The organism is Chryseobacterium sp. SN22, from assembly GCF_008329705.1.
GTDB lineage: Bacteria > Bacteroidota > Bacteroidia > Flavobacteriales > Weeksellaceae > Chryseobacterium.
The window spans coordinates 1-57671 of sequence record NZ_VTSX01000018.1 but is presented as its reverse complement, the minus strand read 5'-3'; the positions used below and the strand labels follow the sequence as shown (position 1 = coordinate 57671).

The 57671-nt window shown below is 37.7% G+C and carries 55 protein-coding genes, 5 tRNA genes and 1 other RNA gene (1 of these 61 running past the window's edge); 8 read left to right on the top strand and 53 right to left on the bottom strand.

Annotated features, from left to right (window positions below):
• The 12 genes from rpoB to tuf form a co-directional block, all read right to left on the bottom strand.
• Positions 1 to 3136, bottom strand: partial view of a DNA-directed RNA polymerase subunit beta gene (gene rpoB, locus FY557_RS13360; protein WP_149247736.1) — the 5' portion only. Its footprint begins 686 nt before the window's first position; only the first 3136 of its 3822 coding nucleotides appear in the window; it begins with the start codon at positions 3134 to 3136; its stop codon lies off the left edge, out of view.
• A gap of 568 nt (positions 3137 to 3704) precedes the next feature.
• Positions 3705 to 4205: a hypothetical protein gene (locus FY557_RS13355; RefSeq protein ID WP_149247735.1), complete on the bottom strand. Its 501-nt coding sequence runs from the start codon at positions 4203 to 4205 to the stop codon at positions 3705 to 3707.
• 187 nt (positions 4206 to 4392) lie between these two features.
• Positions 4393 to 4761, bottom strand: coding sequence for a 50S ribosomal protein L7/L12 (gene rplL / locus FY557_RS13350; protein WP_027380919.1), 369 nt, complete (start codon positions 4759 to 4761; stop codon positions 4393 to 4395).
• 45 nt (positions 4762 to 4806) lie between these two features.
• Complete coding sequence (gene rplJ / locus FY557_RS13345) at positions 4807 to 5394, bottom strand: 50S ribosomal protein L10 (protein WP_149247734.1); 588 nt, start codon at positions 5392 to 5394, stop codon at positions 4807 to 4809.
• Between the two features lie 17 nt (positions 5395 to 5411).
• Complete coding sequence (gene rplA / locus FY557_RS13340; protein ID WP_100075647.1) at positions 5412 to 6104, bottom strand: 50S ribosomal protein L1; 693 nt, start codon at positions 6102 to 6104, stop codon at positions 5412 to 5414.
• 11 nt (positions 6105 to 6115) lie between these two features.
• Positions 6116 to 6559 (bottom strand): 50S ribosomal protein L11, encoded by a 444-nt coding sequence (rplK, locus tag FY557_RS13335; RefSeq protein WP_149247733.1) that lies wholly within the window; start codon positions 6557 to 6559, stop codon positions 6116 to 6118.
• 229 nt (positions 6560 to 6788) lie between these two features.
• Positions 6789 to 8396, bottom strand: a complete 1608-nt coding sequence (locus tag FY557_RS13330; protein ID WP_149247732.1) for a T9SS type A sorting domain-containing protein — start codon at positions 8394 to 8396, stop codon at positions 6789 to 6791.
• Position 8397: 1 nt separating this feature from the next.
• On the bottom strand, positions 8398 to 9147 hold the full coding sequence (locus FY557_RS13325) for a hypothetical protein (RefSeq protein WP_149247731.1): 750 nt from the start codon (positions 9145 to 9147) through the stop codon (positions 8398 to 8400).
• Between the two features lie 375 nt (positions 9148 to 9522).
• On the bottom strand, positions 9523 to 10065 hold the full coding sequence (nusG, locus tag FY557_RS13320) for a transcription termination/antitermination protein NusG (RefSeq protein ID WP_047435411.1): 543 nt from the start codon (positions 10063 to 10065) through the stop codon (positions 9523 to 9525).
• Between the two features lie 21 nt (positions 10066 to 10086).
• Positions 10087 to 10293 (bottom strand): preprotein translocase subunit SecE, encoded by a 207-nt coding sequence (gene secE / locus FY557_RS13315; RefSeq protein ID WP_146944460.1) that lies wholly within the window; start codon positions 10291 to 10293, stop codon positions 10087 to 10089.
• A gap of 12 nt (positions 10294 to 10305) precedes the next feature.
• A tRNA-Trp gene (locus tag FY557_RS13310) sits at positions 10306 to 10376 on the bottom strand.
• 60 nt (positions 10377 to 10436) lie between these two features.
• On the bottom strand, positions 10437 to 11642 hold the full coding sequence (tuf, locus tag FY557_RS13305) for an elongation factor Tu (RefSeq protein WP_149247730.1): 1206 nt from the start codon (positions 11640 to 11642) through the stop codon (positions 10437 to 10439).
• A gap of 329 nt (positions 11643 to 11971) precedes the next feature.
• On the opposite strand from tuf, the gene FY557_RS13300 reads away from it, so the two are divergent.
• Positions 11972 to 13465, top strand: a complete 1494-nt coding sequence (locus FY557_RS13300) for a DUF4394 domain-containing protein (RefSeq protein WP_149247729.1) — start codon at positions 11972 to 11974, stop codon at positions 13463 to 13465.
• 344 nt (positions 13466 to 13809) lie between these two features.
• Here the strand turns inward: FY557_RS13300 and FY557_RS13295 are convergent, their stop codons facing one another.
• The 11 genes from FY557_RS13295 to rpsU form a co-directional block, all read right to left on the bottom strand.
• Positions 13810 to 14895, bottom strand: a complete 1086-nt coding sequence (locus tag FY557_RS13295) for an efflux RND transporter periplasmic adaptor subunit (protein WP_149247728.1) — start codon at positions 14893 to 14895, stop codon at positions 13810 to 13812.
• A 66-nt stretch (positions 14896 to 14961) separates the two neighbouring features.
• Positions 14962 to 15210 carry a hypothetical protein gene (locus FY557_RS13290; RefSeq protein WP_185151726.1) on the bottom strand — a complete coding sequence of 83 codons (249 nt, stop codon included), beginning with the start codon at positions 15208 to 15210 and terminating at the stop codon, positions 14962 to 14964.
• Between the two features lie 470 nt (positions 15211 to 15680).
• Positions 15681 to 17045, bottom strand: coding sequence for an ATP-binding protein (locus tag FY557_RS13285; protein WP_149247727.1), 1365 nt, complete (start codon positions 17043 to 17045; stop codon positions 15681 to 15683).
• A 7-nt stretch (positions 17046 to 17052) separates the two neighbouring features.
• On the bottom strand, positions 17053 to 17733 hold the full coding sequence (locus FY557_RS13280; RefSeq protein ID WP_149247726.1) for a response regulator transcription factor: 681 nt from the start codon (positions 17731 to 17733) through the stop codon (positions 17053 to 17055).
• A gap of 1082 nt (positions 17734 to 18815) precedes the next feature.
• Positions 18816 to 18887 (bottom strand) — tRNA-Thr (locus FY557_RS13275).
• 39 nt (positions 18888 to 18926) lie between these two features.
• Positions 18927 to 18999: transfer RNA gene (locus tag FY557_RS13270), tRNA-Gly, on the bottom strand.
• 85 nt (positions 19000 to 19084) lie between these two features.
• A tRNA-Tyr gene (locus tag FY557_RS13265) sits at positions 19085 to 19165 on the bottom strand.
• 16 nt (positions 19166 to 19181) lie between these two features.
• Positions 19182 to 19258, bottom strand: a tRNA-Thr gene (locus FY557_RS13260).
• 108 nt (positions 19259 to 19366) lie between these two features.
• Positions 19367 to 19657, bottom strand: a complete 291-nt coding sequence (locus FY557_RS13255; protein ID WP_149247725.1) for an HPF/RaiA family ribosome-associated protein — start codon at positions 19655 to 19657, stop codon at positions 19367 to 19369.
• Positions 19654 to 20541, bottom strand: a complete 888-nt coding sequence (locus FY557_RS13250; RefSeq protein ID WP_149247791.1) for a tyrosine-type recombinase/integrase — start codon at positions 20539 to 20541, stop codon at positions 19654 to 19656. The genes FY557_RS13255 and FY557_RS13250 overlap by 4 nt, the downstream gene beginning before the upstream one ends.
• Positions 20542 to 20622: 81 nt before the next feature.
• The gene (gene rpsU, locus FY557_RS13245) at positions 20623 to 20820 is read right to left on the bottom strand and encodes a 30S ribosomal protein S21 (protein WP_039365233.1); all 198 of its coding nucleotides are present in this window, start codon (positions 20818 to 20820) and stop codon (positions 20623 to 20625) included.
• Between the two features lie 334 nt (positions 20821 to 21154).
• On the opposite strand from rpsU, the gene ssrA reads away from it, so the two are divergent.
• From ssrA to FY557_RS13230, 3 genes are all read left to right on the top strand, one after another.
• Positions 21155 to 21556: a transfer-messenger RNA gene (gene ssrA, locus FY557_RS13240) on the top strand.
• Positions 21557 to 21930: 374 nt separating this feature from the next.
• Positions 21931 to 22893, top strand: a complete 963-nt coding sequence (locus FY557_RS13235) for a hypothetical protein (RefSeq protein WP_149247724.1) — start codon at positions 21931 to 21933, stop codon at positions 22891 to 22893.
• Between the two features lie 8 nt (positions 22894 to 22901).
• On the top strand, positions 22902 to 23537 hold the full coding sequence (locus FY557_RS13230; protein WP_149247723.1) for a hypothetical protein: 636 nt from the start codon (positions 22902 to 22904) through the stop codon (positions 23535 to 23537).
• 653 nt (positions 23538 to 24190) lie between these two features.
• On the opposite strand, the gene FY557_RS13225 is transcribed toward FY557_RS13230, so the two are convergent.
• The 4 genes from FY557_RS13225 to FY557_RS13205 all read right to left on the bottom strand — a co-directional run bounded on the left by FY557_RS13225 (position 24191) and on the right by FY557_RS13205 (position 27576).
• Positions 24191 to 24736 carry a peptidoglycan-binding protein LysM gene (locus FY557_RS13225; protein ID WP_149247722.1) on the bottom strand — a complete coding sequence of 182 codons (546 nt, stop codon included), beginning with the start codon at positions 24734 to 24736 and terminating at the stop codon, positions 24191 to 24193.
• 400 nt (positions 24737 to 25136) lie between these two features.
• Positions 25137 to 26069 (bottom strand): helix-turn-helix domain-containing protein, encoded by a 933-nt coding sequence (locus tag FY557_RS13220; protein ID WP_185151725.1) that lies wholly within the window; start codon positions 26067 to 26069, stop codon positions 25137 to 25139.
• A 130-nt stretch (positions 26070 to 26199) separates the two neighbouring features.
• The gene (locus FY557_RS13215; RefSeq protein WP_149247720.1) at positions 26200 to 26643 is read right to left on the bottom strand and encodes a nuclear transport factor 2 family protein; all 444 of its coding nucleotides are present in this window, start codon (positions 26641 to 26643) and stop codon (positions 26200 to 26202) included.
• Between the two features lie 582 nt (positions 26644 to 27225).
• A complete protein-coding gene (locus FY557_RS13205; RefSeq protein ID WP_149247718.1) occupies positions 27226 to 27576 on the bottom strand; it encodes a winged helix-turn-helix transcriptional regulator in 351 nt (116 codons plus the stop codon).
• 103 nt (positions 27577 to 27679) lie between these two features.
• On the opposite strand from FY557_RS13205, the gene FY557_RS13200 reads away from it, so the two are divergent.
• Both FY557_RS13200 and FY557_RS13195 read left to right on the top strand, forming a co-directional pair.
• Positions 27680 to 28024, top strand: coding sequence for an EthD domain-containing protein (locus FY557_RS13200; protein WP_149247717.1), 345 nt, complete (start codon positions 27680 to 27682; stop codon positions 28022 to 28024).
• 195 nt (positions 28025 to 28219) lie between these two features.
• Entirely contained in the window at positions 28220 to 29332 is a 1113-nt protein-coding gene (locus tag FY557_RS13195) for an NADH:flavin oxidoreductase/NADH oxidase (protein ID WP_317131788.1), read from the top strand.
• 377 nt (positions 29333 to 29709) lie between these two features.
• Here the strand turns inward: FY557_RS13195 and FY557_RS13190 are convergent, their stop codons facing one another.
• From FY557_RS13190 to FY557_RS13100, 21 genes are all read right to left on the bottom strand, one after another.
• A complete protein-coding gene (locus tag FY557_RS13190; protein ID WP_149247716.1) occupies positions 29710 to 30255 on the bottom strand; it encodes a peptidoglycan-binding protein LysM in 546 nt (181 codons plus the stop codon).
• 384 nt (positions 30256 to 30639) lie between these two features.
• Entirely contained in the window at positions 30640 to 30945 is a 306-nt protein-coding gene (locus FY557_RS13185) for an antibiotic biosynthesis monooxygenase family protein (RefSeq protein WP_149247715.1), read from the bottom strand.
• A 33-nt stretch (positions 30946 to 30978) separates the two neighbouring features.
• Positions 30979 to 31398 (bottom strand): hypothetical protein, encoded by a 420-nt coding sequence (locus tag FY557_RS13180; RefSeq protein ID WP_149247714.1) that lies wholly within the window; start codon positions 31396 to 31398, stop codon positions 30979 to 30981.
• Positions 31399 to 32396: 998 nt separating this feature from the next.
• Positions 32397 to 32699 carry a PDDEXK nuclease domain-containing protein gene (locus FY557_RS20640; RefSeq protein ID WP_410495974.1) on the bottom strand — a complete coding sequence of 101 codons (303 nt, stop codon included), beginning with the start codon at positions 32697 to 32699 and terminating at the stop codon, positions 32397 to 32399.
• On the bottom strand, positions 32680 to 32811 hold the full coding sequence (locus FY557_RS20635; RefSeq protein WP_410495989.1) for a PDDEXK nuclease domain-containing protein: 132 nt from the start codon (positions 32809 to 32811) through the stop codon (positions 32680 to 32682). The genes FY557_RS20640 and FY557_RS20635 overlap by 20 nt, the downstream gene beginning before the upstream one ends.
• Entirely contained in the window at positions 32808 to 32945 is a 138-nt protein-coding gene (locus FY557_RS20630) for a DUF1016 N-terminal domain-containing protein (protein ID WP_410495973.1), read from the bottom strand. The genes FY557_RS20635 and FY557_RS20630 overlap by 4 nt, the downstream gene beginning before the upstream one ends.
• Before the next feature lie 665 nt (positions 32946 to 33610).
• On the bottom strand, positions 33611 to 34156 hold the full coding sequence (locus FY557_RS13170) for a peptidoglycan-binding protein LysM (RefSeq protein WP_149247713.1): 546 nt from the start codon (positions 34154 to 34156) through the stop codon (positions 33611 to 33613).
• Between the two features lie 938 nt (positions 34157 to 35094).
• Positions 35095 to 35970: a hypothetical protein gene (locus tag FY557_RS13165; RefSeq protein WP_149247712.1), complete on the bottom strand. Its 876-nt coding sequence runs from the start codon at positions 35968 to 35970 to the stop codon at positions 35095 to 35097.
• An 874-nt stretch (positions 35971 to 36844) separates the two neighbouring features.
• Positions 36845 to 37339 carry a hypothetical protein gene (locus FY557_RS13160; RefSeq protein WP_149247711.1) on the bottom strand — a complete coding sequence of 165 codons (495 nt, stop codon included), beginning with the start codon at positions 37337 to 37339 and terminating at the stop codon, positions 36845 to 36847.
• Between the two features lie 167 nt (positions 37340 to 37506).
• Positions 37507 to 38388 (bottom strand): NmrA/HSCARG family protein, encoded by an 882-nt coding sequence (locus FY557_RS13155; protein ID WP_149247710.1) that lies wholly within the window; start codon positions 38386 to 38388, stop codon positions 37507 to 37509.
• A 93-nt stretch (positions 38389 to 38481) separates the two neighbouring features.
• The gene (locus tag FY557_RS13150; RefSeq protein WP_149247709.1) at positions 38482 to 39060 is read right to left on the bottom strand and encodes a Crp/Fnr family transcriptional regulator; all 579 of its coding nucleotides are present in this window, start codon (positions 39058 to 39060) and stop codon (positions 38482 to 38484) included.
• 426 nt (positions 39061 to 39486) lie between these two features.
• Positions 39487 to 40878: a hypothetical protein gene (locus FY557_RS13145; RefSeq protein WP_149247708.1), complete on the bottom strand. Its 1392-nt coding sequence runs from the start codon at positions 40876 to 40878 to the stop codon at positions 39487 to 39489.
• 561 nt (positions 40879 to 41439) lie between these two features.
• On the bottom strand, positions 41440 to 41985 hold the full coding sequence (locus FY557_RS13140; protein ID WP_149247707.1) for a peptidoglycan-binding protein LysM: 546 nt from the start codon (positions 41983 to 41985) through the stop codon (positions 41440 to 41442).
• A gap of 932 nt (positions 41986 to 42917) precedes the next feature.
• On the bottom strand, positions 42918 to 44342 hold the full coding sequence (locus FY557_RS13135; RefSeq protein WP_149247706.1) for a hypothetical protein: 1425 nt from the start codon (positions 44340 to 44342) through the stop codon (positions 42918 to 42920).
• A 421-nt stretch (positions 44343 to 44763) separates the two neighbouring features.
• A complete protein-coding gene (locus FY557_RS13130) occupies positions 44764 to 46380 on the bottom strand; it encodes a helix-turn-helix domain-containing protein (protein ID WP_149247705.1) in 1617 nt (538 codons plus the stop codon).
• A 334-nt stretch (positions 46381 to 46714) separates the two neighbouring features.
• On the bottom strand, positions 46715 to 47260 hold the full coding sequence (locus FY557_RS13125; RefSeq protein ID WP_149247704.1) for a peptidoglycan-binding protein LysM: 546 nt from the start codon (positions 47258 to 47260) through the stop codon (positions 46715 to 46717).
• Between the two features lie 270 nt (positions 47261 to 47530).
• Entirely contained in the window at positions 47531 to 48571 is a 1041-nt protein-coding gene (locus tag FY557_RS13120; RefSeq protein ID WP_149247703.1) for a YhcG family protein, read from the bottom strand.
• Positions 48572 to 48715: 144 nt separating this feature from the next.
• The gene (locus tag FY557_RS13115; RefSeq protein WP_149247702.1) at positions 48716 to 48955 is read right to left on the bottom strand and encodes a hypothetical protein; all 240 of its coding nucleotides are present in this window, start codon (positions 48953 to 48955) and stop codon (positions 48716 to 48718) included.
• A gap of 61 nt (positions 48956 to 49016) precedes the next feature.
• Positions 49017 to 49391: a response regulator gene (locus FY557_RS13110; RefSeq protein ID WP_185151723.1), complete on the bottom strand. Its 375-nt coding sequence runs from the start codon at positions 49389 to 49391 to the stop codon at positions 49017 to 49019.
• Between the two features lie 1071 nt (positions 49392 to 50462).
• Positions 50463 to 51431, bottom strand: coding sequence for a YhcG family protein (locus FY557_RS13105; RefSeq protein WP_149247700.1), 969 nt, complete (start codon positions 51429 to 51431; stop codon positions 50463 to 50465).
• A 218-nt stretch (positions 51432 to 51649) separates the two neighbouring features.
• Positions 51650 to 52021, bottom strand: a complete 372-nt coding sequence (locus FY557_RS13100; RefSeq protein ID WP_149247699.1) for a winged helix-turn-helix transcriptional regulator — start codon at positions 52019 to 52021, stop codon at positions 51650 to 51652.
• A gap of 98 nt (positions 52022 to 52119) precedes the next feature.
• Between FY557_RS13100 and FY557_RS13095 the strand changes: the two genes are divergently transcribed.
• Positions 52120 to 52863 (top strand): SDR family NAD(P)-dependent oxidoreductase, encoded by a 744-nt coding sequence (locus FY557_RS13095; protein ID WP_149247698.1) that lies wholly within the window; start codon positions 52120 to 52122, stop codon positions 52861 to 52863.
• Between the two features lie 312 nt (positions 52864 to 53175).
• Here FY557_RS13095 and FY557_RS13090 read toward each other — a convergent pair whose 3' ends face one another.
• Positions 53176 to 53721, bottom strand: a complete 546-nt coding sequence (locus FY557_RS13090) for a peptidoglycan-binding protein LysM (RefSeq protein WP_149247697.1) — start codon at positions 53719 to 53721, stop codon at positions 53176 to 53178.
• A 133-nt stretch (positions 53722 to 53854) separates the two neighbouring features.
• On the opposite strand from FY557_RS13090, the gene FY557_RS13085 reads away from it, so the two are divergent.
• Complete coding sequence (locus FY557_RS13085; RefSeq protein ID WP_228451786.1) at positions 53855 to 54160, top strand: hypothetical protein; 306 nt, start codon at positions 53855 to 53857, stop codon at positions 54158 to 54160.
• Between the two features lie 169 nt (positions 54161 to 54329).
• Here the strand turns inward: FY557_RS13085 and FY557_RS13080 are convergent, their stop codons facing one another.
• The 4 genes from FY557_RS13080 to FY557_RS20140 form a co-directional block, all read right to left on the bottom strand.
• The gene (locus FY557_RS13080; RefSeq protein WP_149247695.1) at positions 54330 to 54758 is read right to left on the bottom strand and encodes a hypothetical protein; all 429 of its coding nucleotides are present in this window, start codon (positions 54756 to 54758) and stop codon (positions 54330 to 54332) included.
• A 52-nt stretch (positions 54759 to 54810) separates the two neighbouring features.
• Positions 54811 to 55206: a hypothetical protein gene (locus FY557_RS13075; protein WP_149247694.1), complete on the bottom strand. Its 396-nt coding sequence runs from the start codon at positions 55204 to 55206 to the stop codon at positions 54811 to 54813.
• Between the two features lie 679 nt (positions 55207 to 55885).
• Positions 55886 to 57343, bottom strand: coding sequence for a dGTP triphosphohydrolase (dgt, locus tag FY557_RS13070; protein WP_149247693.1), 1458 nt, complete (start codon positions 57341 to 57343; stop codon positions 55886 to 55888).
• Complete coding sequence (locus FY557_RS20140; protein WP_185151722.1) at positions 57343 to 57504, bottom strand: hypothetical protein; 162 nt, start codon at positions 57502 to 57504, stop codon at positions 57343 to 57345. Before FY557_RS20140 ends, dgt begins: the two co-directional genes overlap by 1 nt.
• Between the last annotated feature and the right edge of the window lie 167 nt (positions 57505 to 57671).

Here is a 57671-nt window from a genome sequence, read left to right as displayed (position 1 = left end):
GTTTACGTTTCTTAGCGATGTAAACTTTAGCCAGCTTCATGATTCCTGCAGGCAATTCGTCCCCTATGGAGATCGCAAATTTCTCACGGTTTTTAACCCCCTGGATATCGTTGTACTTGATCTTGTAGTTGTGGATCAACTGCTTGATCAGTTCGTTTTTATCAGCATCAACCGTCCAGTCTGAACCGCTAACGTTTACGTAATCTTCAACAGAAGTCAGTAATTTATGAGTAAACTTCACCCCTTTACCGATGATCTCTTCATCCAGGTCATTTTTCACTCCCTGAGAAGTTTTACCGCTAACAAGGGTATTTAATTTTTCAATTAAGGTATTTCTCAGCTCATCAAACTTAGCCTTGTAAGTGTTTTCAATTTCTTCAAGCTTAAGTTTTTCTTCTGTTCTTTTCTTTTTGTCTTTGATGTTTCTGGAGAACAGCTTCTTGTTGATAACAACTCCTCTTAATGAAGAGTCCGCTTTCAAGGAAGCATCTTTCACATCACCGGCTTTATCACCGAAGATCGCTCTCAGAAGTTTTTCTTCCGGAGTCGGATCAGATTCACCTTTCGGCGTAATCTTACCGATCATGATGTCTCCAGGCTTCACTTCAGCCCCGATTCTGATCATACCATTCTCATCAAGATCTTTGGTAGCTTCTTCAGAAACGTTAGGAATATCTGCTGTAAGCTCTTCCATACCTAATTTGGTATCACGAACTTCAAGAGAATATTCATCTACGTGGATGGAAGTAAACCAGTCTTCACGAACTACTTTTTCGTTGATTACGATCGCATCCTCGAAGTTGTACCCTTTCCAAGGCATGAAGGCAACCACCAGGTTTCTACCAAGAGCCAATTCTCCTTTTTCAGTAGCATACCCGTCGCAAAGCACCTGCCCTTTTTCCACCACATCTCCAACTCTTACGTTTGGTCTCAGGGTAATGGTCGTACTCTGGTTGGTTTTTCTGAACTTGGTTAAGTTATATGTTTTCGTAGCAGACTCGAATTGTACCAAATCCTCGTCTTCACTTCTTTCGTATTTAATAACGATTCTGTCAGCATCCACATACTCTACGGTACCGGTACCTTCGGCATTGATCAAAATTCTTGAATCTCTTGCAACTTGTTGCTCAAGCCCTGTACCAACGATCGGAGCCTGCGGCTTCAATAGAGGAACGGCCTGACGCATCATGTTGGATCCCATCAATGCACGGTTCGCATCATCATGCTCCAGGAACGGAATCAATGAAGCGGAAATACCGGAAATCTGGTTTGGTGCTACGTCGATAAGGTCTACCTGGTTAGGCTCCACTACCGGATAATCACCATCCAGTCTTGCAATAATCCTGTCGGTTTCGAATTCCCCGTTGTCGCTCAACTCAACGTTGGCCTGAGCGATTACTTTGGATTCTTCATCTTCAGCATTTAAGTAGATCGGATCTGCCGAAAGCTCGATCTTACCGTTTTCTACTTTTCTGTATGGCGTTTCAATGAAACCAAGTCTGTTGATTTTAGCATAAATCCCTAATGAAGAGATCAAACCGATGTTCGGTCCTTCCGGAGTTTCAATCGGACAAATTCTTCCGTAGTGGGTATGGTGAACGTCACGAACCTCGAAACCTGCTCTTTCTCTTGATAAACCTCCTGGCCCTAGTGCAGACAATCTTCTCTTGTGAGTGATCTCCGACAATGGGTTGGTCTGGTCCATGAACTGGGAAAGCTGGTTGGTTCCGAAGAAGGAATTGATTACGGACGTTAATGTCTTCGCGTTCACAAGATCAAGCGGAGTAAAGATCTCGTTATCTCTAACGTTCATTCTCTCTTTGATGGTTCTTGCAATTCTTGAAAGACCAACCCCGAACTGTCCTGCCAACTGCTCACCAACGGTTTTAATTCTCCTGTTGGATAAGTGGTCGATATCATCAACATCCGTTTTTGAATTGACCAGCTCGATCAAGTGTCTTACAATCGCGATGATATCTTCTTTGGTAAGAACTTCAGTCGTTGTAGGAATATTCAGACTTAATTTTTTGTTCAGTCGGTAACGTCCTACTTCACCTAAGGAATATCTTTGCTCGGAGAAGAATAATTTCTCAATGATCCCTCTTGCGGTTTCCTCATCTGGCGGATCTGCATTTCTTAACTGACGGTAGATATATTCTACCGCTTCTTTTTCAGAGTTGGTAGGGTCTTTCTGTAAGGTATTCTGGATAATAGAGAACTCGTTGCTGTTTTCTTTGTGAATCAAAATAGATTTCACACCGGCATCAAGGATCAGATCCAGATGCTCTTTTTCAAGGATTGTTTCTCTATCAAGGATGATCTCGTTTCTTTCGATAGAAACTACTTCACCCGTATCTTCGTCTACGAAGTCTTCGAACCAGGTGTTTAAGACTCTCGCAGCCAATGTTCTTCCTTCTACTTTTTTAAGGGCCGCTTTAGAAACTTTCACTTCTTCAGCAAGGTCGAAGATCTGAAGGATGTCCTTATCAGATTCATAACCGATGGCTCTTAATAAAGTCGTTAACGGTAATTTTTTCTTACGGTCGATATACGCGTACATTACGCTGTTGATATCGGTTGTAAATTCCATCCAGGATCCTTTGAAAGGAATGATTCTTGAATAGTAAAGTTTGGTTCCGTTGGCGTGGTACGTCTGTCCGAAGAATACACCGGGTGAACGGTGCAACTGCGTAACGATAACCCTTTCAGCACCGTTGATGATGAAAGATCCGCTAGGCGTCATGTAAGGAACCGGGCCTAAATATACATCCTGAACCACCGTCTGGAAATCCTCGTGCTCAGGGTCTGTACAATACAGTTTAAGTCTCGCTTTAAGAGGCACGGAATACGTAAGTCCTCTTTCCACACACTCATCGATTGAATAACGTGGAGAATCTACCAGATAATCCAGGAATTCCAGTACAAATTGGTTTCTGGAATCCGTAATCGGGAAATTTTCCTGAAAAGTCTTGTAAAGACCTTCATCTCTTCTGTCTTCAGGCAGGGTATCAAGCTGGAAAAACTCAGCAAAAGACTCAATCTGGATATCCAGGAAGTCCGGCGTGATGATTTTTCCTTTCGCTGAAGAGAAATTTACTCTCTGATTTCCCCTTGTTGTAGGTGTTGTTTTACTCATAAAACTTTTAAGAAAGGTTAAAAAATATTTTGATTCATTAAAAAATATCAGAAAAGAACACGTAACAAGGTCAAAATGAAAGGTAAAAGTGTTTTGGCGCTCACGAAGAACCTTCAACCCTGTACTTGTTTTTTTTCTAACTGCAACACTGGTATATCTTTTCACAGCGTAATGCAAAATATTTTTATTACTTTTGAGGCAGAATCGCCGTCATATCCATAAACAGGAAATCTCCTTCACAATCATGAAAGAGGTGATATTCAATATTTTAGAGATATGTATACAATTATTCGCGCCAAAAGAGACTGCAAAGATAGAAAAATAAATTGTCTTTCACAAATATAAACGCCTTATTTTCAACAATTTCTTGAAATACCCTATTGTCCGGCAATTCCCGTAAAGACACGGAAAATTCATTTTTTATTATTGCACGAAATTAAATTAAAAATTAAATAATAGTACAACGGTTCTTATTTACGGTCTATCGGGCAACCCAATTTGTTGTTATAGAAGAATACCACATTATCTGTAGCAGCATTCCAGTCTGCAATATGATTGTCTGAACGCATCACGAAACCAGGCATCCACACTGTTTTGCGTGGAAGACTGAATGAGTAGCGGGCCAGTCTGCTGAATCTGTTTTGAAGAAAGATGCGCCGGCATCACCAATGCGATATGTCCCGGTCCGGGTTTTGGGCACATGCAAGGACCAGATAGCCTTCATCTGCCATTTTCTGTGCTTCAAATAAAATATTTTTGTGATCGGATGCCATCCGAAATCTTTTGCCTGGTCAGAAGTCAGCCATTTGAGCTGGGCATTGGCAAGCAATTCCTGCTTATGTTCGGGCGGTCTTAAAATGTAAATTCCGCGGCGTTCGTAGGCGGCTGCGACAAAAGCACTGCAATGGGTTTTTCTTCCGGAGACCGCACCAGGATCATCCGGTTCACCGGTCTGCCAGTTGATATGCCGGCCAGACTGCCATTTGTGCAGGACATCCATCCCAAGATATAAAGATTTCAGCTGTTCGCCGCAGCTTGTTATCCGTACACGGTCCTGCGCGTCATACATGGAAATAAAAAAAGAAGAATAAGCCTGACTTTTTCATAAGACAGTTGATTATAATGTTATATGATCTGCACCCAACTCCCTGCCTGCTTTTAAAACTTAAAACCAACACAAAGCTAAAGCGGTAGATGACTCTATATAAAAAAGCCGTCCCAAAATTGGGACGGCTCTGTATGTATAAAGTAAATGATTACTTCAATTCTACTTCAGCACCAGCTTCTTCTAATTGCTTCTTAAGCGCTTCAGCTTCGTCTTTAGAGATACCAGTTTTGATTGGAGCAGGAGCACCATCTACGATATCTTTAGCTTCTTTAAGACCAGCACCAGTTAAATCTTTTACCAATTTAACGATCGCTAATTTAGAAGCACCTGCAGACTTAAGAATTACGTCGAATTCAGTCTTTTCTTCAGCAGCTTCACCAGCACCTGGACCAGCCATTACTACTGCAGCAGCAGCAGGCTCAATTCCGTACTCATCCTTAAGGATAGCAGCTAATTCGTTTACGTCTTTTACTGTTAAGTTTACTAGCGTTTCAGCTAAATTTTTTAAATCTGACATTGTTGTAATGTTTTTGTTGATTATTGATTATTTTTTGAGTGTAAATTATTCAGCAGCTGGAGCTTCTCCTTCAGCAGCCGGAGTTTCCGGAGTTTCAGTAGCAGGAGCTTCTTCTGCTGCAGGGGCAGCTTCTTCAGCTTTAGCTTCTACTGTCTCAGGCTTGTTTTGAAGAGCAGAAACAACTCTTTGGATTGGAGACTGAAGTAATCCGATGATTTCACCGATCATTTCTTCTCTGGACTTGATGTTTGCCAACATGTCCAGGTTGTTGTCACCAACATAGAAAGTTTCCTGAACAAAAGCAGATTTCAAAGCCGGCTTTTCTTCTTTCTTTCTGAACCCTTGGATTAATTTCGCAGGAGCGTTAGCCGTTTCAGAAATCATCAACGCCGAGTTTCCTTTGAAAGACTGGAACATTTCAGAGTAATCTACTCCTTCCATTTGTTCCATTGCTTTTTGCAAAAGTGTATTCTTTACTACTTTCACCTGAATATTCTGTTTGAAAGCCTGTCTTCTGAAGTCAGAAGATTTAGCAGCGTTCAAACCTTCAAGATCTGCTACATAAACTACTTTTGCATCCTGAAGCAAGTCTTTGATCTCTTGTATTGCTACAACTTTTTGGTCTTTTGTCATTGTCTTAAGGATTAAAATTAGTTAACAGATTTAGTATCAATTGCAATACCCGGGCTCATGGTAGAAGACAAGTAGATTGACTTCACATAAGTTCCTTTCGCAGCAGTCGGTTTCATTTTGATCAGAGTAGAGATCAATTCCTGAGCATTTTCCTTGATTTTGGCAGCATCGAAAGATACTTTACCGATACCAGCATGGATAATACCGTATTTGTCTACTTTGAAATCGATTTTACCAGCCTTTACTTCAGTTACCGCTTTACCGATTTCCATCGTTACAGTTCCTGATTTAGGGTTCGGCATCAAACCTCTTGGTCCTAATACTCTACCTAATGGTCCTAATTTACCCATTACAGCCGGCATGGTAACGATAACGTCAACATCAGTCCAGCCTTCTTTGATTTTTTGCAGGTATTCGTCAAGACCTACATAGTCAGCACCCGCTTCTTTAGCTTCTGCTTCTTTATCTGGAGTTACTAAAGCCAAAACTTTAACATCTTTACCAGTTCCGTGAGGAAGAGATACAACACCTCTTACCATTTGGTTTGCTTTTCTAGGATCTACCCCTAATCTTACAGCGATGTCTACGGAAGCGTCAAACTTTGCAGTGTTTACTTCTTTTACAAGTGCTGAACCTTCTTCAAGGTTATAGATTCTTCCTTTTTCTACTTTGCTTAAAGCTTCTTTTTGCTTTTTTGTCAATTTTGCCATTTCTTTAAGTTTTAAGCGTTAGTTGGTTTAGTTCCTGTTACTCTTAATCCCATAGATCTTGCAGTACCTGCAACCATAGAAATAGCTGAATCCATCGTAAAGCAGTTTAGGTCTCCCATTTTGTCTTCAGCGATTTTTTTCACCTGATCCCAAGATACAGAACCTACTTTGTTTCTGTTCGGTTCTCCGGAACCACCTTTGATCTTAGCCGCATCCATCAACTGGATTGCTGCAGGAGGAGTTTTGATTACGAATTCAAAAGATTTGTCTTCGTATACTGTAATTACTACAGGTAAAACTTGTCCCGGCTTATCTTGCGTTCTTCCGTTAAATTGCTTACAAAACTCCATGATGTTCACACCTGCAGAACCCAATGCTGGACCTACTGGTGGAGAAGGGTTAGCTGCGCCACCTTTCACCTGAAGCTTTACCATTTTAAAGACTTTTTTAGCCATTGTTTGTTTTTTAAATTTGAATAATGAATGAGTTTGGAAGCATTATTATTCAGTAGGTTATCCATTCTCACCTTAAATAATCCTACTTTTCGGACTGCAAAATTATGAATAATTTTTGAAATAGCAAATAGTAACGTATTAAAATTCAGAATAAATAATGGGAGAACAATATGCTGAAAAAAAAATGCCGCATCAGGATGCAGCATTTTTTACTAAAAAGTGTTAAAGATTATTTTTTAATAAATTTCTCTGTAATTGTTTGGGCTTTAGTTTTTATTTCTAACAGATAGATCCCGTTCGGAATCGGCTGAACATCCACTCTTTTTAAGTTTTCGTTGTAATTAATTATTTTTTGTCCGGACATATTATATACCGATACAGAAAGAATATCCTCATCTGTGCGTATATTGATAAAATCTCCTGTCGGATTCGGATAAATTTTAAGGATACTTTGTGAAACGGCAGGTTTTTGATCTTTTGAGATTCTTGGATCTGCCGCTTTACTATTTGACATTTTATCATTGGTCATAATATTATCAGTATAGATGTAAAAATAATTATTATCGATCTTCGTGTCAGGCATAATCAAACAATACCCGTTTCCTTCTACTTTTACGCCATTCCAGGAAGAGTTATTGGCTGAGCTGACCTCTGCTCCTTCAATAATAAAGTTGCTTCCGCTTTTTACGATAACCCTACTCTGCGGAGCCATAATAAGCTTGCAGGTCGTTTTCAGGCTTGCATTGTTGTCAATTCTTACTGTTGAATAATTTCTGAAATTGATGTCCCAGACTTCATTGGAAGTTACATTCAGGTTGGTATTTTTAAATGAATTTTCCGTAAAATACTGTCTTGCGCTGGTAACCGATGCACTTCTGTACATTGTGCCGATATCGTCCCTGCTGAAATAGTCATGATTTCCCTGGGCGTAACTCATGATGTTGGATCCGCAGTCGTGATGATAGAGTCCCAGGTTGTGACCCAACTCGTGTGGAAAACTGGTATAGCCCATTCCGATAAACCATTGTCTGATCACTGACCATGGCTGGCTTCCCCATGTAGGATTGTTTACGACAAAATTTTTCATGGACAGGTATTTATTGAATAGATTTGGCCAAAACTGTCTTAATTTTCGGTCTACCGGTGTATAATAAGGAAATTCCGAAGCAGCCCAGCCTTCACCTGGCGGCAGGGTATAATCCCCGGTTGTCATATAATGGTTGTAAATATCACCGTTGTTGGCAAATACCACATTAATTCCTGAAGGAATCGAGGGATCGCTGTCCAGATACGTGTAGTAATAATCTGAAGATGGCGGATAAAGCGGCATATTTCCTCCTAAGGGACCAAGGTTCGGATCGTAGCCGGTATACAAAAAATCCCATGCCGGATCTGCTTTCCAGATTTTATTCACGACAGCCTGTATTTTCGTATTGCTAAAATTGGTCTGTCCGTCTCCGTCACATCCTGCTGCAGGCTGTCCCAGATTAGCAATTCTGTAATTCATGGCCGCAACAAGATCGTCGATAACCTGTACATGTTCCGGGTTATTCTGCTCAAAGTTACCGGTGCCGTCAGGTTTCGTTAAAAATATAAAATTCAATTTAATATAGATAACTGCATCATTGCTTTGAGGCATATACAAATTATTGTCATAGTTATATGGTGACGAACCGGCACAGTTTGTATTTAAAAGCTTTGGATTATCTTTGATGTGACCGATTTCCTTAGGCTGTACTTCTTTTCCCATCGCACAGGTCGCTATAAAAGGATTATCCTGTGCATGTGTACTGGTAAACGTGCAAACAAATAGTGTAAAGAAAAGTAAATATCTCATCCTATTTTCTTTTTTTCATTGAACTGATCAGTTCATCCTGTTTTTTAAGCCTTTCGTTCATTTCAATCATGTGCAAAGTAAGCTCTTCCACTTTCTTCAATAGCAAAACGTTCATTTCTTTCAGTTCCACACCGTTCTTCAGTACATCATCCGTAGAAGGAACTTCAGGCAAATGCTTATTTTCATCGATGTATGTTTTAATATCCTCTAAAGACCTTAGTTGGTAATCTTTATCGAAAACATAATCTGCCCAGCCATTTGCTGATGCAATGTCTACTTTTATCTTTTCGGTTTTTATTCCGTCTTTTACGAACAATCTGTAAGAATTACAATCTGAGCATGAAGTAAGCCCTGTGTTGTTCCATGTAACACCCATTAATATTTTACCGTTTTCTCTTGCAGAAAAAATAGGATATTGCCAATTTGCCGAAGAAACCGTTAAAAGCCCGATATCATTAGGCTGGGCATACACGCTTTTGATCCATACAACGTCGGTTCCGCCGTTGCGGTTTTGCGTGTCATCAATAATATCGATACCGTCTCCATCAACCGTATGAGGTTTGAAAAACATAGCCCCCTGGGCAATCTTAAAACGTTCGACATTGTTGGTTTTAAAAACAAGATCTTTATTATCTGTGGTGCCGATAAAGTTTGAGGGAGGATTCGTTCCTGAATTTCCGTTTAAAGACCATTGTGCCTTTACAGAAAAGGCTGCGCACGAAATAAGTGCAAGTAAAATCGCTCTGTACATAAAATTTGAATTATGGTTATATTTTGTTTATTTAAATATACATAAAACAATTCAAACTTATGTGATTTTTTTTCGTCAAATTAAATATTTTATAATTTAAGTAGGTTTGATACAGAATTCGGATTAAAATGTCGGAAGCGGAAGCCTGATACAGGAAATTCCTTAGATTAACAAAACGTTCTGCCTATTAAAAATTTACAATTTCCTATAAATCTTTCAGGATCATAATTGGAAATGTTATACAAATAAAATTAACGGTAGAAATTAACTGGTTTATTTATTTACTCAGCATCTGGTATCTGAAGTAATTTCCCATGTTCTACAAACAAAAAAACCGTTCAAATAATGAACGGTTTTTATTTATAATGAAAAGTATTATACTTTTTCAACCTGCATATAACTAAGTTCCATTGGTGTCTTTCTGCCGAAGATCAGAACGGAAACTTCAATTTTCTTTTTATCTTCAAGAATTTTTTCTACTGTTCCGTTGAATCCGTTGAATGGTCCGTCAATTACTTTAACGTTTTCACCCACGATATAAGGGATTTCAACATCGCTTGCAAATTCTGAAAGTTCATCCATTCTTCCAAGCATTCTGTTAACCTCCGATTTTCTCATCGGAACAGGGTCTCCTCCTTTGGTTAAGCTTAAGAAAGAAATAACGCCGGGAATGTTTTTGATAACGTGTGGAATTTCCCCCATCAAATCAGCTTCAATCATTAAGTATCCAGGATAGTAAGGTCTTTCTTTAGGAACTTTTTTACCGTTTCTGATCTGAATTACCTTTTCCATAGGAATCACTACCTGAGTAACGTACTGTTCAAACCCCAAACGTTTGATCTCCGTTTCAATGTAGTTCTTCACTTTATTTTCCTGTCCGCTGATTGCTTTCAGCACATACCATTTCAATTCGCTCATTTTGGGAAAATACTTTTATTATTAATTGAACACGTTGATGAGCATTCCTATGATGTTGCTGATTGCTTTGGAAAACAATTCATCAACCCCGAAAGTAAATAACGCCAGAATCACGGTGGCTACAGTTACTACGATCGTAGAAGACTGCAGGTCCGACCATTTCGGCCATTCCACTTTGTGTCTGAATTCGTTATAAGAACCTTTTAAAAAATCGACAAATGAACTCATAATTGTATTTTGCACGGGCACAAGGATTCGAACCCTGATCAACGGTTTTGGAGACCGGTATCCTACCATTGGACGATGCCCGTAGTTTAAAAAGCTCCGTAAAGAAGTTCCTTACGGAAGCTTTTTATTATTTTAATAGATGATTAGTCTAAGATTTCAGTTACCTGACCTGAACCAACTGTTCTACCACCTTCTCTGATCGCGAATCTAAGACCCTCGTTAAGAGCGATTGGCTGTAACAATTCTACAGTGATCTCCAAGTTATCACCTGGCATTACCATTTCTACACCTTCTGGCAAGAAGATCTCACCTGTAACGTCAGTAGTTCTTACGTAGAACTGAGGACGGTATTTGTTGTGGAATGGAGTGTGACGTCCACCTTCTTCTTTAGAAAGGATATAAACAGATGCTTTGAATTTTTTGTGTGGCTTCACAGAGTCTTTCTTAGCGATTACCATACCTCTCTTGATGTCGGTTTTTTCAATACCTCTCAACAATAGACCTACGTTATCACCAGCTTCACCTCTGTCTAGGATTTTTCTGAACATCTCAACCCCTGTAATTGTAGAAGTTAATTTTTCATCACCCATACCTACGATATCTACAGGATCACCAGTGTTGATGATACCAGCCTCGATTCTACCAGTTGCTACAGTACCTCTACCAGTAATAGAGAATACGTCTTCGATTGGCATCAAGAATGGCTTATCTGTATCTCTTGTCGGCTCTTCGATCCACTCGTCAACAGCATCCATCAATTCTTCTACAGACTTGAACCACTTGTCATCAGAATTACCTTCTGTAGCAGCAGTAAGAGCCCCAAGAGCAGAACCTTGGATTACTGGAGAATTATCTCCGTCGAATTCATAAGTAGATAATAAGTCTCTAAGCTCCATTTCAACAAGCTCTAATAACTCAGCATCATCCACCATGTCAACTTTATTCATGAAAACAACAATTCTAGGTACGTTTACCTGACGGCAAAGTAGGATGTGTTCTCTTGTCTGAGGCATTGGTCCGTCAGTCGCAGCACATACCACGATCGCTCCGTCCATCTGAGCAGCACCTGTTACCATGTTCTTTACGTAATCCGCGTGACCTGGACAGTCAACGTGAGCATAGTGTCTTTTTTCAGTTTCGTATTCGATGTGAGCGGTATTGATAGTAATACCTCTTTCTTTTTCTTCTGGAGCAGAGTCAATTGCAGAGAAGTCTTTTTTCTCAGCAAGACCTTTGCTAGCTAATACAGCAGAAATAGCAGCTGTAAGAGTAGTTTTACCATGGTCAACGTGACCAATAGTACCAATGTTCAAGTGTGGTTTGTTACGATTAAACGTTTCCTTTGCCATGATTTATGAATTATTTATTTATTGTTTTCAAATTTTCGGTGTGCAAATATAATGAATTTTTAAATACCAAAAACTTTTTATCCAAAAAAGTTTCAATATTCAAATCCAATAAGTACAAACCTTATTTTTCAATGTATTGAGATTGCAAATTTACACAAATTTCTCAATTGTGAAAATCCTTCACCATCGTTTTGTTTAAATTATAAACTATCTGTTTAATTCTGAATGCGATAAAGTACGAAATTATAACCGTAAAAAATTTTATTCCCGCTAAATCCGCCGTTTCTGTTTTGTCGTAGATAAAGTACGAACTACTTAAAAATAATATTATGAGAAAACGACTACATTTGTGGATGGCAGCCCTGGGCACCGCCGTTTTATTTTCCTGCAACGATTCCGATACCTTGATCGACCCTGTTCTTCCCGCTCAGGGTCCGGACCTTATGGTATACGGACTGACAGCCAATAATGAGCTGGTGGCTTTTAATGCCAGCAACCCAAAGACATTTACTTCCAAAACAGCCGTGTCGGGCGTTGCATCAGGGGAAAAACTGATGAGCATCGACTTCAGGCCGGCTACCGGCGAGCTTTATGCTTTGTCGAGTGCCAGCAAACTGTATATCATCAACCAGTCCAATGCTTCGGCCAGACTGGTAAGCAGTACGGCATTTATCCCTGCTGTTACAGGAGCCGTAGCCTCGATTGACTTCAACCCGGTGGTAGACCGGATCCGTTTGGTAAGCAGCAGCGGACAGAACCTGAGACTGAATCCGGAAACGGGAACTACCGCAGCAACCGATACCAACATCAGCGGTGGTTCTAATCCTTCGATTATGGGAATTGCTTATACGAACAGCAAATCCGGTGCTTCAAGCACGGTTTTATACGACATTGATATGGCTTCAGGGAAACTTTTCAAACAGGACCCTCCCAATAATGGAGCTTTAGTGGAAGTCGGAAGCCTGGGAACCACTTTCACGGGACAGGCCGCTTTTGACATCCGATACGATAATAGCAGCGCTTTACTGGCGGTAAACAATAATCTTCACCTGTTAGACCTCAACAGCGGGAAAGCGACCAGTATCGGAATGCTTCCGCAGCAGGTGATCGACCTGGCTATTCCTACCGAAGCGGTTGCTTATGCGGTAGACGGCTCGAACAACCTCCAGATCTTTAACCCGAACAGCCCGATGCCGGTTTCAAAATCCATGTCCGGGCTTCAGAGCGGCGAAAGTATTTTAGGAATCGATTTCAGGCCGGCGAACGGACAGCTGTATGCCTTAGGTAGCTCCAGCAGGATTTATACGATCAATATTGGAACCGGAGCCGCCACCGCCGTAGGAACCTCTTTCGGTACATTGACAGGTACGGATTTCGGATTTGATTTCAATCCGACGGTTGATAAGATACGGGTAGTAAGCAATACCGGACAAAATTTACGTCTGGACCCGGTTACCGGAGGAATCACGATGGTTGATGGCATCCTGAATCCGGGAAGCCCGATGATCGGGGCAGCGGCTTACACCAATAATATGGCAGGTGCCGCTTCCACTACCCTGTTTGTGATCGACCATAATACCGATAAGCTGTACCAGCAGAACCCGCCGAACAACGGGGTATTGGTAGAAACAGGATCTCTGGGCATCAATATCACCAGCAGCAACGGTTTCGATATCGGCAGTATGAGCCAGAAAGCATATCTGATGGCTACTGTAGGTTCCACAACCAAGCTTTACAGCATCAATACGTCTACCGGGGCGGCAACAGCGGTTTCAGATTTCCCCAATGCGGTAAGAGGGTTTGCCGTGGGATTAGGATTCTAGACTCATAATAATTATTTCAATAGCGGAATCGCGGAGAACTGAGTTTTCCGCGATTCTTTATATAGAAATGTGTTTTCAATCAGGTTGGAAAAGGAAAGCCGGAAGTTTCTTCTGTCAGAACAGGCCGACAGTTTCAAATACCAAATGATTTCTTTACATAATTTTAAGCACAGGCTTTAATTCAAAAATACCTGATCAGCCTTTCTTCTTTTATCTTATTTACATCAATGAAAGAAAAATCACTGATAAAATGTAACCTATAAAGGATTATTAAGCGATTCGCAAGCGAAGGTATAAGTAATTCTTATTAATCTTTAGTTAAAATCTTAATGGCTTAATAGCGTTTAGCTGTTGAGAGAGCGGTAAATCAGCAATTGATTGTTGGTGATCACCTGTTCCCCTTCAGAGAGGCCTTCTGAAACATAGGTGACATCACCCACCTGTTTTAAAACTTTAATTTCTTTCACTTTTACATCCGTCCTGGATTTGTAAACCACCACGAAACTTCTGTTGTTGTCAAAAATCACGGCTTTGGAAGGTACGGCAAGCACCATGGTATTTGCCGAATTCACTACCCTGATGGTCGCTTTACTTTCAGGGATCAGCAGACCGTTCGGGTTATCCAGGACTACCCTCGCCCGAATGGCATTGGTTTCGGGATCGATAATTTTGAAGATTTTATCGATTTTCCCGTCGAATACTTTATCGGGATATGGCAAGGTAGAAACCTGGGTCTTCATGCCGAGGCTGATTTTATCAATATCGGATTCATTCACGTTCATAATGGCCCAGACGTTTGAGGTATTGGCCACATCGAAAATATTATCGCTCCGGTCGCTCCTCAGCTGCATACCCCTATTGATGTTTTTCTGGACGATGTATCCGCTGATCGGGGCGACCACACGGTAGATATTCCCTTTTTTCACATTGTAGACCGTACTTACCGCGCTGGCCCGCTGCACCTGGTCCTGGGTTTTCTCGAGCTGGCTTTTGGTTTCCGGCACATCCCTTTCGGTGTTCAGTTTTCCTTCATACGCCTCCCTGGCAACCCGGAGATTGTTTTGGGCTGCTGCCAAATCCGTCCTGGCATCGCTTACATTTTTCTGAACTTCCGCCAATTCCGTACTCCGGATGGTCGCCAGGACCTGCCCTTTCGTTACGTGGTCCCCCAGCTTGACGTTTACACTCAGGACATTTCCACCGACCAACGGATATACATCAATATAGCTGTTCTTGTCTGCGGAAATTTTTCCGTAGAAATTGTATTGGTCTTCGATGTATTTCTTTTCAACTTTTGCCAGATCGATGGATTTCAGCATGGTGTTGCTCAGCTCGAATCCTTTTTTTGCCTGCGGTTTCGGGTCTGCTTCTTTTTTCGAGCAGGATAAAACAGACAGGATTATCATCAACGGGATTATATACTTTTTCATATTAATAGAAGATTTTCGTTTGTACCAGCTGATTTTAACTGCTCTGGGGACTGTATGATCCGGCTTTCATGTTGCAGGTGATTTCTGCCATTGGGCGTACCACTTGCTGTTGTGGTAGTCCGGCTGGGAAAACCGGAGCCGGGCCAGTTCTTTATTAGATCTGGCAAAGGCAATTTCATTATTGATGTTGTACTGTTCGGTAAGCAGTTGTAAATTGTTCTTTTGAAAAGCTTCTCCGCGTTCCAAAAGCAACATTTTCTGCTGTGCTGCCACAAATGAGGAAATGACAATACACAGCCCTGCGAATTTTTTCATGTTGGTTATTTTACGGTACAAAGGTGTCTTTACGGAATTAAAATGCTCTTAAAGAATCCTTAAAAAAAAATTAAATTTGTCTTAAAGACTTTGTTGAAGCTTTGGATGCCGGAGGCTGGAAGTTTTCCAGCCAACAGCACGACCAGCCGATTATACCATGTGAGTCATGAAAGGCCAGCACCGGTTTTTTATCAGAAACTTCCCGATATGATCTTTCAAAATCTGCCCGAAATAACGGAAAAGGTTTTACCGCAGTGAAGGAAAAGCATTAGGAAATGGTGACGCGACTTACAAGTAAGATGAAAATGGGAATAAACCACAGAGGATCAGGGCCGAAATTTCTTTAGAAGGATTTCAATGTGAAATAATTTTTCATCATGATTATTTAACCCCAAAATAAATAAAAAACATCTGAAGATCAAAATCAGGGCCTGGCCCTACATACGGCACCTTCTACAGTTGGAAAGCCTTTATTTTTTAAAAACCACGCTGAATTTATTCAGTAAATCCGCCGGGGAAGTATACTTTATTTCAGCACCGTGGTATTCCAGGATCCTTTTGACGATCCTCAGACCCAATCCGGAACCGGAGATGTTCTGGGAGCTTTTGCCTCTTTTGAAAGCTTCAAACAATTTAAGCTGTTCCTCTTCAGGAATAGTATTTCCGTGAGAAAGAACATCCACCAGAAAATGCCGGTCGTTTTCAGTAATCAGCACATCCACTTCCATATTGTCGGAGTAGATGGCCGCATTTTTAAAAAGGTTGATGAATACGATATCCAGCAGAGACTGGACTCCTTTTATCGTGAGAAGCGCATCTTCAGAAGTCTCTTCGGAAATCTGGAAATCCATTTTAAGTTTCGGATAGCTCTTTTCCACAGCCTCATAAGATTCGAAAATCACTTCATCGATCCGTACTTCTTCGTAAATGCTCTGGATGTTTTCTTTATCAAATTTAGTTAAAAGCAACAAGGAATTGGTAAGATCCGACAGCTGATAGACATCGCGCTGGATCTGCTGCAGCGAAGAACGGGTTTCAGGGGTATGTTCACCGAATTTAATGAGGTTCTCCAGCTGAAAGGCCATTCTTGTGATCGGGGTGCGGATTTCATGGGAAGCACTGGCGGTAAAATCTTTCTGCGACTGGAATACATCGTCCAGCCTGCCGATCATGGTATTAAAGGATTTCGCCAATACGTCGATCTCGTCATTGGAGTGGCGGACCGGGATCTGTGTGGTCAGCTTGTGGGCCGTCACCTCGGAAATCTCCTGGTTCAGGTCTTCCAGCGGCTTCAGGAACTCGCCCATAAAGTAATAGCTGAAAAAACCGATCAGCAGCGCACTCATTACATAAGCGGTGATCAGGAGGTATTTCAGATAGGCTAATTTAGAGTTGCCGTTGGTATCATAGGCACTGGTGAGAATATAATAATTTTCGCCGTTGATGGTTCTCAGGGCAGCGTAGATTTCAGGAACCGTTTTTTCGGAATAGATGACTTTTTTATCATCAAGCTCTTTGAGGAGCGCATTGTCCCAGGTAACATTCCGGTCCTTGATCGTGCTGTAGATCAGTTCTTTCTGAGAATTAAAGATTAAGATCGTCTCGTTTAAAAGGATGTTATCGGAATTTTCGTTGAAAAATACCGGCGCCTCTTCTTCAAAGTCCTTGGATTTAGCGATGAAATGAGAAGTGAATTCCAGCCGCTGCCGGAACCGCTCCTTGAATTCATCCCGCCGGAAATCGTTAAAGGACATATAGATCACCACCATCACAATACCGAAAAGCAATGAAAAGGCAATGCTGAGACTGAGCGCGATCTTCCTCTTTAAAGACATACTTTTTCTATAACGGGCTTAAATAATACCCGAAACCGGAACGGGTGTGAATCAGTTTCACTTTAAAATCCTTGTCGATTTTCTTTCTCAGGAAATTGATGTATACTTCTACTGTGTTGGTATTCGTATTGAAGTTGTGTTCCCAGACATGTTCCGTGATCTGCTGCTTGGAAACCGTGCGGCCCTGCGCCTCGGCCAGATACACCAAAAGCTGGAATTCCTTTAAGGTGAGGCTGATTTCGTTTCCGCCGCGGTAAACTTTCTGTTCGGTCTTGTTCACAATCAGGTCATCGACCCTGATTAATTCCCGGTCGTTGGTTTCGGAAGGTGCTTTTCTGCGCAGCAGAGAGTTCATGCGCAGCAGCAATTCCTCAAACTGGAAAGGCTTTACCAGGTAATCGTCCGCCAGCCTGGTAAATGCATCTTTTTTGTCCGACAGGTCGCCGTAGGCCGAGATAATAATGATCGGGGTGTTTTTATCGAAAGAACGTACAGTCTGGCAGACATCCAGCCCGCTGATCTTCGGCACATTGATGTCGAGCAGGTACAGGTCGTAGGAGCTGTTTCTGATCTGGCGGAGAAAGGTTTCGCCGTCATAGATTTTATCACACGTAAAATGGTTTGATTCCAGAAACTTACAAAGCTCTGCCGAGAGAATCAGATCGTCTTCCAATAAAAGGATATTCATCGAAAATTATTTTGTACGAATGTAACGAAAATTTTCAGGATGGTAAAGCATGTTTAGATCGGGATCCGGTTTTTTATTGAATTTTAAGGATAATAAAACGGGGGAGGGAGATGCTGGATTCCGGAAGTTTTTCAATATTAAGGCTGACAGCGGATCACATACGAAAGTTGGTGAGAAATAATTAAGTGAAAAAAATACAGAACTTTAACGCAGTCGGAGGCTGTACTTTAAATTAACACTATCGCTGACAACTTTTAGAACTAATCTCGAATAACCGTATTCAGCCTTCAAGGGTTTTAGTAGATCGGATTAAGGCATTGCTACTTCCTATTTTTATAATGAATCCGGCTATTCCGAGTGAAGATTCATATAAAGACTGCCACCCTAGCCCGGATCGCAGCGGTTACCCCACAGTGGTGGCTGGAAGCTAAGGACAGAGTTGGGCCCGGCGATAGCGCGCATTGGAATGTCCCGGCACGAGGAGTATGAGCGGAGAGCCGGAAATAGCTCCTGAAAAAAAAGAATTGCTGTTGAACTATCAATCCGGTAGCCGGATGCCTCAGAATTTCCTGAAACTTATGCCGGTCATTTGTTTAACGCTGTGGCTGCAAAGATTAGGCTCCTTGTCATACGGCTATTTTCAGCTGTAAGACAGTTCGGCAGGCTCAGTATAACCCAGCAAATGACAGCAATGAAAATTAAGAATATTTGACGTTGCTATAGTTAAATGATATAAGTTGAAAGTACTAAAAGAATTTTACATAAGATCTTTTGTGCAATATTGGAAACCAGGACTACGCCAGCAACCTGTAAAGTAAAATCATAAATTTAAAATCTGGAATATATACCGCTATCACTTGCTGAACGAATTGTTTCTCGCTGAGCTTGCCGAGCACCTTTGCGAACGAAAAGTTTATGTAATGTAGATAGACTTGTCCTTTCGCCGGTAATATTAAAATTAAAGGTGTTATAGGATTTCTTCCATCAGGTACTTATTAGTTTGTGCTTACTTCAGATGGCCTTAACTGATTTTCGAATATATGGACATAAAAAAATCCCGAAAGAATCGGGATTAGAATCTGAGCCAACTACGGGACTTGAACCCGTGACCTCTTCCTTACCAAGGAAGCACTCTACCGCTGAGCTAAGTCGGCCTAAACCAAAAAATCACACCGGAAAGCGTGATTTTTTTGAGCGGAAGACGGGGGTCGAACCCGCGACATTCAGCTTGGAAGGCTGACGCTCTACCAACTGAGCTACTTCCGCAATTTTGTTTCCAAAATTATTGGTAACGCTGTGCAAACTTAAGGAAAATCCTTTAACCATGCAACTTTTTTCCTAATATAAAATGTGGGGAGAGCAGGATTCGAACCTACGAAGCCGAAGCAACTGAGTTACAGTCAGTCCCATTTAGCCACTCTGGAATCTCCCCAGCTATTTTATATTAATGGAGCCTCCAGAGGGATTCGAACCCACGACCCCGAGATTACAAATCACGTGCTCTGGCCAGCTGAGCTATGGAGGCATAATTAAAAAGAATTCAAAAGAACGCTGTTCCCTTTTTGCGAGTGCAAATATAGAACGGTTTTTTTGAATTCTCAAATTTTTTAATAACTTTTTTTAACTTTTTTTATTAAGCGGTTTCTTTTTTCTTGATTAAGAGCTTTTTAGCCGCGTCCACGCAGGAATCCAAACTTTCTTCGAAGGTGCTGGTGGTCTTTTTCACTACGATATCGTCTCCCGGAATTGCCAGAATAAGCTCGGCCGTTTTGTTTGCTTTATCCGAGTTGTTCTCTACTTTTAAAATTACTTTGCAATCCTGGATCTTGTCATAAAAAGTTTCCAGCTTGCTTACTTTTTTTTCGATGTGTGATTCTAGTGGTTCGTGTGGAGTTAAACCAATTGATTGTACGGTGATCTTCATAAGTCGTCATTTTTTGAAGCTCTTGGATGAGCCCGATTAAAAACTTTTTTCAATTGTTCGATATTGGCATTCGTATAGACCTGCGTGCTGGCAAGGCTGGAATGTCCCAATATTTTTTTCACTTTGGATATCTCTGCCCCATTGTCCAGAACGTGCGTTGCAAAGCTGTGCCGCAGGATGTGGGGACTTCTTTTCTGTTTGGTTGTTACCAGACTAAGGTACTTATTCACCAGCAGATAAACAAATTTTTCCGTAAGTTTTTTGCCTTTCCTGTTGACAAAAAAGTACGTTTTGTACTCTTCCTGCGGGTTTCTTGTCTGTATGTAACTTTTCAGCAGATCCGATAATTCTCCGGAGATCGGGATGTATCTTTCCTTATTCCCTTTCCCGATAATTTTCAGTTCGTTTCCGCTTAGGTTTACATTTTCAAAAGTCATACCACAAAGCTCCGCTTTCCGTATTCCTGTCTGGTACAGCACTTCGATAACGCATTTATCAAGTACCTCATGGGTTTCCTCAAAAACCTGGTCGCTAAGATTTTGCATCTCCTCTTCCGACATCGGGATCTGCTTTTCCGGGTAGAATTTTAATGACGAAATATTTTCTACCGGCGAAACCCTGATCTCCCCTATTTTCAGGAGGAAAAGGTAAAAGCTGCGGAGCGAAGACAGTTTCCGGTTGATGCTCCTCTTGGAGATTTCCTTCTCGCTGAGATCGACAATGAAGTTCCGGATGATTTTCTTATCGGCCTGGATGAAGTCTTCAGAGCCTTCCGTCCTCAGGTAAAATCCGGAAAAATCCTCGAGATCTCTCCGGTAGCTTGTAATGGTGTGCGGAGAATACCGTTTCTCCAGCTGTAAGTAGTTCAGGAATTTGTCCAGCATCATGAAGTATATAAAAACAAAAATTCACTCTTCAAATATAATCATTTAAAGAGTGAATTCAGTATGTGGGTAAGAAAATTCTTAAGCCTGTTCTTCCTTGCTAAGATTTCTTTGCTTGTGAGCAGCCTTTAATCTTGCTTGTCTTAAAGTTACAGAAGGCTTGATAAACGCTTGTCTTGCTCTTAATTGACGAACAGTTCCTGTTTTATCAAATTTTCTCTTATATTTTTTTAATGCTCTGTCGATGGATTCACCATCTTTTACTGGAATTATTAACATATATTACATCTCATTTTGGATTGCAAAAATAAACATTATTTATGAAACCGCAAAAACTTTCTTTAATAAATTGAAGGTAAATGAGGTAGAAGCTGAGATAAAAGGCCATTGAAATCAGGATTTATTTTAGGAGCGTTGTCTGTTCCCGCACAGATACCTTTGTTTAACTTCAGCAAGCAGAGTCCAGCCCTTTAACCTTAAGAGAAAATAATACCCGGTCTAAAGATTTCACGATCAGGATTAAAGCAGCTCTTAATCAGCCTTATTTAAAAAAGCCATCTCCGTTTCAGGAATATTGGAACAATTTTCGTATCTTTGCTTTCACTTTATTCATGGGGTTGACTGGTTTCGACAGCAAGGTCAATGGGTAAGTAAGCATGCAGAGAACCGTAGCGCGATCTCTCTAATCCCTTGCTACAAAATTTTAACTGGCAACGAAGAGTTCGCTCTTGCAGCTTAATATCGAAGTATAGTAGATCAAGCGTTTTCCCGAAGATTTCAGTAGGGAAGCAAGATGTCCCACAAATGCCCTTTTCTGCGGCGTTTGATCCTGGGATATAGGAATGCAGGAATAAGGCTTTAGACGCTTCGGCTAAAGTTCGAAAATCTCAGAAGATAAGCTGGAAGTTGGGTGTCTGCTCTCTGCCTCCAGTCGAAAACCAATAGCAGAATAAGCATGTAGAAAGCTTATGTATTGCTTGTTTGGACGAGGGTTCGAATCCCTCCAACTCCACTTAAAACCCTGTAAATTACTTATTACAGGGTTTTTTAATTTAAGTACTGATTTAGATGCACCTCTGTTATTGTTAAAGTGCTCATTGCTTTATCAAATATACACCATTTTTGAGATTTAATCTTTGTTGATGCTGTTTCAGGCTTTCCTGAAATTTACAGAATAATGAGGGTTTTTGTCTATTCACTCAACTTTAAAACAGGGCAAAAAAGTATCTTATGGGTTTTACAATCATTATATCAGCCATATAGATGACCAACTTATATAAAAGCTGCATTTTTCTCGTAACAGCAGGGCTTTACAAAATTATAAGGTATGATATTTGAAGCCTGATAACTCTTCAAAATAAAAAATTAACAAGATCATTTAAATTTGAAATGAAAAACGGATTTATTGGGTTCTGGGGCATTTTTATAGGTTACTTCATATTTGTACATCCATGTATTATCTATTATAATACCTATCATACCAGTATTAATACAGAGAACGGAAGGCTGGCGATTTTTTACCTGGGGTTAAGCTTTCTCCTCTGGACCACGGTACTCGGAACGACCTTATGGCTGATTCTTAAAAACGGCATTTTAGCCAAAAAAAATCTTGCATATATAGATCGGCATGGAAGAAGAGTGCAGGCGAGGATTATACAGTCACATATTCTTAAAGAGCACAAAAACTTTATATCCCGTCAGATAACTTTAGAAATGGATAATTTTTCAGGACAGATTATGGGTCATACCATGATGGTAAATGACCGGCGCCCTAAAGAAAACAGGTTTGAGACCGGAAAGAATATCTATCTTAAAGTGGATGCCGAATTTAAGAACAATCCTTATGTGTTACTGGAAGGCTCAACCTCTAAAGTAAATTATGCATTGCTGTTGATATGGCTTGCTTTTACCGGCGGCGTAGTTGCCTACTATCAGTATTCTTATTCTACAGAGAGCGGCGGCCTGGGCTGGCGTTTTCTTGAGCTGTTTCACCCGCTGCTCGTCATTCCAGCCTGTTTCATCCTGTTCACCGGAGTATTTTATCTTATTTTCAGGGTTTTTATTATGGGTAACAATACGGAACGCGAACTTCTCGAACTGAAATTCAAAGGAGAAAAAGCAGTGGCCGAAATTATAACGGTAAAACAAACGGGAACCTATATCAATGAACAGCCCCAGGTAGAATATACTTTAAAATTTACTGATAAGTACGGAAAGACGATTCATGCCGTAAAGAAAGAGATTGTTTCATTATTGGATATCGGCAGCGTCTCAGCTTTAAAGTACAGAGAGATTATGTACCTTCCGGACCGGCCTGAAAAATTCGTTTTTTATGACCAGATCAATAACTAACAAGCTTTATGAAAAAAAATATTTTAATACTGCTACTTCCAGTTTTTCTGACGGGTTGCAAAGATTTCAAGAAAAGTATTGATGATACACTGGCTTCTGCCACACCTGCAGGTGACTCAATAAAAAGCCGTGCTGGTAAATTTCAGGATGCGGATAGCAGCACGGAACCCAGCGTACCTTTCGCTTCCGTGCCGGAGAAGCTGGAACTTGCGGAACGACAGCTGCGTGATCTTCCCCGCTTCCGGGGAAATCCCGTCTATATTTTTGAATATATTCATTTTTATCCCGACGGAAGAATTATTGTCAAAATCCAGACACCTGAAAACCCTGATTTTGTAGATGAATATACCTACGAAGACGGGCAATGGCAGAAGCCTGAACCTGTGGTCCTTTCTAAAAACGATAACGTGAAAGCCAGGTTGGTCAGTCTGGATGAAATTCCTTTCAAAAATGCAAACAATGTCTACAAAGTGCTTGTAGAAAAAGATAAAGAAATAGGAAGCAAAAATGAGAACCAGGTGATTTTTGCAGGCAAAAGAAAGAATAAAATTGTTTGGTCTCCCGGAACGATCAGCAATGAACGTTCACGTTACGATATAGATTACCATGAAAACGGGACCCTGAAATCCTTTGAACAAAAGTAATGGGGTAAACAGGAAATTTCTTAACTGTTTCCTGTACTTTTAAAGGTAGTGTGTTCCCAAATTTCAGGAATGTTAAAAATGCCGTATTGATAACATCAAGCTTAAACCAAACAACATTAGAAACCAAGAGGGTGTTACTAATTATTTTGTAACACCCTCTTGGTTTAATATTTCAAAAGAAATTTATCTTATCGGGAAATAATCGTGTACGTTAATTCTGTTGTGTATACGGCTGGCCTGCAATACAGTTGTCTAAGTAAGCGCCGGCACCTTTGTATTCAACGCTAATTTCATCTATCCCTCCTACTGCTGAAATAACCAATGTTGTTTCGTTAACTGACCACCGGGTGTTCTGTGTATACTGAGCACCTGTAATAAGCTCTGATCCTGCCGTTGCCCTGATCTGAATCGTATTAGCCCGGATGTTTTAACCCCGTTCTGTAAAGCAGCATTGACACTTGTATTTTACCTGAAATCTTCCTGTAATGTTCAAGTGATCAGCATTAACAGAAGATCCCCCTTTACACAGTCATTTTTGGTTACATAGCCTACGTCAACTACTTTCTGAGCGGTATTTACCACAAGGGTCCGGATAGGTTTAATCTGATGTTTAAAGTTACAGCTGTGAGCATTCAGTGAGGTAATAAGGTTTATTACAAAGCAGTCGCAGTATATGTTACGGTCTGCGTGTAGGTTCCGGCCGGTTTCCCTAAAATATCGGAAGATGATGATTTCGCTGCAGGAATCGTGTAGTCCAGGTTCAGGGTTAAGGCGCTTCCAAGCGGAGCATTGGACACTAAAGTCTGATCCGTTGCCGATAAAACAACCGCGCTTTTTGTTCCGCCCATTGTCCCGGAAGCGGCAGCGGCTTTAATGGTCAGAACATTGACAGGGATCAGGTTGGTTCCGTTCATGAAATTGGCACCCCCCGCTTTTACTTTTACATTGAAGTTCTTCGTTGAAGTCACTTTCAAAGAGTTAGCTTTGGTAACGGTTTGATCAGAGTTGTAATCCGCTGCCGTAGCATAGTTGAAGTCAACCGTATTCCCGATGGCCGTACTTCCCGCATCGATCGAGATGACATCATTTAAGGTAATGTTTACCGTTGTAGTAGCAGTCGTATTCTGAGCCTTGGCATTGTTGGTTCCCAAGATGAAGGCTCCGATGGTTAAGGCTGCGATGGCGAATTGTTTTATCATGACCGTATTATTTATTTTTTTTATTCTTATTTGGTTGTCCTCTTTTGACATTACAAATCTACGGCAGCGGTAAAAGTTTCTTTGTAGTGGAACATGGAAGTTCATGTAGTAAAATAACTACGGGATGATTCATTTGGCTTCAAAAGAAAAAGCCCCCAACACTTAGAAGTATTGAGGGCTTTTTGTCGTATAAAATTTGTTTGACTATTGATTTTTATTATAACTAAGCAAGCATCCTTTCTTGAGACTATTTTCATTAAAAAAAGGCTTGCACTGTCTTAAAACAAAATTGTACAATTGAGGACTGAAAATCTAATGAACAGTCTTAATGCGCCGTGCCAAACGATTCTTTTACCGGTATCTTCATTCTAGGCGTGGAAATAAGGCTAAGAAAAAATAATCAGTATTGTAATGGGTGTTTTTTAAATAATTTTTCATTTCTAAACTGGCTCGGTGATATCTGAACCTGTTTTCTGAAAAATGAGCTGAAATGTGCAGGTCCTTCAAAGCCCAAGCTGTACGCAATCTCTGAAATCGCCCATGAACTGTGCTGCAACATAATTTTAGCTTCTTTCAAAATCCTTTCCGCAATCAATTCCGAAGTAGTTTTCAGCAGGGTTTCTTTCACCGATTTGTTGAGATGGTTCACATGAACCGACATCTGATCTGCAAAATCTGAAGCGCTTCGCAAGGCCATCCCATTCATCGTATTGCTGATGGGAAACTGACTTTCGAGTAAATTCATAAAGAGGGAGGTGATTCTCCCGGCTGCATTCGCTTTTTCAATTGCGATCTGTGTTGACGGACGCATTTTCAGAGCGGTAAAAATAAGCTGGAAAATCAGATTTTTCAGCGCATCATCTTTGAAATCAAATTCAGAAGACTGCTCTTTCTGCATTTGTAAGAAAATGCTTTCCAACGTTACTTTTTCTTCTTCAGTCACTTCAAAAACAGGATAGCCATCCGGCCGGAAAAAAGGATATTTTTTCACATTGCCAAAACCTTCGGCAAACGATTCCGTAAAAATACAGCTGTAACCCGTCTGCTCGCCGGAAATAGCTTCCCAATCGTAAGGGATCATCGGATTGGCAAACAGGAGGCCGTGCTTGAGGATCTCAAAGCTTTTATCGGCGTAATGAATCTTGCTGTTACCGGAAACCAGGCATATCTTAAAATAGTTTTTCCTTCGGAAAGAAACAGCCGCATTGCCTTCCATCTGCTTCTGCTTTTCGATGCTCAAAATATTGAAATGCTCCTGATTATCTGACAAATCATAGGTTTTCAGAAAAGGACGGTTAGCATAAAATTCTTCAAGTGTCTCAGGTTTTGCCATGACCATATTTTTGAAATATTTCTTTATTTTTTCGAGCATAACAAATGTAGTATAAATGAATAATAAATCGTCTAAAACAGACGAAAATTAAAGGAAGAGCCATCATCTTTTATGATCATGGCTTCTGTTTTTACTGATTCACAAAATTGCTTAGCGGCGCATTGATGGCTTCCAGAGCGACCATCGGATTCCAGAAATCCACATACTTGAGAATTTCGCCATCATCATTGGTTGTAACCACAGAAATATACCTCTGATTGTAAGGTTTATCGGTACTGACGGCTCTTCCGTTGCTTGTAAATTCGGCAATAACCAAATTTGGACTTTCAGTCGCATGAAAATGCAGATTTTCAAAACTGACCGAAAAATGTTTTGGAAAATTCTGCATGTATTCATACAGTTCTGCTTTTCCTTTTACCAGACCCGGAAAATCTGCAGGTCCATAGGGAAATTCAAGAATTCCGTTTTCATCAAAAAGATCTACCCACTTATCGATCTGCCCTGAAGATAAAAAGTCTAAATGGTTTTTAAATGTTGCTTGTGCCGCATTTCTGATTTGTTCCTGTGTATTCATAACGTTAAGTTTTGTATTGATTTTTTTTAAAAAATTTCTGATACAAAATTAGTTTCAAGACAGCCCCCGAGATTATAAAAAATCAAACGCGAACTTTCAAAAATCAATCCATTTGAAGCTTGAGACTCTCTTTCAAACTTTTCATGAAACCAAAACAATTGTTTTTTGAGATTTACGAAGCTGCTGCTAACGTTCTATTTATCACCACTTATTGCAAATCCTGCCCAACAGTCTTCTTTCTTGCATTAATTATTATATAAATTAAATAGGTTACTATAAAAACCGTCAGAGGAATTTGAAATGCTAAATAATCGAACATTTCAATAGGAACCTGGAGTAACCTGCTAATGATTGGTGATAACATAAGTATGAAACTTAAGATAGTAATATGAGTACTGGTTTTCCACTTAGTTAGGTTTAAAATGATTCCCACAAGTCCAAATATTGCAAACAATTGGTCAATATTTCCGAAATCAAAGGCTGTAAATATCAACCATATTATAAATGGGATTCCACTCATCCATCCTGCCAAAATGATTAATAAATAAGAAATGATCGAAATCCACCGAATAAAATTTTTCATTATTGTTTTCCGGTAAGCGCAACCTCTAAAACGGCCCTGTTACTTTCGCCCCACTTCTCCAGGCTCATGATCAAGGGCAACAGACTTTTCCCAAGAGGTGTTAACTGATATTCAACTTTAGGAATTTTCGTTTCGTATGAACTTTTTGTAATGAAACCATCCTGTAGCAGCTCATCCAATTGCCTGGTCATCACCCTCCGGTCTGCGGATATTTTCTTTTGCAGGGCGCCGGGCCGTATAATGCCTTCTGAGATATAAAACAGCAGCATCAATTTCCATTTTCCACTCAAAAATTCTTTAAATAGATGCAGTCCGCATTCGGTTCTGACAGGAATTTTCTTTTTGTACATAAATCGGTTAATAAATTATAAATATTATCCGCACAAATTTGTGCGTAATTGACTTGCCTCTCATAATACAATAATATTGCATCAGATTATAAATAAAGAAATAATGATCAAATTTACGTTTTTGGTACAGAAGTTACCCGGTATGAGTCTTGAAGAATTTATAGATTACCACAAAAACATACACGCACCTTTATTCTGTTCCATTCCGGAGACAGAGCTTTATGTCAGAAAGTATGTAGTAAACCATCCTATCGTTGCAGAAGGTTTCCCCAAGCCGCTGTATGATGCCGTTGTGGAAATTTCGTTTGATTCGTTTGAGGATTTCAACACCTTCTTCAATTCAGAAAATTATCTAACAAAGGTTCATCCCGATGAGCCCAATTTCTTTGACACGGTAAACTATATTGCAATGGCAAACAAGGAAACTGTCGTTAAAAGCGGTACATAACTGACCGCTTTATTAATAGCGCACATCTGCTATCGGCCAGATGTGCGTTACTCATTGACAAGATAACGAATTAAACCAGAAAATAATTAGCTCGGTCACCCCCTGTTTTCGATTTGAGATGAATGAAAAAAGAATCGGGAAAATACAATAAAAATCTCCGGGAAGCGAGACCTGACGCCTTCAGACCTATAGAAAATGAAAGATCATAATATCCTGCCAAAATTATTTACCCCTTTTAAATTAAAAGATATAGAACTTCGTAACAGGATTGCCGTTCCGCCCATGTGCCAGTACACGGCAACGGACGGTAACCCCAATGACTGGCATATTATCCATTATGCCCAGTTGGCCCGTGGTGGCGCCGGACTTGTCATTGTAGAGGCTACTGCTGTATCTCCGGAAGGGCGGATTACACCCGGATGCCTGGGCATTTGGAACGATGAGCAGATGGCAAATCACAAAAATATAGCCCAGGCCATAAAAAAAGCAGGGGCCGTTCCGGGTATACAGATCGCCCATGCGGGCCGGAAAGCCAGTTCCAATATCCCCTGGGAGGGCGACGACCATATCCCGGATGGAGATGCAAAAAGTTGGCAGACCATTGCCCCGTCGGCTATTCCTTTTGGTGGAAGCCTTCCTAAGATTCCCAAAGAAATGTCAATAGACGATATCCAGCGTGTAAAAGCAGATTTCACGAATGGTGCCCAACGCAGCCTGAAGGCAGGGTATGAGTGGCTTGAACTACATTTTGCCCATGGTTATTTGGCGCAAAGTTATTTTTCATCCCATTCCAATACACGTACGGACGCGTACGGTGGTGACGCAAAGCGGCGCAGCCGGTTTTTATTGGAAATCCTGCAGGCTGTTCGAGATGTTTGGCCTGACCATTTGCCATTAACTGCAAGATTTGGAGTGCTCGAATTTGACGGTAACGATGAGCAGACCATGAAGGAAGCTATTGAATTGATCAAAGAATTTAAAATTATCGGATTGGATCTTTTAAATGTGAGTATAGGATTTACCATTGCAGAAACAAATATTCCTTGGGGACCCGCTTTTATGGCACCGGTTGCTAAACGTATCCGCAAAGAAACCGGGCTTCCTGTGGCCTCGGCATGGGGATTTGGAAAACCCGATTTAGCTGAAAATGCTGTACGGAACGAAAATTTAGATTTGGTAATGATCGGACACGCCCATTTAGCCAACCCCCATTGGACATACCATGCTGCAGTAAAATTAGGGTTGCCTAAACCATCATGGGTAATGCCTACTTCTTATGCTTATTGGTTAGAAAGATATAAAAGTTAAATATTAATACCCTCTTGAAAACCAAACACAAAGGAGAAAGGGCTGAAAAGAAATAATTAAATTTTTCTTTTCACCCTTCTCTCTTCTTTAACCTGTTATAAACAAGCAGTTATTGAAAACAAAATTAGTATCGTTTTTTGAGATTTGATCACTTTAACAAAGATATAAAACAGCTTAATAATTTACTGAAAGTCCGGTGTGATGCATAAATCAGGTTTAAATGTCCAAAACATAAATTCTGCCTTACCGCTGACCGGTACTTATTCCCGGATTTTGAATGTTCTCTATACCGGTATCAATCCATACAAAATCGAAGGCCTCCTGCAGGAAGCCTTCGAAACACCAAATCACAAAATATTAATATGAAAAATTTTTATTTATAAAGCGGTTGCTGTATACGTTACGGTCTGCGTGTAGGTTCCGGCCGGTTTCCCTAAGATATCGGAAGACGATGATTTCGCTGCCGGAATCGTGTAGTCCAGGTTCAGGGTTAAGGCACTTCCAAGCGGAGCGTTTGATACTAAAGTCTGGTCCGTTGCCGATAAAACGACGGCACTTTTTGTTCCGCCCATTGTCCCGGCAGCGGTAGCAGCTTTAATGGTCAGAACATTGACAGGGATCAGGTTGGTTCCGTTCATGAAATTGGCACCCCCTGCTTTTACTTTTACATTGAAGTTCTTTGTAGAAGTCACTTTCAGAGAGTTGGCTTTGGTAACCGTCTGATCAGAGTTGTAATCCGCTGCCGTAGCATAGTTGAAGTCAACCGTGTTCCCGATGGCCGTGCTTCCCGCATCGATCGAGATGACATCATTTAAGGTAATGTTTACCGTTGTGGTTGCGGTCGTATTCTGAGCCTTGGCATTGTTGGTTCCTAAAATGAAGGCTCCGATGGTTAAGGCTGCGATGGCGAATTGTTTTATCATGACCGTATTATTTTTATTTTTTATTCTTGATTAATTGTCCTCTTTTGACATTACAAATCTACGGCGGCGGTAAAATTTTCTTTGTAGTGGAACATGGAAGTTCGTGTAGTAAAATAACTACACGTATAAGTTAATAGAAAAGCCCCCAACACTTAGAAAGTATTGAGGGCGTATATAAAGTACTGTTATTTCTATTATAAAGCTGACGTAATATAAATTACCGTTTGCGTATAAGTTTTCTTTAGGTTTTCACAAAAATATTTATAGGTTGGTCAATTGGTTATCATTGTTTTTTGGGATAACTCTATTTCTCTTATGACACTATTTCTTTTAAGTTAAGAAAAAAAATTACTTTTAATTATATCTATGGAATATCCTGAAGATCTACGCATTGCTAAGATATTCTACTTCGTAAAAAGTTTCCCTGCTCGGATTAAAGAAGGCAATTTTTTTTGAAATTTTGGATTTTGGTACAATTTCTTTAGCAAACTTTTCAAATGCGTCTTTCGATTCCCAAACTGCGTAATTAATTAGCCTGGATTTATCTTCGGTGCTAAGAATACGAGAAGATATAAAGCCCGGAGTTACACTGACTTCTTCTTTAAAAAAGCTTTTAATAAGCGAGTAAAGGATTTCAAAATCCTTTACTTCTATTTCAAAACGTACGATAACAAAGTATTTACCTTTCATTATTTATTGGTTCAGATTAATAATCTGTTTCATTCATCGAATTAATTCCCTAAATTTACGCTGGTTCCATTTTCTAGTAAATACCTTACCTTCTTCGAATCTATAGAAATAAGTCTCCTTCTCTCTTTCCCCGGGTCTTATAAGAGTAAAGCATTCCCCCTCTGGAAGTTCAATAATCTCATGGATTGTATTTGCAGGAACAAAATGAGACGTTCCTTCGCTTCTATGGTATAAAGAGGAAGTATAGCTTCCATCTTTATGGATCTCATAAATGCGTTCAACATAACTGCCTTTTAAAATATGAGTTGTAAAACTGAATGGATGATCATGTATATGTTCATTTGAATCTTTTTTGCTGAAATGATGAATCACCGCATCAAAGGGCAGACCTTTCAAATGGTGTTTCATAAATACAGCATTCATTTTTTCGCGTCTGATTTTTATAGTAATCATATGTATTGCAAGTCTTAATCTAATTTTTTATAAACTCGGATGAAAATGGAATCTGACATGTAGATTTCAGCACTGATCTTACATTGTATTATATAAAAGTAATAAAAAAATAAGAATTAATCATGGCCACCCATTTTTATTATGATACTCATTACCCACCATAATACTCCTTACCATCAACAGAAGCTCTGTTTTATTTTCTTGCTTACTGCCAGCGTTTTTTGATATTTTTTATATAGATTTTATTATATCAGGACTTAATGATAGCTGGGCATCGAACCGGAAATATTCTATTCATACAAAAACTAAAACGAAAAAAGTGATGAATTTTATAGTTTCGTTTCACTACTTTACAATCCTGTTAGCCATAGGATCTTCATAGTCTAATCAGTTTCTTTTCTGAATCAGACAAGTTCATTAATCGTATTGAGACATGAGTCGAAGTAAAAGACGATTTACCAAATTCAATATGAACGTCTTTATTTGAGGAATCAGTATTCAATCGATTTGGAATCGTAACTTCATCAGTTTTATTAAAAATTGATCTATAAAACTCTAATTCATTTGTCAATATAACAATACTGCGATATATCTTCTTGGAAAATATTGTATAGAATCCAATTATAATAAACGCATCTTCCATAAAATATAAATCAGCTTCCTGATAATGAAAACCTAAATTCTTTCTACCGCTTGTAAAAGTCGAACATTTTACATTAAATTTTTCTAAACATATTTTATTTTTAATATCGATCAATTTATGTAATTCTTTCCTAACAATCTTATGGGAATATGATCTGTCCAGGTAAATTAAAATAAAAAAAATAATGAAAACAAAAATTCCAATATAACTCATTGATTTATCTTTATGTGAATTAGGACTAATTTTTTAATTTTACTTCTGTCCATTTATATAACTTTCGCAAAGGTATTTTACCCTAATAATACATCCTTATAAACAGAAATAACGTTTTATGATACTATAAACAGTATTTTATTTAATCTTGATTGTCCAGATGAAATTTCACTCTGTCTGCTTCAATCAGCTGTAAATATGTTCGGTACTTACTTGCAAATAACTTCTCATTCTCTGATATTACAGAATACCTTACAAACGTTTCATCTTTTTCAGTGCATAGAATAATTCCTATTGTGGGATTGTCATCCGCTCCCTTTTTAAGATCATTATACATTCTTACATACATGTCCATTTGTCCTATGGCTTCATGGGTAAGCTTATGAGTCTTCAGATCAGCAAGTACAAAGCATTTTAGATAACCGTTATAAAATATAAGATCCACAAAAAAATTCGGAGGTATCAGTAATAATATGCTGCTGTCTTGCTACAAAGGCAAATCCTTCCCCCAACTCCATCAAGAACTTTTGAAGATGTGTTATTAAAGCCGATTCTATTTTCTTTGAAGTGTCCGGCTATTCCAGTTTCCTTCAATCGAACGTTCTATATACTGTATTCTATGTTCAGGATTTTCAGCCCTACTGATAATTCTGTAATGGGTCCAGCTCAATTCTGTACGCATGCGTTCCAAATTGGAAATGCTAAAAAAAGCCTATATATTATTAAGATTCCTCTCATTAAAGCCTTTCCCAAATTCCAATGATAGTTGTGCAGCAAGGTGTTTCAAACTGATTTATCATACTTAGCCGTAACTTACTGTCCTGCTCGTCTTCAATAATAAGCTTTCCAATTCCCAATACATTTTCAGCAATATCGTATTGCTGTTTCTGTAAACCTGGCTTTTACATCAATAATAATTTTTGTAATGAAAATGTAAAGCTCCTGATTGAACTGTGATCTTTCTATCATTTACCAAAATTACAAAATTTCTTTATCGTCAAGTTAAGGGACGTCGGATGGTTATCTAATACCAATGATGGACCTGATATAATAAAACACTCCAAACAATCAGCAATTGCTTTCATAAATTGCCAACAACTTATTAATCGTTTTTTTGGGATTGGATCACTTAAAAAAAAGATATAAAACGGCTTAATAAATGTACTAAATATTTGGTGTGATGTATAAATCAGGTTTAAGTGTCCAAAAACATAAATTCTGCCTTACCGCTGACCGGTACTTATTCCCGGATTTTGAATGTTCTCTATATCGGTATCAATCCATATAAAATCGAAGGCCTCCTGCAGGAAGCCTTCAAAACACCAAATCACAAAATATTATATGAAAAATTTTTATTTATAAAGCGGTTGCGGTATACGTTACGGTCTGCGTATACGTTCCGGCCGGTTTCCCTAAGATGTCGGAAGAAGATGATTTCGCTGCCGGGATGGTGTAGTCCAGGTTCAGGGTTAAGGCGCTTCCAAGGGGAGCGTTTGATACCAAAGTCTGGTCCGTTGCCGATAAAACGACAGCGCTTTTTGTTCCGCCCATCGTCCCGGAAGCGGTAGCGGCTTTGATGGTCAGAACATTGACAGGGATCAGGTTGGTTCCGTTCATAAAATTCGCACCCCCTGCTTTTACTTTTACATTGAAGTTCTTCGTTGAAGTCACTTTCAGGGAGTTGGCTTTGGTAACCGTCTGGTCCGAGTTATAGTCTGCTGCAGTAGCATAGTTGAAGTCAACCGTGTTCCCGATGGCCGTGCTTCCCGCATCGATCGAGATGACATCGTTAAGGGTAATGTTTACCGTTGTGGTTGCGGTCGTATTCTGAGCCTTGGCATTGTTGGTTCCTAAGATGAATGCTCCGATGGTTAAGGCTGCGATGGCGAATTGTTTTATCATGATCGTATTATTTATTTTTTTATTCTTGATTAATTGTCCTCTTTTGACATTACAAATCTACGGCGGCGGTAAAATTTTCTTTGTAGTGGAACATGGAAGTTCGTGTAGTAAAATAACTACACGTATCAGTTAATAGAAGCCCCCGACAATTAAAAGTATTGAGGGCTTATTTAAAATTGATATTACTTATAATGCAGTAGAAGTATCGTTTTTTGAGATTAAATATGACACATTATTAATGTTTGGAATTTCTGAAGGCGAAAAGTTTTCTTAACGAAATGGCTATTCATATTTGCTCATCTCATATCTTATCTGCTTAATCTGCAAACGTACCTCTTCATCAAATTGCTTATACAGGCTTCCAATATTACATAGCCCACATAACTTTATCATATTCTGCTTCATATTTTTCAAAGGCTTGATCCTCCTCTTTAATCCCAACTGTTTTTGTATAATTTTCATATGCAACATTTGCATTATCTATAAAATTTGATCGTACAGATACTTTGTCAGAAATAATACTAAATATTTCAGCGTCATAGCCGGTACTCTTGAAGTCAAAATATAACCTATTGAACTTAACAATATTAATGATGTACTGTTAATAATTTCAAGCTTACTGTTTATCTGTTCAAGAAAATTTTCTTTTAAATTCTGATTGATACCAGTTTGTAACTTATCATGATCAGCATACAGCACACTTAATTGTGGTAAGGCTACAGATAAATTGTATGCTGAATCATTGCAGTTTCTCCTGCCTGTAACTTTTTTACAAAAAATTGTTTTTTAGTTCTATTATTTCAAAGAGATATAAAATTTTAAGATATTGTTTTCTCAATTGTATTATTTTGCATTTTCATAATAATTACATTCGATTTTACATTTCTGATTGCTCCTTGAGGGGAAGCTCCAAATCCAGACTTTTGATCCGTTTAGATTTATACTTTTATACATTCTATTGTAATGTTCCTCACTTTATCTGCTCTGTTTCCTTTACTATCACTACTGTTCCCAAAATGTCTGTAATTTATGCCGGGCTCCAGGTAATCGATTATTAATAATTCGTTTGTGTTGGTATCATAAACACTACACTCAATAGTATAATTTTCTTTTGTCATGTCTGCATTGTAACTGAAGTATAAATAATCCCATTGGTCATAATGAGCGGTTACGCTATTTTCCTTCCTATAGATATCACGCCAATTGGTACTCTGGCATTTATATTCAATAGGTATATCTGTTTTATTAATGAACTTAATATTGGTATGCAGTACGTTTAATTCTTTTCCGAAATTTTGTTTTGAAATGTAAAAATGAAAGCTCCTTCCATCTAGTTTGCCAAATTCAAGACCAATAAAAGTAGTTGGTAATTTGTGTCCAATCAGTCTATCTATGCTGTCATACAGACTTGTTTCATAATACAAATAATAGTACTCATTGGCTTGTAATTGTTCGCTTTCAAATTCTTTTATAGCAACAGTATAAGGTCCGTTACCAACAAAGTACTGTTTTCTTAGATCGCCATTATCATGGATGTCACATCTGATTTCTATCTCTTGATTTTCCAGATTTTCTTGGGCTACATTCAATTTAATTAATGAATTGCTCATATTATCAAAATAGTATTCAACAAATCCATTGTTAATCGTTGCTATACGGTTTGCTATTGATACTATTTCTCGGTCGGTGAGAAGAAGGGCATTCGTGTCGTTTTGATGTTTGAAGGAATCTATCAGATCTATAAATTGATTTTGCGAGGGAACGTCTCCTGTTTCAAAAAATGCTTTTAATGTATTTTTATCTCTTATAGCCATGTTATTGTTTTTGTATTTGTTTATAAATTTGTTTTAGTTTCATGGATTTTTTTTGGAACTGCCATACTATTCTTGTTTTTCAGAGTTCAAAATTTATTCTTTTTGCCCCAATTAAAAGTTTTTTGATGGAGCTATTCTGTAGTTGAAGAAGCTTATATTTTTCAAGGCTAGATGATTTATTTCTAAATTTCAGATTCAAAATTCATATTTTTTTTATTCTTACAAAAGTTTTTTGAGCTCTCCAGTCTGTAGTTGCAGTAGCTTTATTTTATTAAAAATCAATTCATTTACGGTTTGGCTTCAAGGCCAAAATTCATATTTTATTTATTCCTACAAAAGTTTTTTGAGTTCTCCAGTCTGTAGTTGCAGTAGCTTTATTTTATTAAAAATGAATCGATTTACGATTTGGTTTCAAGGCCAAAATTCATTTTTTTTTACTCTTGTGAAAGTTTTCAGCCTTCTCTATTTGGTAGTTGCAGGAATTTAACGCAAGAGTATTGAAATGACGACACCTGTTTCAAACCGGAATATTTTACCCAGTAATGTCAATTACAAAAGAAAATGATAATTTACAATACGAAAGACTTCACGGAACAGTTTTATTCTCCGTTAACAAGCTTATTGATATACTAAAAGGAATCCTAAGAATAAAGACATAGAAAAACACGATTCCATACTTAGACCTTGCATAACAATATAAAGATGATCAGCTTACCCATCGTCTCAAAATAAAGGGAAATCGCCCAAAGTATGCCGCTAAAAAAAGAGCCCTGTGATTACCGGGCTCTTTTCTATATGATATTGTAGAATTTTGTCTAAACTTTTTGGAACAGTAAAAATTAATGCCTTATTTTTCCACTAAGACAGGATCATATTATTGTTTTGTAAAATTAATATATTTATCCCCACATTGTTTGAAGTGCTCAAAAGGATTCATATTATTGCCGGAGTTCTGCACAACAATTTTATCTTTTTGAAATAATCCGCCAATGCCCTCAAGACCTAAATTAATATCGCCGTTAGCAGTATATTTACCATCAATATTAACTTCTCCGGATTTGATAACTTTAGATCCGTCCAAAATTTGAAACTTTAAAGCATCTGATGTGCTTGATCCATTTGAAATTTCAATAGAAAATCTGCCTCCGTTACAATTGGACGCCACATACTTTCCGGGTACTGATTTTATAAACAGGTCCATCTCATTCTTTGATAATTGTACAATGGAGTCACCGTTTTTAGCCGGAACAGAAGTTTCCCGCATAGACAATGAATCAGCAGAATTTTCAACGGTGCCGGATTTTTTTTGTTCACATGATGTCAGACCGATGACACTCATCAAAAAAGTGGCTAAAAGAACTTTTTTCATAATTTAAATGTTAATATTTCCCGGTTACTTTGTCTAGTTTCATGCCGACATTTATAATTTTTTTTAATTATATATTACGTATTTATGAAATTTTTGAAGTAAGGCTAAGATTATGAAATCTCAGCCTCTTTTTTAATTTTATCGATAAGAAGAAATTAATCTATACTTTAAATTGCGTTTAGTTTAATCCAGTCATTTAACGATACAAACGGTTCTGTAGAAATTTCTTTGGCCTTCTGAACCTGGTTGTCCGAATTTGGCCCCATGTATGAGTATGCTTCAAAATACGCTAATAACTCAGCTACGCCTGCTGCTCCTTTAAAGAAGTCTGAAAAAATCTCTGCCGGAACATATGTGAAACTGTAGTCTTTCCCGTTAGCTTTGAAAACTTCCAAAACATCATTGAAACTATTTAATTCTGCCGCCAAAGATAAATAGCTTCCGTTACCCACTTTATCCGGATTTAAAAATGCACCAGCAACCACTTTCCCCAGATCATTAATATCGGCCATATGGATTACTTTACGAGTGGGATCAATCGGTAAAGTCCAGCCGATGGAACCGTCCTGTTGCTGCTGCGGAGCTGTGTGTCCTTTGAAGTTTTGAAAATAAAAAGGGGGTTGAACAAATGTGTAATTTTCAAATCCGGCATCTTTTACTAAATGATCAACTTCTGCTTTTCCGGTAAATTGAGGGACTACAAACTGCCCGTTACTTATTTTTTCAACATTTGGTAAAGTAGACCAAACGAAATGATTTACATTAGATGTTTTTGCAGCTTCAATAGCCATCTTCCCTTGCATTAATTCATCTGCTCCTTCCCAAAAATTAGTCACCACAAATACTCCGTAAGCATTTTCAAAAGCATTGGTTAATGACTCAGGATCCGTTAGATCCGCTTGTACTGCTTCGTCAGCATTTCCCTCATATTTATCCAGATTTCGCGTAATTGCCCTAACCTTAAAAGAACCCTCCCTTTTTAAAGCATTTACCACTCCGTTACCCTGCATACCAGTCGCACCAACGACTGCAATTATTTTCTTATTCATTGTGAACATTTTATAAATTAACAATGACACAAAAATAGAAGTGATGGATCGTATTTACCCATAAGGTAGTTTAAGAAAGAGCCTTAATATAGATTAAGATTTAACAATCTTCTTACGGATGGTACTGAGAAATTCTGGTGTTACACCCAGATAGGAAGCTATCTGAACGTTAGAGATCCTATTGAAAAAATGAGGATACCTTTTTGAAAAGTCAAGGTAACGATCCTCTGCAGTGGAGCTGATGTTATCAAGAATTCTATGATGAGCACTGACCAAAGCATTTTCTGTAAGAATCCTGAAGATTTTATTAAATTGAAGGTTATCGTCAAAAAGCCTAATTTGATCTTCTTTTTTTAACTGAAGGACCATTGAATTCTCCAGGGCCTCTATGTACAACCTACTCGGCTCCCCGGAATAAAAGCTGCCAATATCCGTAATCCACCAATTCTCAACAGCAAATTGCAGATTATGTTCTTTCCCTTTCTCATCTATCATATACATTCTGAAACAACCTTCAACCACAAAAGTATGATGCTTACATATATCGCCTTTCTGAAGGATAAAATGCTTTCTTTTCACTCTTAGCTCCCGAAACGCTTCCTTCACAATAAATTTTTCCTCCTCATTTAAAGGAAGATACTTTTCAAAATAGTTTATTAATGGATTTAACATACTGTATTTAATTCGGATTGCAAATTACTTTTTTTATACATTAATTATTTATCCAATGATTTGATTTCTTCTAAATCATCATTCCAGCTGTTAGAAGTATATATTTATGTTAATCAATATATTAAATAGCTCTACTGTTTTATTAATTTGCTTATTGTGTAATTGAAGTCATCTTGACTTTACTGGAAAACATTTGGCAGTAATCTATTTAAAAATCAAAAAGTCGGCACACATCTTATTCACAAACTATTCATCTTTTTTTTGAGATTATAATTCTACTACACATATATCAGGTTCCAAGTTCTACCTCTTTTCATACTTTACACCTAAAAGTAAAATTATTACCGTTATTCGTACGAGAAGTTAAAGTCCTTTTTCTTCACCGGTCTTTGTACTTTTATACTATTTTATAAAAACATATGGAACTTATTGCACATAGTTTAATATAAAATTTTGTGATCCGGCTTTTTTTACATAGGCAGTACTTAAATGTATAAAATAATTTGTATTTAAAGTTAGGTATAACATTCTGCCAGAAAGTATTGAGCTATGCCAGGATTTATTAACTAAAGTTTTATCATTTACAGGCTGGTTCATAAGAGACGGATTAGGTATGGCGTCCATCCAATTATTAGCTGAAGTATTAATCTGCATCCATACATGGCCCATTCCCGAATCATTATAATTAGTATCCTGGTCATATTCCCAGTTTGATTGAATCTGGTACCATCCCGTTTTTCCTACAGTATAAGGTCCGGATACAGAGTCCTGATAATAGTTAAGGACTCCGGCATCTAAATTATTCCATGTATATACGGTGGAAGGTGCAGTTAATCCTGATAATGATTTCCATGATCCTTTTCCACTGACATCACTCGTCAAAACTTTATTATCACCTTCTGTTCCATCTAAAATTTGAATCGCTGCATTAGGCACACTACTAGTTATTACCAGCTTAGGATAAACAGCTCCAAACCATGAAACAAAAGTAGGACTGTCAATAAGGATCTGTTGTGTCCTATTAGAAATTTTCATAACAGAATTGTAGGTCCCGTTTTCGATCGAACCCAACTGAAGTTGATTACCGCCTGTAAATCCGGTTGGATTATTGACGTGCCTGATATACATCCCTTCCGTGGTAGAGTTCTGACCTTTATAAAACACAATAGACCCATTATTGTTATCCGGATTGGACGCATCAGTGGGTGTTGTAGACTGAAAATAGAGCGTGGGACTGTCATGATGCATAAATATATTGCCGTTTTCAACATGCAGTTTTTCAGCTGGTACATTGGTCCCGACACCTACTCTATTATTTAATGCATCTACGGACAAGGTAGTGTCATCTACCGTGAAATGGCTGGTACCGCCGGTAGGACTTGCACTAAATGCCAAAGTTTTATCTGACATGGCTACGGTACGGTTAGCCGTCAGGGCACCGTCACCGTTATAAATATCATTGCTGTTCCCGGTACTTCCTGCATTTCCTGTGGTTACTTTCAGCCAACCCGTTCCGTCAAAGAAATAATAACCAACAGTATTGATATTGGCCGTCTGTCCGGCCGGAGAACCATTGGCTGCATCTGTCACATAGATTAGGGCTCCAGCCTGGGCTGCTCCGTAAGCCGAGGCTTTTGCATTCAGATCGGCAATGGTGAGGCGCGGGGCAATCAATCCTTCTGCGGTGGTGGCTGATATGCCGGTAGTACGGGCAGCCACATCCAGCGTTGCCGCCGGTGATTGAGTGTTTATACCTACTTGCCCGAATATGGAAAGAGAACAAAGGCATAAAGCCCCGGTAATCATGCTGGTTTTCATCCTATAATAAATTTCCGCAAATATATCAATATAAAGATGACCATCCCTATTTTTTCGCTAATTTATTGACTATCAAAAACAAAATTTAAATAATATGGTTTTGGTGAAATTTAATAGTCACAATTTAAATTCCCTTTAGACTTGGACAGCTTAAATATCTTCTGGATGAAAAGAAAATCTATATAATACGGAACCCTGCAAATCATGAAAAATAACGAAAGGCAGGCATAAATAGAATAAATAGATTACCTATTCCATTTATTCCATATAACAAAGCTATTCAGTTGTATATTTTTCACCAGATCTCTGGAAAGCAATGCAGCTAGTTTTGTTTTTTCTGAACTAAAGTCTAAACTGTTTAAATATCGTTTTTTGAGATTTGATAATGCATAAATCAGGTTTAAATGTCCAAAAACATAGATTCTGTCTTACCGCTGATCGGTACGTATTCCCGGCTTTTTCATTTCTCTACAGCAGTATCGATCCATACAAAATCGAAGGCCTCCTGCAGGAAGCCTTCGAAACACCAAATCACAAAATATTAATATGAAAAATTTTTATTTATAAAGCGGTTGCGGTATAAGTTACGGTCTGTGTATACGTTCCGGCCGGTTTTCCTAAGATATCAGATGATGATGATTTCGCTGCCGGAATCGTGTAGTCCAGGTTCAGGGTTAACGCGCTTCCAAGCGGAGCATTGGAGACTAAAGTCTGATCCGTTGCCGATAAAACAACAGCGCTTTTTGTTCCCCCCATGGTTCCGGAAGCGGTAGCGGCTTTGATGGTCAGAACATTGACAGGGATCAGGTTAACGCCGTTCATGAAATTAGCACCCCCTGCTTTTACTTTTACATTGAAGTTCTTCGTTGAAGTCACTTTCAGGGAGTTGGCTTTGGTAACCGTCTGGTCCGAGTTATAGTCTGCTGCCGTAGCATAGTTGAAGTCAACCGTATTCCCGATGGCCGTACTTCCCGCGTCGATCGAGATGACATCGTTAAGGGTAATGTTTACCGTTGTGGTTGCTGTCGTATTCTGAGCCTGAACATTGTTGGTTCCTAAGATGAAGGCTCCGATGGTTAAGGCTCCGATGGCGAATTGTTTTATCATGATCGTATTATTTATTTTTTATTCTTGATTAATTATCCTTTTGACATTACAAATCTACGCCGGTGATAAAATTTTCTTTGTAGTGGAACATGGAAGTTCATGTAGTAAAATAACTACAGGATGATTCATTTGGCTTCAACAGAAAAAGCCCCCAACACTTAGAAGTGTTGAGGGCTTATTTAAAATTGATATTACTTATAATGCAATAGAAGTATCGTTTCTTGAGACTAATAAAAGAATTACTTTCTATTAAAATTCCTACTTTAGTACAGATCACAATAGTTAAAAGGTAAAAAATTTACTTCCTGAAAAACCCGAAATGCCCCATAAAAAAAACGCCTTTACGGCGTTTTTTTTATAAACTTAAGAGTCTCCATTTAATTCCTGGTTATAATGTGGATAGAATGGATGATTACGGAGCCATCGGCAGCTCCTACGGCTATTCCCAAGGATTTAGAACACGACAGTTATAGCAAAAGGTAATTCTCTCCTGAAAGTAATCTTAACAATCATTAAATTTTGGATATTTACTGGGTAGAGTATTCATCTCTTTAACAATAGAAATGACTTTTGGGTACGAAACCTACTCATTCATTAAATAATTCTCGATTAAAAATGTAATAAGATACCTTATAATTAACAACTTCTCCCTGAATAAGATCGACATATAATTTCTTTTTATATACTCCAAAAAAATAACTTGATAAAATATATACTGCTTTTTTTATCTCTGTAGATTCCGGAAGCTTTATCTTATAAAACTCTTCAATTTCACTTTTTATAAGATGTAAAAAACCATGTTTACTAGAATTCATAATGATAATAAGTGATGTTTTTAAACTATGCCTGATAACTTTGATTCAAAAGCTCTATATAACACCATGGGCAGAAGTCATAAAAATTGTTTCTGATACAATAGACCAGTTACCCATTTAGTTTAAATTTACCCACCCGTAAGTAGGGGTTGATGAAGTTTGAATACAGCCCTGAAATATCCCCGTGCCTGCGGTTTTCACATATTGAATTGTTCCTTCATTGGCACTGTTACAGGTGGAAGTGGTAGACAGCACGGCTATTTTTACAGTACCGTTAACCTGTAACTTTGCGTCGCTGGCTGTTGTCTCAAAATTATCAATATCAATACCCGTCTTCCCGTTTCTTAAAATTGTGAAGGCATCGCTTTTTGAGCCGAAGCCATTCCCTACGAGAAAAAGTCTTTTCGAGGAATTGGTTAATGCATTTGGCTGTGGAGAAGTTTCAGCAGTGTTATTATATCCTGTCATTACAGCAAACATGCTTTCAGGAGAAAGATTATTACCCAAGGCAAGAGAAAAATTTCCTGACGTGACATTCTGGTCACCGATAGCAACGGAATTAACGGCAGATAAAGTATTAGCTGTCCCAAGCGCACTGGTACGTACACCGTTGGCCGTACTTGTATTGGCTTCTCCGATAACATACGATCTGGATCCGCTAAGATTATTATTTAAACCAATAGCTACCGTCGACACTGCAGCAGCATTATTTCCCGTGCCTAGTGCTACTGAAGATCCATCAGATATATTAGTTGAACCAATGGCAACTGAATTATTCCCGGTTGCTTTATTCACAAAACCTATTGCGATCGCACCAGAATTTGTTGCAGATGAATTGATGCCTGCCGTGAAGGCTCCTAAACCAGATGAAATATTACCCGCCCCCAAAGATGTACTTGCATCTCCTGAGGCACTATTCATGGTTCCGGCAGTAAAAGAATTCTTTCCCAGCGCTCCCAGATTTGCTACCGTTAATCCATTTGATGTTAATAGATTATTATAGGTGCTGGTTCCGGTAAAGATTTCGTTCAGATTTTCAGGATTCCAGGACGCATCTAATCCGTACTTGCCCGGAGTGCCATAATTTCCCGCCGGAGCACCAATGAGCTTCCAATAAAAGTTACTGGCTGACAGGTTAGGCTTTCTTTCAAAACCGGACGGAAAAATATAAGTCTGATCGTCTATAAATTTTTGCCAAAAAGTTCCGTCAAAATAATAATATCCGATGGATGTTATATTTGTCCTTTGGGAAAGATTATCTCCTCCGGTGATATCTGTAATATAAACAATTGTACCTTTCTGATCAGAGCCGTACAGGAGATTCCCCTTGGCACTTAACTCTTGTCTGGAAAGTCTTGGAGCCTGGATTCCGGTAATATCACTCAATAAAAGAGCTCCTGAAGAATCCCTTTGCCCGTTGACATCTAATGTAGATTTAGGCGTTACCGTATTGATACCGACACGTCCTGTCTGAGCTGGAGATAATGAACTTATACCAATGATGCAATTCAAAATTAAAGCTGACTTTACTTTGGTTCTCATATTCTTTTTTTTAATTTAGTTTAAATGTTAAGTACTGCAATCGTTAATGTAGATTTATAGTTTTTGTTTTTTTATAATGCCTAAACTATCATCAAATCAATCCAATGAAGAACAGTGGCATCTTTCACTGAAATTATAGACAGACAATTTTCTAAAATTAATTAAGGTACGGATAAGGTCAGCGCTCATGATCCAGCTTGATGTATCAATATTCTACCCGAAATTAATTTTAACAGGAGTACTATTTAAAATTTGGCAGGTAAAATTCTTATCAGTGGACCAAGGTATGATAGTATTGAATCAGGACCTTAACTTTTAGTTCCCTTGTTATGATTTGAGAAACAAAGATATCTCTTGGCACCTGTGTGTACTAATGTTAGACTGTCACTATTCGGGATTTTGACAGTGTTGAATTTCAGGATCAGTGCCGAGGGCTTTTGCCGGAAATTTTATTGATAAAATCAGAGGGAGAAAGCCCGGTTTCTGTTTTAAAAACGGAGGTAAACCTGCTGTGAGATGAGTAGCCGCAAACTTCTGACAAGTAACTGATTTTATAATTACGGTATTCGGTTTCTTCATACAGCAATCTGGTTATATATAGGATACGTAGCGAATTGATATAATCACTAAACGTTTTATTCCGATGTTTTTGTAAAATAAAGTTGATATACTTGCTGTTGGTCTCAAATTGCGTAGCCATTGATGAAATGGAATAATTATTATTTAAAAATTCCTTTCCTGCCTCAAACTTCTCCAGCTTGTTGAGTAAATCCATTTCTTTTTTGTCGGAAAGAATTTTTTTGTCTGAATTTTTTTTACTTTCAACAGTCAATTCTGCACCCTTTAAAGTTTTGTCTTTCTCCTCTTCTGGCCGGGAAATTGAAAGTTGCGAAGTATTATCTTCATTTCTCTCCGGACTATTTTCCTTTATCTGTAATAGAATATGATTAAATTTTTTATTGGCCATCTTCCGCTTGGTTTCAAAAACTTTAATCAGAATGAACATTGCAACCAGAGAAATCAAAGAGATCGAGACTAATATAATCTGATACCTTTCTTTCTTCCTGATGATTGTATTTTTATGATCAACTTCCTGCTCAATAATCTTTCCCATTTGCTTTTTTCTGAGGACTTCCAGATCATTAAATTCTTTTATGAGCCTTTTTCTGACGCTAAACCTGTCAAAATTATAATTGATCCGCTCCTGCAAAATTTTCATCTTCTCAAGATTCAGATTATTTTTTTTTGCATTATCAAGCGCTTCATCGAAGTAAATGACCGCTTGGTCATAATCATTAACTTCGGCAGCATACATTCCTTTTACCATCTTATAAATTGCTATAATGATCGTATTGTTAATATACTGATCTTCTCTTACAAGACTGTCTGCTTTGTTTATTGATAGTCCCGCTTCGGATAACTGCCCGCATTTGATCTGATTATAAGCCAGTTGCATGTATGAATCAGCTAATATGGATTTATCGCCTCCTTCTTTATGTGATATATTTAAAATTTGCGCAACTAATTCTTTTCTTTTTGGTATTGCTTCACAATATTTATAGCTCAATTCAAGTAAGTTTGCCTCACCAATTAATAAATAGTATTGGGAATATGGAATTGCAGATCTTTTTATTAATGTATTGCATAGGTTCAGACTTTCATCTGCTCTGGACAGTAGTCCTACCTTGTTATATATTCCTGTCATAAACAGGTTTGTTATGAATCTACGATCGTCATCATTCAAAAGGATTGAAATGGAGTCAACTTTTTTGTAAAATATAAGAGCATTGCTGTACTCCTCTTTTTTATACAAACCATCAGCTATTAAACTGTAACCATATGAAAATTCCTTACTGGTTTCAGCAATTTTAAGTATCCGGACTCCAAAATTTTGAGTTTCATTCGCGTCTGAGGTAGATCTGTTAAACAGGTTTTCCACCTTATGGCTTACAAATGACTGCACATTATCTCGAGTACAGGACCAAGTTAAAAGACCTAATACTGCTACTAAAAATAAGTTGGTTAATAGAGTCTGCATTTCATTTTTATTAGCGTTTTATGGAGGCTGCTAATTAATGAAAAAAAAACTAAAATTTTTAAATTAATTGTAGGATCTGTGTCACTTTACGGAAAAATGATAGCACTGTCGTTTTTTGAAATTCGTTAACTACTTTTTATTCTCTGCAGCTATCTTTCTATAGAAGCTTCGGAAACCAATAGTGATCCCGCGTGCAGACCGTTGTAGATATTTCCGGACCAATCTCCGGGAAATGAACAGCTAGATGCCCTGATCAATACATACAAAATCAAAGGCCTCCTGCAGGAAGCCTTCGATACACCAAATCACAAAATATTATATGAAAAATTTTTATTTATAAAGCGGTTGCCGTATACGTTACGGTCTGAGTGTACGTTCCGGCCGGTTTCCCTAAGATATCGGAAGATGATGATTTCGCTGCCGGAATCGTATAGTCCAGGTTCAGGGTTAAGGCGCTTCCAAGCGGAGCGTTTGATACTAAAGTCTGGTCCGTTGCCGATAAAACGACAGCGCTTTTTGTTCCGCCCATTGTCCCGGAAGCGGTAGCGGCTTTAATGGTCAGAACATTGACAGGGATCAGGTTGGTTCCGTTCATGAAATTGGCACCCCCTGCTTTTACCTTAACATTGAAGTTCTTCGTTGAAGTCACTTTCAAAGAGTTGGCTTTGGTAACGGTCTGGTCCGAGTTGTAATCCGCTGCCGTAGCATAGTTGAAGTCAACCGTATTCCCGATGGCCGTACTTCCCGCGTCAATCGAGATGACATCATTTAAGGTAATGTTTACCGTTGTGGTTGCTGTCGTATTCTGAGCCTGGGCATTGTTGGTTCCTAAGATGAAGGCTCCGATAGTTAAGGCTGCGATGGCGATTTGTTTTATCATGACCGTATTATTTTTATTTTTTATTCTTGATTAATTGTCCTCTTTTGACATTACAAATCTACGGCGGCGGTAAAATTTTCTTTGTAGTGGAACATGGAAGTTCATGTAGTAAAATAACTACAGGATGATTCATTTGGCTTCAACAGAAAAAGCCCCCAACACTTAGAAGTATTGAGGGCTTTTTGTCGTATAAAAGTTGTTTGACTATTGATTTTTTATTATAATTAAGCAAGCATCGTTTTTTAAGACTTTTTGATTAATTAATAGTATTTATTGTTCTGTACTGTAATCTTCGTTTAATTTATCAATGTTTTCTTTTACAAGCTGCTCTAATTGGTAAGTAGCAACTCCTAAAGGTTTATCTAGACCCCGCATCGCATATTCTACTTTTACATTACTTTTTGAGGCGCAAAGCAATAAGCCAACTGTCGGCTCATCAAATGGTGTTTTGATTTTATCATCAACTGCACTAATATAAAAGTTTAGTTTGGAAACATATTCCGGTATGAACTCCCCTGCTTTGAGTTCGATTACTACATAAGCATGCAAAATGGTGTGATAAAAAAGCAAATCAATTTTGTAATCGGTATTATCAACTTCAATGACATATTGTCGCCCTACAAAAGCAAATCCTTTACCTAGCTCTATAAGAAAATCGGTTATTTTGTTTGTCAGAAGCTTTTCTATTTCCAGTTCTTTTACCTTAGTTGAAAGCATCAAAAAATCAAAATGATATGGATCTTTGAAAATACTCTTTGCTAAATCTGATTGATATTCGGGTAATGTCTGTTCAAAATTATTCAAAGCCTTTCCGCTTCTTGTATATAAATTGCTTTGAATCTGTAAAAGCATTATATCCCTGCTCCAATCGTTCTTTGCTGTTTCTGCAATGTAAAATGCTCGCTCTGTAACATCCTTTATTTTTGTAAGAAGACTAATATGATGGTACCAGGTAATTTGTGCAAGTGGCACTTGCACAAATTGTGTTTCAGATTGTGCAAGCGGCACTTGCACTATTGGAAACTGAGGATATGCTTCGGCAAAGCTTCTCATATATTTAAGGTTACGCACCGAAAACCCTTTGCTATTAGGAAAATTACGTGTTAAATCTGCAGCCAAAAGATCTATAACTTTACTGCCCCAACCGTTTTCTTGCTGTTTTTCGATGATTGAATTTCCAATCTCCCAATATAAGGTGAGCATTTCGGAATTAACTTTTAAAGCAGCTTGTGTTTGAGCGACTTCTATCTTATTGAAAATAAATTTTGACCAATCTTTGTAGTTGTCATTTTGTATAATTTTGTCACTCATCTAAAAGCACACTTTTGTTATTCACAAATATAACAAAAAGGTTCTGCAGTATTATTGTAGAACCTTGATTCATTATAATCAAAAATGGTAAAATATACTGTGACTTGATCTTCAACGACATCTCTTAAAAAAGTAGATCGTTTCTTAAGATTTTATAGGTGTATAATTTATTCCAATTTTCATCAATTCTTGATCTATGTACTCCGAAAGATTTTTGGTAGAGTTCCTTTCTATAATAGCATTAGGTATTTCGTTTTTGAAAAACCTATCTATAATTATGGATTCATTATTAACATAGTCAAGAACACCAATAGTAGTAGCTTCAATAACTTTCTTTACAATACTTTGAACTTCATCTGAAGAATAGAATAATTTTTCTGCCATGTTATCGTTTATTGAGATTTTGCTATATCAATGAGTTGCATTAAAAGGAATATGATATAGTTTAAAATCGCACTACTTTCAGCACGCGGTTGATTGCTCCAATAAGGTGAGATATATCGAAAGGTTTACTTACATAATCATCAGCCCCAGCTTCAATAGCAACTTTTTCAATGTCATAGCGTGCAGAGTAGGCAATAATCGGTAATTCTTTAAACTCCGAATCCGCGCGGATCATTCTTATGATCTCATCACCGGTTATTTTAGGCATCCAAATATCCACTATGAGAATATCCGGATTTTTATCAGTAATTTTTTTTATAAGATTGGTACTATCAGTCTCCTTACTCACGCAATAGCCCTCATGTTCTAAAATAAAAGCAACGGTATCTAAATTATCATGATTATCATCGCAAATTAAAATTTTTATATTTTCCAAAATTATTTAATACTCTATATTTTATTAAAACTGCATACTAAAGTAAACCTTTATCTTCAAAGGAGTACTCAGCTTGATAATATAAGAATGAATATCTATACTATATTTTACAATATTAAAAATAAGGGATCAACAGATTATTGATTTGAATCATCATTTTCTAATCATTTTTGCATCGTTCCGTTTTATAGAATTACCTTTAATGAAATGAAAACCACTGCAGAATGCAGTGTCTTAATTTTTGAAATCACGAGCGACACGTTTGCGCCAGCTTGTAGTATAAATAGCTCAGAATACTACGGTTCATACTACATTTGTTCTCAATTAGATGACATACTTTTTATAGATCACCAATAAAGAAATTAAGAGTATAAAGCCCAGGAAAAAGTATAAAATATTTAATCGATATTTTCTTACTTCCTCTTTTGTATAGGATAAGCCTTCTATCTTTTTCCTTGGGAAAATTAATTTCAGAGGCTGCGCAAATAAAAAGAAAGTTAACATAGGAAATAATAAAAATATCATTATTTTCAATATCCTCATTTCTAAATAAGGTCTAATAAATATCTCAACAAATGCTCCGGAAAAAAATATTATCGGAAGATTATAGGGTAAGCTAAAAGCTAATATCGTCCAATTATACTGTCCATTTGTTAACCAAACTTTTTCATAATATTTTTTCATGCTCCAGAATAAATAAGTAAGTGTTTTCATATTACGGTTGGATTATTACAAATTCCATAATGAAATCTTTTTTGGCACTTTAACTCCGATTCGTACTGCTATACTTTCAAATCCAACCGTTTTTTGAGATAAATAATCTATAAGTATTTGCTTTTCTTGCATTTCATCATTTTTTTAGATTTATCCTTTAGATTTAGTATCAAATTAAAAAATAAAGCTACACTAGTAACCATAGTTGATAAGATAACCGCTGAGTAAATAATATCAATATATACATTTCTCACTTCTATCTGTATTAAAATAAAACACAAAAGAAACACTATTAAGAATAGAAAAGATGTTATATAGAGTAGCTTTTTATTTTTCATCGAATCGTTTTTTTGAGACTTAATCTTCAAATAATTCATGCAACTTTTGTTGCAATAAATTTTTATCCGGAAGTTGAGTTTTATATTCTGCTACCATAGTTGCAGAGAGACTTCTGCTTAAAGCATATTCCACAACCTCATTATCTTTGTCCTTACACAACAGAATTCCGATGCTGGGATTTTCATTTACCTTTTTCACATCCCTGTCAAGGGCTTCAAGATAAAAATTAAGTTTACCCAAATGCTCCGGTTTAAATTTATCTGCTTTAAGTTCAAAAGCAACTAAGCACTGTAAACCTCGATGATAAAAAAGTAAATCAATGTAAAAATCTGATGAACCAACCTGAACCCTATATTCTTCCCCAACAAATAGAAAATCTTTACCTAATTCTAAAATAAAGTCTTTCATCTGTTTTATCAGACCTTTCTGCAGATCATTTTCGGAATGTAAATCAGGTAAATTTAAAAAATCAAAAACATAGCTGTCCTTAAAAGTATTAGCAATGTCGGGGTTATTTTGTCTCAACACTGTTGAGAGTTTTGAATTTCCGATCATCGTTCTTTCAAAAAGGCTGCTTGAGATTTGCCGTTCCAATTCACGAAAGCTGTAGTTTTCTTGTTTTGTGAGTTTTATGTAGAATTCCCGCTCTTCGATTGATTTACATCTCGAAAAGATCGATAAATTATGGGACCAGCTTATTTCTCTCAACAGTGTTGAGACTTTTGGAAATTCCCTATAAGCTTCATAGAACTGCTTCATTCTCCAAAGATTTTTGTCCGAAAATCCTTTGATTTCAGGTTCATTAGCCTGAATATATTGAGCCAGTTCTCTAACAACGGATTGTCCCCATTCACTTAGCTCCACCTTCTTGCTGATATATTCGCCAATATTCCAATAAAGACTAATCAATTCTGAATTTACAGCTTTAATGGCTTTATTTCGAGCATTTTTAATGATTTGAATGATATCAGAAAATTGGTCATTCATAATAATACTGCATTTATGACAAATGTACTAGATTATTTTTATAAGATAACATAACCTGATTACGTAATTAATTAGCTCTATTAATCGTTTTTTGAGACTAATTGATTAGAACCATTAGTTCCTATTATATATTTAATTAGCTTCAATTCACAATACTTACTTTTTTAAGTTTAAGTATCTGTATTTTAATACGATTTACACTACAAATCTCATTATGTTTATAGGTTGCTTGGCCTATTACCAATAATTTCATTTCGATGCAGCAATCCCCATTCTGCAAGATTTTTCATAATCGGTTGAAGGGTTCTGCCATGTTCTGTAAGTTCATACTGGACTGTTACTGGTCGCGTATCCAGGATACTTCTCTTTACTATATTATTCGTCTCAAGTTCTTTGAGTTCCTTACTTAACATCCTATTTGAAATTCCTGTGATATCATTTGAAATATCAGTAAATCGTCTTTTGTTAAAGCAACAGAGAGAAGAAATAATTGAAACTTTCCATTTACCTTCCAACACATACATTGAGTCTTGAATTGATCTCAATATTTGCTTACGTACATATACCTGGTCTTCTTCTGATTGCATCATAATATTACTTAGTTATTTTTTTGTTACCATTATTATTAATTACAAAGTAACTTAAAATAACTTCATTTAAATACCTTTGACCTATTAAATTTCAAAAAATGAACTTTACAAAAAAGAATGTAGTAATTTGTGGTGGAACTACCGGGATCGGATTTGCTACTGCAAAAAAATTTATTAGTGCTGGAGCAAATGTCTGGATAACCGGCAGAAACGAAAAAAATCTGAAGGCAGCTGCTGAACGGATTGACAATCCTAATCTAAAAACTATTGTTGCTGACGCTTCAGCCCTGGGAGGTATTGTTTCTCTGGAAAAAGCCATCGCAGAATCGGGCATTAGTATAGATGTCCTATTATTAAATGCAGCAATTATAACGCTTAAGCCAATTGCCCAAACTACTGAAGAAGAATTTGATCAGCAATTCAACACCAATGTTAAAGGCCACTATTTTACTCTGCAAAAGTTACTGCCCTATTTGGCTGATGGCTCTTCGGTTATATTTACTTCTTCAGGTTCAGCAAGTCTTGCTACCCTTAATACAAGCGTATACTCAGGCTCAAAAGCAGCGATAAATAAGATAGCTCAGGTGGCAGCAAACGAATTGGCAGGTAGAAAAATTCGTGTTAACATTGTCAGTCCAGGTCCAGTCGCTACAGAATTAGTATTATCAGCTGCGTCCGAACAATTACTTGATCATTTTGCATCTTCAACCGCATTGCAAAGATTGGCTGAACCGGATGAGATAGCAAGAGCAATATTATTTTTAGCTTCAGACCATGCAAGTTTTATTACGGGGACAGAACTCGTTGTCGATGGTGGGTTTATTAATTATGCAAAAAAATAGTGTTTATATATATGGAAAAGTAGTTTATAGAAGTCATAATCGAAAAAAAGGCTGTTCATAAAAGGCAGCCTACTTGTTTTAAACATCGTTTTGTGATATTCGCTTATTAATTTCTATTCTCTGCAGCCATCTTTGTAAAGAAGCTCCGGAAACCGACAGCTATCCAGCGTACAGCGATCTTTACACATATTCCCGGACCAATCTCCGGGAAATGAACAGCTAGATGACTGATCAATACATACAAAATCAAAGGCCTCCTGCAGGAAGCCTTCGATACACCAAATCACAAAATATTATATGAAAAATTTTTATTTATAAAGCAGTTGCGGTATATGTTACGGTCTGCGTGTAGGTTCCGGCCGGTTTCCCTAAGATGTCGGAAGAAGATGATTTCGCTGCCGGGATGGTGTAGTCCAGGTTCAGGGTTAAGGCGCTTCCAAGCGGAGCGTTTGATACCAAAGTCTGGTCCGTTGCCGATAAAACGACAGCGCTTTTTGTTCCGCCCATGGTTCCGGCAGCGGTAGCGGCTTTAATGGTCAGAACATTGACAGGGATCAGGTTGGTTCCGTTCATGAAATTAGCACCCCCTGCTTTTACCTTAACATTAAAGTTCTTTGTTGAAGTCACTTTCAGGGAGTTGGCTTTGGTAACCGTCTGATCAGAGTTATAATCTGCTGCCGTAGCATAGTTGAAGTCAACCGTGTTCCCGATGGCCGTACTTCCCGCATCGATAGAGATGACATCATTCAGGGTAATGTTTACCGTTGTGGTGGCAGTCGTATTCTGAGCCTTGGCATTGTTGGTTCCTAAGATGAAGGCTCCGATAGTTAAGGCTGCGATGGCGATTTGTTTTGTCATGATCGTATTATTTATTTTTTTTATTCTTGATTAATTGTCCTCTTTTGACATTACAAATCTACGGCGGCGGTAAAATTTTCTTTGTAGTGGAACATGGAAGTTCGTGTAGTAAAATAACTACAGGATGATTCATTTGGCTTCAATAGAAAAAGCCCCCAACATGTTACGTGTTGAAGGCTTATATAAAATTGCTGTTTGTTTTTATGATAAAGCTGCCCTGACCTGTAATACATCTACCGGGATAATGTTTGTGCCACTCACAAAATTTGTACCTTCAGGTTTGATTTTACATCAGAAGATAATCTGGAAACTGGGTGTCTGTGCTCTGCCTCCAGCCGAAAACAAACAGCAGGATAAGCCTATAGAAGTCTTAGGTATGGCTTATCTGGACGAGAGTTCGAATCCCCCAACTCCACTGACCAAGAAAGAGAAAACATGATGTCTTCTCTTTTTTGATTTTTGAAATTCTTTTATCTGCTACATTCAGCTTATCTGCTGGCGCGAGCATTTTGCTCGTGACCGATTAAGACGGAACTGCTTTATTCGTTGCTTCTTATTTGTCTTGATATGAACAAACGGACGCTTTTGGTAGCGAAGAGCATACTAATTTACTGTCTGGATAACTTGGTTTTGCTACTCAATAAATTATAAATTTTCTTTGTGTTTTGTGATACTTTGTCCCATGCTCCAACAGAATTATAGGTACAACTCAAAGTGGTACCTCTGTCAATGTACTTCAACTCTACGTTTCCTACATAATCAGTAGCATATAAATCTGTAAATTGAGGGTTGAGTATGGAAGACCTGATCCAATTTTTTAAGCTGTCTTTTTCAATCCTGCTGAGATAAATCTTTATTGTTACCGTGTCTTCAGCAATATATTTGGGCGGAATATTATAAATCTCCTTGTTCCGGATTATATTTACAACTTCTGCACTGTCAGAATGACGGTCAATGGTAATTTTCTGAAAATCAGTATTCACCTGTAATTTTCCCAGGAATCGTTCCTTATCTTCATTTCCGGTTGTTTTGTACATGAAAGCAAAAAACCCAGCATGAGTACGAAATGTATTTTCATTTCTTTCTATCCTAATTTTTCCTGTATTCCTTGAGCAACAATTGCTGCTCTGTTTCGGTAAGGTCATTCTTATTTCCATCACATGAATACTGAATCCGGTGTCGCTCTTTTTTACACCATTGTATCATTTCCTTAACCCCTGCCGTACTTATGATCCCTTCGTTATCTTCAAATACGGGAGGTGATGACAGATGAACAAGTTTGGTGTAATTTTCCCATGCCAGTACCAATTTCCGGTCATCCGGTTTTTGCTGCAATCCATATTTTATAAAATGGGTCTGATCAGAGCAGACCGCCTTTACCTGTATGCCGTCAAGTTCGGTCTGGTCATATTCATCAAATACCCACCACAGGTATTCCTTATTACCCACAGAAACCCTGCGTTTATTTTTACTGCTTATTGCCATACTTTATCATAAAATCCTGAATGACCAAAATGATCCTATTGATGTAACCGTTTTCTGATCTTACCATTCAACAGGATATCCCAAACATGCAGTAATGTAATAACAACAAACAGATAAAAACTGTTTTTTTAAAAGTTATATTCCTTTTTGATCCGGAAAAAAACTATTGCTTGATGAAGATCTGTGTTGCTATAATACAACGAAGAACTTCACAAGCTTCATACCTGCACCGGTGAAGAAGAAAATCTCAGAAAATAAGCTGGAAGTTGGGTGTCTGCTCTCTCTCCTCCAGCAGAAAACCAACAGCAGGATAAGCCTATAGAAATCTTATGTATGGTTTGTTTGGACGAGGGTTCGAATCCCTACAACTCTACTGATAATAAAAAAGAGAAACGTTGTGTTTTCACTTTTTTGTTTTTAGAATTCTTTCATCTATTATATTCAGCTTCCTGCTGGCTCGAGCATCGTGCTGGTGACCGATTGACCTCCTTTATTAGTTTCTTTATTATTAGTTATTGTCTTAAATTAAGGTTATTACATTTATAATCAATCTCACTTAATCTACTACAAACTTTGATATTATTTATAATTTAAAAAGAGTTAGCTTGGATAATTGATTTTAAAGTAAAATAAATTTAATACTATTCTAGTATTAAACATATTATTATATTTTAATAAATTAAAAAGGTTTAAAAATTGTTTCAGGATTTTCAGATTTTAAACGTCCATAAAATTCAATAGCATATTTATCTGTCATACCAGAAATATAGTCGCATATGCATCTTAATTTATTAGCTTTAGACTTAAAGTGATTATGAATAGTCTGATAATCAGAAGGCATCAATCTCCAGCCTTCATCTTGACTCAAAACTTTAAATATTTCTTTAACAATTTCCTTCCCTCTAAATTCAGCAATTTTTAATCTAGGACTTAATATCTGACTTTCATAGGTGAAGTTTTTTAAAACTTCAACCCTTATTCTTGAACTCTCTTCAAGAAAAACTTTTGATAAAGAAGGATGCTTTTCATTTAAAATAAACTTTACATCATTTATTGCTCCATTAATAAGGTCAGATGTAAATGCGTTTCGAATATATCCATCTTCTGCAACACTTTTAGAACCTCTACTTACTGTATTAACAATATTACTAAGCATTGCTTCTTGCGTAACTCCTTTAGGAATTGCAATATAGTGATTACCCTTTTCATCTTCTGCTAATTGGAGTCCAATAGATTCATAATTATAAACATTAGAAAAAACTGTTAGTAGAATTTCTTTTACCTCATCCGGCGAAAAAGTTTTTTTCTTAATATTTTCATCCTTTTTTAAAGCTTTCTCTACTTTTTGTGCAACATTTACAAATACATTTTCAGGATAAGAAAAGAAAGCGGTTGGATGATAAAAACCAGCTTTAAAACCATCTTCTAAATCATAGGTTGAATATGCTATATCGTCAGCGATATCCATGATTTGACACTCTACAGTTTTAAAAATGCCCTCAAATTTTTCTCCAACTACCTTTTCTTTTATTGTCTCTACTAAATCTCTTTCTAAACTATAATAACCTTTAATAGCTTTGTTTTTCTCAGAATCTTTACGATCATTATATTTAACGGGAATTTCATTATCATATTTAAGAATTGATGCTAAAGAACGATAAGTTAAATTTAACCCAAATCTAAACTCACTATCATTACCGAGAATTTCTGATTTTTCTTTTTTCTCAAGTTTAGAGAGAATGCGAAGAGTTTGAGCATTACCTTCAAATCCTCCATTATCTCTCATACACTCATCCAATGCTTCTTCCCCTTGATGTCCAAAAGGTGGATGTCCTAAGTCATGAGCAACACCTGCAAATTCACAAATATCGAGATTTATTGGTTCCTTTTCATTATCGCTCAAAAAATTATTATTAATAAAATTTCCAATTGTTTTTGAAATTTGAGCAACTTCCAATGAATGGGTTAATCTATTTCTAAAAAAATCAGATTCAATTCCTGGATATAATTGAGTTTTTCCCTGAAGACGTCTAAACGAAGGTGAATGAATTAATCGTGCATAATCACGCCTGTAAGCTGTTCTATAATCTTGCTCATTAGTTTCTAATACTCTTTGAGCATCATCATTAGTATACATTATTTCTTAACAGGGGTTATGTTTTTTACTTCTTTTATAGGACTACTTTGCGATTTATTAGAAGTACCTCTTAATTGATAAGAAGTATCACGTACTGCTTGGGAAATTGCTTTTTTTAATGCAGGCGATTCAAAAGATGCCTTTTGGGGTTTAATACTCATATTTTAGTTTTTATCAAAATTACTATTTTATTCGTATACTATAAAACCTTTTAACTTTAAATAACATAATGAGTATAAGATTTTAAAGAAAAAAAATCTAACGACATACGACATAAATAATGTCATCATTTTTTTATTTTTTTTAAAACAAAAAGTATCTATTTCCC

Coding starts and splice junctions, on each gene's coding strand:
- FY557_RS13250 (WP_149247791.1), bottom strand. CDS start 20,541: ATGCTGGACAAATTCCTGAACTACTTACAGCTGGAGAAACGGTATTCT.
- tuf (WP_149247730.1), bottom strand. CDS start 11,642: ATGGCAAAGGAAACGTTTAATCGTAACAAACCACACTTGAACATTGGT.
- rplJ (WP_149247734.1), bottom strand. CDS start 5,394: ATGACAAAAGACCAAAAAGTTGTAGCAATACAAGAGATCAAAGACTTG.
- FY557_RS13325 (WP_149247731.1), bottom strand. CDS start 9,147: ATGTACAGAGCGATTTTACTTGCACTTATTTCGTGCGCAGCCTTTTCT.
- FY557_RS13120 (WP_149247703.1), bottom strand. CDS start 48,571: ATGAGTGACAAAATTATACAAAATGACAACTACAAAGATTGGTCAAAA.
- FY557_RS13170 (WP_149247713.1), bottom strand. CDS start 34,156: ATGATAAAACAATTCGCCATCGCAGCCTTAACCATCGGAGCATTCATC.
- rplL (WP_027380919.1), bottom strand. CDS start 4,761: ATGTCAGATTTAAAAAATTTAGCTGAAACGCTAGTAAACTTAACAGTA.
- nusG (WP_047435411.1), bottom strand. CDS start 10,065: ATGAGCGAATTGAAATGGTATGTGCTGAAAGCAATCAGCGGACAGGAA.
- FY557_RS13165 (WP_149247712.1), bottom strand. CDS start 35,970: ATGGCTATAAGAGATAAAAATACATTAAAAGCATTTTTTGAAACAGGA.
- FY557_RS13295 (WP_149247728.1), bottom strand. CDS start 14,895: ATGAAAAAGTATATAATCCCGTTGATGATAATCCTGTCTGTTTTATCC.
- rplK (WP_149247733.1), bottom strand. CDS start 6,559: ATGGCTAAAAAAGTCTTTAAAATGGTAAAGCTTCAGGTGAAAGGTGGC.
- FY557_RS13280 (WP_149247726.1), bottom strand. CDS start 17,733: ATGAATATCCTTTTATTGGAAGACGATCTGATTCTCTCGGCAGAGCTT.
- FY557_RS13355 (WP_149247735.1), bottom strand. CDS start 4,205: ATGTATGACGCGCAGGACCGTGTACGGATAACAAGCTGCGGCGAACAG.
- FY557_RS13230 (WP_149247723.1), top strand. CDS start 22,902: ATGAAAAAAAATATTTTAATACTGCTACTTCCAGTTTTTCTGACGGGT.
- FY557_RS13140 (WP_149247707.1), bottom strand. CDS start 41,985: ATGATAAAACAATTCGCCATCGGAGCCTTAACCATCGGAGCCTTCATC.
- FY557_RS13290 (WP_185151726.1), bottom strand. CDS start 15,210: ATGAAAAAATTCGCAGGGCTGTGTATTGTCATTTCCTCATTTGTGGCA.
- FY557_RS13075 (WP_149247694.1), bottom strand. CDS start 55,206: ATGGCAATAAGCAGTAAAAATAAACGCAGGGTTTCTGTGGGTAATAAG.
- FY557_RS13300 (WP_149247729.1), top strand. CDS start 11,972: ATGAGAAAACGACTACATTTGTGGATGGCAGCCCTGGGCACCGCCGTT.
- FY557_RS13330 (WP_149247732.1), bottom strand. CDS start 8,396: ATGAGATATTTACTTTTCTTTACACTATTTGTTTGCACGTTTACCAGT.
- FY557_RS13130 (WP_149247705.1), bottom strand. CDS start 46,380: ATGCAGACTCTATTAACCAACTTATTTTTAGTAGCAGTATTAGGTCTT.
- FY557_RS13105 (WP_149247700.1), bottom strand. CDS start 51,431: ATGAATGACCAATTTTCTGATATCATTCAAATCATTAAAAATGCTCGA.
- FY557_RS13160 (WP_149247711.1), bottom strand. CDS start 37,339: ATGAAAAAAGTTCTTTTAGCCACTTTTTTGATGAGTGTCATCGGTCTG.
- rpsU (WP_039365233.1), bottom strand. CDS start 20,820: ATGTTAATAATTCCAGTAAAAGATGGTGAATCCATCGACAGAGCATTA.
- FY557_RS20140 (WP_185151722.1), bottom strand. CDS start 57,504: ATGAGTATTAAACCCCAAAAGGCATCTTTTGAATCGCCTGCATTAAAA.
- FY557_RS13285 (WP_149247727.1), bottom strand. CDS start 17,045: ATGTCTTTAAAGAGGAAGATCGCGCTCAGTCTCAGCATTGCCTTTTCA.
- FY557_RS13190 (WP_149247716.1), bottom strand. CDS start 30,255: ATGATAAAACAATTCGCCATCGCAGCCTTAACCATCGGAGCCTTCATT.
- FY557_RS13205 (WP_149247718.1), bottom strand. CDS start 27,576: ATGTACAAAAAGAAAATTCCTGTCAGAACCGAATGCGGACTGCATCTA.
- FY557_RS13115 (WP_149247702.1), bottom strand. CDS start 48,955: ATGGCAGAAAAATTATTCTATTCTTCAGATGAAGTTCAAAGTATTGTA.
- rplA (WP_100075647.1), bottom strand. CDS start 6,104: ATGGCAAAATTGACAAAAAAGCAAAAAGAAGCTTTAAGCAAAGTAGAA.
- FY557_RS13080 (WP_149247695.1), bottom strand. CDS start 54,758: ATGTACAAAACAACCGGAAATGAAGATAAGGAACGATTCCTGGGAAAA.
- FY557_RS13185 (WP_149247715.1), bottom strand. CDS start 30,945: ATGAAAGGTAAATACTTTGTTATCGTACGTTTTGAAATAGAAGTAAAG.
- FY557_RS13220 (WP_185151725.1), bottom strand. CDS start 26,069: ATGGCAAAACCTGAGACACTTGAAGAATTTTATGCTAACCGTCCTTTT.
- FY557_RS13235 (WP_149247724.1), top strand. CDS start 21,931: ATGAAAAACGGATTTATTGGGTTCTGGGGCATTTTTATAGGTTACTTC.
- FY557_RS13100 (WP_149247699.1), bottom strand. CDS start 52,021: ATGATGCAATCAGAAGAAGACCAGGTATATGTACGTAAGCAAATATTG.
- FY557_RS13125 (WP_149247704.1), bottom strand. CDS start 47,260: ATGATAAAACAAATCGCCATCGCAGCCTTAACTATCGGAGCCTTCATC.
- FY557_RS13090 (WP_149247697.1), bottom strand. CDS start 53,721: ATGACAAAACAAATCGCCATCGCAGCCTTAACTATCGGAGCCTTCATC.
- FY557_RS13150 (WP_149247709.1), bottom strand. CDS start 39,060: ATGTTAAATCCATTAATAAACTATTTTGAAAAGTATCTTCCTTTAAAT.
- secE (WP_146944460.1), bottom strand. CDS start 10,293: ATGAGTTCATTTGTCGATTTTTTAAAAGGTTCTTATAACGAATTCAGA.
- FY557_RS13200 (WP_149247717.1), top strand. CDS start 27,680: ATGATCAAATTTACGTTTTTGGTACAGAAGTTACCCGGTATGAGTCTT.
- dgt (WP_149247693.1), bottom strand. CDS start 57,343: ATGTATACTAATGATGATGCTCAAAGAGTATTAGAAACTAATGAGCAA.
- FY557_RS13215 (WP_149247720.1), bottom strand. CDS start 26,643: ATGAATACACAGGAACAAATCAGAAATGCGGCACAAGCAACATTTAAA.
- FY557_RS13135 (WP_149247706.1), bottom strand. CDS start 44,342: ATGAGAACCAAAGTAAAGTCAGCTTTAATTTTGAATTGCATCATTGGT.
- FY557_RS13145 (WP_149247708.1), bottom strand. CDS start 40,878: ATGAAAACCAGCATGATTACCGGGGCTTTATGCCTTTGTTCTCTTTCC.
- FY557_RS13255 (WP_149247725.1), bottom strand. CDS start 19,657: ATGAAGATCACCGTACAATCAATTGGTTTAACTCCACACGAACCACTA.
- FY557_RS13225 (WP_149247722.1), bottom strand. CDS start 24,736: ATGATAAAACAATTCGCCATCGCAGCCTTAACCATCGGAGCCTTCATC.
- FY557_RS13155 (WP_149247710.1), bottom strand. CDS start 38,388: ATGAATAAGAAAATAATTGCAGTCGTTGGTGCGACTGGTATGCAGGGT.
- FY557_RS13180 (WP_149247714.1), bottom strand. CDS start 31,398: ATGATTACTATAAAAATCAGACGCGAAAAAATGAATGCTGTATTTATG.
- FY557_RS13095 (WP_149247698.1), top strand. CDS start 52,120: ATGAACTTTACAAAAAAGAATGTAGTAATTTGTGGTGGAACTACCGGG.
- FY557_RS13195 (WP_317131788.1), top strand. CDS start 28,220: ATGAAAGATCATAATATCCTGCCAAAATTATTTACCCCTTTTAAATTA.